The 57,671-nt window shown below is 61.7% G+C and carries 29 protein-coding genes and 3 pseudogenes (1 of these 32 running past the window's edge); 15 read left to right on the top strand and 17 right to left on the bottom strand.

From position 1 onward, the window contains the following. Positions 1 to 764, top strand: partial view of an efflux transporter outer membrane subunit gene (locus QYH43_RS10015; RefSeq protein WP_301157033.1) — the 3' portion only. The gene continues 631 nt to the left of window position 1, outside the view; 764 of the gene's 1,395 nt are visible here — the last part of the coding sequence; its start codon lies beyond the left edge, outside the window; its stop codon occupies positions 762 to 764. Positions 765 to 893: 129 nt separating this feature from the next. Here the strand turns inward: QYH43_RS10015 and QYH43_RS10010 are convergent, their stop codons facing one another. After that, positions 894 to 2,513 (bottom strand): PvdJ/PvdD/PvdP-like protein, encoded by a 1,620-nt coding sequence (locus QYH43_RS10010; RefSeq protein ID WP_301156976.1) that lies wholly within the window; start codon positions 2,511 to 2,513, stop codon positions 894 to 896. 206 nt (positions 2,514 to 2,719) lie between these two features. Here QYH43_RS10010 and pvdM point away from each other — a divergent pair, with 206 nt between their 5' ends. The 6 genes from pvdM (at position 2,720) to QYH43_RS09980 (ending at position 12,898) form a co-directional block, all read left to right on the top strand. Beyond that, positions 2,720 to 4,069: a pyoverdine-tailoring dipeptidase-like protein PvdM gene (gene pvdM / locus QYH43_RS10005; RefSeq protein WP_301156975.1), complete on the top strand. Its 1,350-nt coding sequence runs from the start codon at positions 2,720 to 2,722 to the stop codon at positions 4,067 to 4,069. Between the two features lie 31 nt (positions 4,070 to 4,100). Beyond that, the gene (locus QYH43_RS10000) at positions 4,101 to 5,381 is read left to right on the top strand and encodes an aminotransferase class V-fold PLP-dependent enzyme (protein ID WP_301156974.1); all 1,281 of its coding nucleotides are present in this window, start codon (positions 4,101 to 4,103) and stop codon (positions 5,379 to 5,381) included. Between the two features lie 16 nt (positions 5,382 to 5,397). Further along, positions 5,398 to 6,270, top strand: a complete 873-nt coding sequence (locus QYH43_RS09995) for a formylglycine-generating enzyme family protein (protein ID WP_301156973.1) — start codon at positions 5,398 to 5,400, stop codon at positions 6,268 to 6,270. A gap of 305 nt (positions 6,271 to 6,575) precedes the next feature. Next, entirely contained in the window at positions 6,576 to 8,225 is a 1,650-nt protein-coding gene (locus tag QYH43_RS09990; RefSeq protein WP_301156972.1) for a cyclic peptide export ABC transporter, read from the top strand. Positions 8,226 to 8,352: 127 nt separating this feature from the next. Beyond that, a complete protein-coding gene (locus tag QYH43_RS09985) occupies positions 8,353 to 10,770 on the top strand; it encodes a TonB-dependent siderophore receptor (RefSeq protein ID WP_095059076.1) in 2,418 nt (805 codons plus the stop codon). 208 nt (positions 10,771 to 10,978) lie between these two features. After that, on the top strand, positions 10,979 to 12,898 hold the full coding sequence (locus tag QYH43_RS09980) for a tyrosine-protein phosphatase (RefSeq protein ID WP_301156971.1): 1,920 nt from the start codon (positions 10,979 to 10,981) through the stop codon (positions 12,896 to 12,898). A gap of 51 nt (positions 12,899 to 12,949) precedes the next feature. On the opposite strand, the gene QYH43_RS09975 is transcribed toward QYH43_RS09980, so the two are convergent. Continuing rightward, on the bottom strand, positions 12,950 to 13,939 hold the full coding sequence (locus tag QYH43_RS09975; RefSeq protein ID WP_095059074.1) for an AraC family transcriptional regulator: 990 nt from the start codon (positions 13,937 to 13,939) through the stop codon (positions 12,950 to 12,952). Positions 13,940 to 14,050: 111 nt separating this feature from the next. On the opposite strand from QYH43_RS09975, the gene QYH43_RS09970 reads away from it, so the two are divergent. Next, complete coding sequence (locus tag QYH43_RS09970) at positions 14,051 to 14,446, top strand: GFA family protein (protein WP_301156970.1); 396 nt, start codon at positions 14,051 to 14,053, stop codon at positions 14,444 to 14,446. On the opposite strand, the pseudogene QYH43_RS09965 reads toward QYH43_RS09970, so the two are convergent. Both QYH43_RS09965 and QYH43_RS09960 read right to left on the bottom strand, forming a co-directional pair. Beyond that, positions 14,443 to 14,556: pseudogene (locus QYH43_RS09965) on the bottom strand (VOC family protein); the annotation flags it as partial. The gene QYH43_RS09970 and the pseudogene QYH43_RS09965 sit on opposite strands and share 4 nt — an antisense overlap. Before the next feature lie 122 nt (positions 14,557 to 14,678). Next, the gene (locus tag QYH43_RS09960) at positions 14,679 to 15,131 is read right to left on the bottom strand and encodes a hypothetical protein (protein WP_301156969.1); all 453 of its coding nucleotides are present in this window, start codon (positions 15,129 to 15,131) and stop codon (positions 14,679 to 14,681) included. Positions 15,132 to 15,334: 203 nt separating this feature from the next. On the opposite strand from QYH43_RS09960, the gene QYH43_RS09955 reads away from it, so the two are divergent. Beyond that, positions 15,335 to 17,533 (top strand): OsmC domain/YcaO domain-containing protein, encoded by a 2,199-nt coding sequence (locus QYH43_RS09955; protein WP_301156968.1) that lies wholly within the window; start codon positions 15,335 to 15,337, stop codon positions 17,531 to 17,533. Between the two features lie 117 nt (positions 17,534 to 17,650). On the opposite strand, the gene QYH43_RS09950 is transcribed toward QYH43_RS09955, so the two are convergent. After that, complete coding sequence (locus tag QYH43_RS09950; protein ID WP_301156967.1) at positions 17,651 to 21,502, bottom strand: autotransporter outer membrane beta-barrel domain-containing protein; 3,852 nt, start codon at positions 21,500 to 21,502, stop codon at positions 17,651 to 17,653. Between the two features lie 339 nt (positions 21,503 to 21,841). On the opposite strand from QYH43_RS09950, the gene QYH43_RS09945 reads away from it, so the two are divergent. Further along, on the top strand, positions 21,842 to 22,585 hold the full coding sequence (locus QYH43_RS09945) for a tRNA (adenine(22)-N(1))-methyltransferase TrmK (protein ID WP_301156966.1): 744 nt from the start codon (positions 21,842 to 21,844) through the stop codon (positions 22,583 to 22,585). Between the two features lie 118 nt (positions 22,586 to 22,703). Next, positions 22,704 to 23,003, top strand: a complete 300-nt coding sequence (locus tag QYH43_RS09940) for a hypothetical protein (protein ID WP_095059068.1) — start codon at positions 22,704 to 22,706, stop codon at positions 23,001 to 23,003. Positions 23,004 to 23,070: 67 nt separating this feature from the next. Here the strand turns inward: QYH43_RS09940 and QYH43_RS09935 are convergent, their stop codons facing one another. The 10 genes from QYH43_RS09935 to QYH43_RS09890 all read right to left on the bottom strand — a co-directional run bounded on the left by QYH43_RS09935 (position 23,071) and on the right by QYH43_RS09890 (position 52,816). Then, complete coding sequence (locus tag QYH43_RS09935) at positions 23,071 to 23,289, bottom strand: DUF4287 domain-containing protein (RefSeq protein WP_095059067.1); 219 nt, start codon at positions 23,287 to 23,289, stop codon at positions 23,071 to 23,073. A 177-nt stretch (positions 23,290 to 23,466) separates the two neighbouring features. After that, positions 23,467 to 23,736 (bottom strand): type II toxin-antitoxin system RelE/ParE family toxin, encoded by a 270-nt coding sequence (locus tag QYH43_RS09930; protein ID WP_301156965.1) that lies wholly within the window; start codon positions 23,734 to 23,736, stop codon positions 23,467 to 23,469. Then, the gene (locus QYH43_RS09925) at positions 23,726 to 23,917 is read right to left on the bottom strand and encodes an antitoxin (RefSeq protein WP_301156964.1); all 192 of its coding nucleotides are present in this window, start codon (positions 23,915 to 23,917) and stop codon (positions 23,726 to 23,728) included. Before QYH43_RS09925 ends, QYH43_RS09930 begins: the two co-directional genes overlap by 11 nt. 203 nt (positions 23,918 to 24,120) lie before the next feature. After that, positions 24,121 to 25,083, bottom strand: coding sequence for an alpha/beta hydrolase (locus tag QYH43_RS09920; protein ID WP_301156963.1), 963 nt, complete (start codon positions 25,081 to 25,083; stop codon positions 24,121 to 24,123). A gap of 241 nt (positions 25,084 to 25,324) precedes the next feature. After that, positions 25,325 to 37,129, bottom strand: a complete 11,805-nt coding sequence (locus tag QYH43_RS09915; RefSeq protein ID WP_301156962.1) for an amino acid adenylation domain-containing protein — start codon at positions 37,127 to 37,129, stop codon at positions 25,325 to 25,327. Then, positions 37,126 to 40,224 carry an amino acid adenylation domain-containing protein gene (locus tag QYH43_RS09910; RefSeq protein ID WP_301156961.1) on the bottom strand — a complete coding sequence of 1,033 codons (3,099 nt, stop codon included), beginning with the start codon at positions 40,222 to 40,224 and terminating at the stop codon, positions 37,126 to 37,128. Before QYH43_RS09910 ends, QYH43_RS09915 begins: the two co-directional genes overlap by 4 nt. 11 nt (positions 40,225 to 40,235) lie before the next feature. Continuing rightward, the gene (locus QYH43_RS09905) at positions 40,236 to 41,294 is read right to left on the bottom strand and encodes a TauD/TfdA family dioxygenase (RefSeq protein ID WP_301156960.1); all 1,059 of its coding nucleotides are present in this window, start codon (positions 41,292 to 41,294) and stop codon (positions 40,236 to 40,238) included. Between the two features lie 53 nt (positions 41,295 to 41,347). Beyond that, complete coding sequence (locus QYH43_RS09900) at positions 41,348 to 50,596, bottom strand: non-ribosomal peptide synthetase (protein WP_301157032.1); 9,249 nt, start codon at positions 50,594 to 50,596, stop codon at positions 41,348 to 41,350. Positions 50,597 to 50,824: 228 nt separating this feature from the next. Beyond that, the gene (locus QYH43_RS09895) at positions 50,825 to 51,559 is read right to left on the bottom strand and encodes a thioesterase II family protein (protein WP_095059061.1); all 735 of its coding nucleotides are present in this window, start codon (positions 51,557 to 51,559) and stop codon (positions 50,825 to 50,827) included. A gap of 84 nt (positions 51,560 to 51,643) precedes the next feature. After that, a complete protein-coding gene (locus QYH43_RS09890) occupies positions 51,644 to 52,816 on the bottom strand; it encodes an MFS transporter (RefSeq protein ID WP_301156959.1) in 1,173 nt (390 codons plus the stop codon). A 250-nt stretch (positions 52,817 to 53,066) separates the two neighbouring features. On the opposite strand from QYH43_RS09890, the pseudogene QYH43_RS09885 reads away from it, so the two are divergent. After that, positions 53,067 to 53,752 (top strand): annotated as a pseudogene (locus tag QYH43_RS09885) (trehalase-like domain-containing protein); the annotation flags it as partial. A gap of 358 nt (positions 53,753 to 54,110) precedes the next feature. Continuing rightward, complete coding sequence (locus QYH43_RS09880) at positions 54,111 to 54,500, top strand: hypothetical protein (protein ID WP_095059059.1); 390 nt, start codon at positions 54,111 to 54,113, stop codon at positions 54,498 to 54,500. Here QYH43_RS09880 and QYH43_RS09875 read toward each other — a convergent pair. Next, the gene (locus tag QYH43_RS09875; protein WP_301156958.1) at positions 54,476 to 55,483 is read right to left on the bottom strand and encodes a GlxA family transcriptional regulator; all 1,008 of its coding nucleotides are present in this window, start codon (positions 55,481 to 55,483) and stop codon (positions 54,476 to 54,478) included. The genes QYH43_RS09880 and QYH43_RS09875 overlap by 25 nt on opposite strands. Positions 55,484 to 55,571: 88 nt before the next feature. Here QYH43_RS09875 and inhA point away from each other — a divergent pair, with 88 nt between their 5' ends. After that, on the top strand, positions 55,572 to 56,258 hold the full coding sequence (gene inhA / locus QYH43_RS09870; protein ID WP_301156957.1) for an isonitrile hydratase: 687 nt from the start codon (positions 55,572 to 55,574) through the stop codon (positions 56,256 to 56,258). A gap of 322 nt (positions 56,259 to 56,580) precedes the next feature. Here inhA and QYH43_RS09865 read toward each other — a convergent pair whose 3' ends face one another. Then, positions 56,581 to 57,069: an SRPBCC family protein gene (locus tag QYH43_RS09865; RefSeq protein ID WP_095059056.1), complete on the bottom strand. Its 489-nt coding sequence runs from the start codon at positions 57,067 to 57,069 to the stop codon at positions 56,581 to 56,583. 238 nt (positions 57,070 to 57,307) lie between these two features. Between QYH43_RS09865 and QYH43_RS09860 the strand changes: the two are divergent. Next, positions 57,308 to 57,509 (top strand): annotated as a pseudogene (locus tag QYH43_RS09860) (lysozyme inhibitor LprI family protein). The last annotated feature ends 162 nt before the right edge of the window (positions 57,510 to 57,671 follow it).

Below are 57,671 nucleotides of genomic sequence, written 5' to 3'. Positions count from 1 at the left end.
CCGGCTCCGCCACAGCGCTGGAACTGGCGCAGCAAAAAAGCCTGGTGGCCGCGCAGCAACGGCAATTGCCGCTGGCGCAGCAACAGGCGCAGGACGCGCGAATCAGCCTCGCCCTGCTCCTTGGGCGCCCGGTTCAGGCGTTGTCATTGGGTCAGGAACACTTTGATCAACTGACCTGGCCGGCCATCAATGCGGGCGTGCCCAGCCAGTTGCTCAGCCGTCGTCCCGACATCGCCCGGGCCGAAGCGCAACTGGCTGCCGCACAAGCCGATGTCAGCATCGCCCGCGCCGCGATGCTGCCGACCGTGACCCTGAGCGCCGAAATCGGCTCCGGCTCCGACAGTGCCAGCGACATTCTGCGCAGTCCGTTCTACAACCTGTCTGCCGGATTGCTCGCGCCGATTTTCAACAACGGCCGCCTCGGCGCCCAGCGCGACAAGGCCACGGCCCGGCAGGAGGAACTGCTGGAGGTTTACCGTGGCGCGATCATCAACGGCTTCGCCGACGTCGAGAAAGCCCTCAACAGCATTCGCGGGCTCGACGAGCAGCGTCAGTGGCAGAGTGAAGAACTGAGCCAGGCGCAGACAGCGTTCAACATTGCGCAGAGTCGTTATCAGGCCGGCGCCGAGGATTTGCTGATCGTGCTGGAGACGCAACGCACGTTGTATGCAGCGCAGGATTTGAATGTGCAACTGCGGCTGTCGCGGATGCAGGCGAGCATTGCGTTGTACAAGGCGTTAGGTGGCGGGTGGCAGACTCTATAGCTTTATTGCCTGACAGGACGCCATCGCGGGCAAGCCCGCTCCTACAAAGTTTTGTGGTTGCCGCCTGGTTCGGGCACGACACAAAACCTGTAGGAGCTGGCTTGTCAGCGATTGAACGATTACGCGGTATCAAACCGGAGTTTGCCTGGCCTTCAGATGGCGCGCATACCACGGCCGCTGTGGGACCTTGCGAAACAGATCCGCCAGTTTCTTTTCATCCTCGCCAAACGTAATCCGCAACGCCAGCTTCATGGTTTCCGGGTCCATTTCCACTGACTTTCCAGCCTGCAATCCCGGCGTGGTGCTACAACCATGAGTGACCGGCCCCAGCCACGGGTCATCGATTTCGACCCAGCGCCCCGGCGCGAACCATTGCACACCGTTGACCTGCAACCGACTGACCTGCCCCGGATGGAAGCGCTCGTGGGCGCGAAACCAGTCTTCCAGGCGATCGTCGATCCAGCCATGAAAGTGCCAGAACACCGGGCTGACATGGGAGGAAAACGGGTCGCCGAGAAAATCGTTTTCCGGCGCAAACCAGCGTGCGGAAAAGTCCGAGGGATCACGGGCGAACGGCACCGGTTGGCCGTTCGAGGGATCGCGCGGCACCGAGGCCCAGCGCATGTGCAGCCAGTCGTGCAGGCCCAGTTCGACCTCTGAACCGAACTGACCCAACGTCAGCGTCGACAGGTAACGCGGGTCGCGGTAGCGCGATTCCCAGACCTGGAAGTTGCTGTGATAGGTCTCGCTGGTCTTGATGTCACTGACCCATTGCGAGTATTCGTCATCGTCCTCGGCCAGCCAGGTCGGCGGCAGCGAGGTGCCGTCGTGGTTGTCGAAGTAACGAGCGAAACCGAGCCGGTCCCGGGCCAGTTCCGGCTGCGGCAACGGGAAACGCGACCAGGACGGCAAGTCCTGCATCGTGCGCGCCGTGCCGAGCATGTGCCGGTGCATGAAGAAAAAATCCACCCCCGAACCATTGCGATCCTTGCGCTCGCCCCGGGCATCGCGCTCCTGGTCCCGAGGGCCGGGCTGCCAGCCGAGGCCGCGCAAGGCGCCGCGCTGGTCTTCAGACAACTTGTGCCACTTGTCCCGGGAGGCATGCCAGAGCTGGTGAAACAGCCGATGTTCCGGGGACACCAGCCAGGCCAGCAAGGTCGGGTTGAGCCCGGTGCGTTCGCGTGCTTCGGGGAACACGCGTTTGACCGCGATGAAGCGATTGTCCTGAGCGGTCAGCATCAGCGGACGATCCAGATTCAGCACGCGGCCACTGAGGGTACCGCTGCCAGCGTTACCGAAACCGGCCCAGACCTCATCCAGGGTCATGTTGAACTCGTAGTCGCAGCTGCCGTTGGCACTGACCAGCCGCCAGCTCAACTGCGCCGGATTCGCCCCGGCCAGATCGCCGAGCACGCGGTAACGGGGCGTTTCGCGTGCGCGCAAACGCTCGGCGGTGTCAAGGAAACCGCTGACACCGCGCCCCTTGTGGCCGATGTCGAGAAACACTTCCAGGCCCTCCAGCGGCAAGCCCTCGATACCGGCGTCCCGACCTTCAAAACGAATCTGCCAGACACCGCGCAGCGTATCCGCGAGGCGCTGACCGGCGACATCCGCCACCTCGAACGACGCTTCGCCGGGTGTGATCGTCGGGTCCGCTCTGGTCAACTCGCGATGCCCGTAATACACCGCAGGCAGGGCAGCACCGGTCAGCGCCACACCCGCGAGGAACCATCGTCGAGAAATCGTCATTGCCCTACCTGTGTCAGCCATGGAGCAGGCTTTATCCAAGCTAGAACGTTTGTTGCGCCGACAAATTTAACGGCTTCACTGTAGGAGCTGGCTTGCCAGCGAAGAGGCCGGCACAAACACCTAAATTCTCAGCCCGTCCACTCGTTCCCCCCAGATAGCAAAGGCCCCGCGCCTGCACCCTGACGGCGACCCCGACTGAGACGGCAATGACAAAACCACGTTCGAAAAAGGCTCTTTACATCGGCCTGCCGCTGGCCCTGGCGATCAGCGCGGGTGCCGGCTACGCGGCTTGGGATTATTGGTTCAAGGACAATCCCGGCTATCCGGTCAAGGTGATGAAACAGGCCGATGCCTTGCAGGAGCGCATCCTGTCGTTCGACAGCCACATCACCGTGCCGATTGATTTCGGTACCGCCGGCAACGAGGTGGACAAGGACGGCGAAGGCCAGTTCGACCTGGTCAAGACCGGGCGCGGTCGCCTGTCCGGCGCAGCGCTGACGATCTTCGGCTGGCCGGAAATCTGGAACGGCCCCAACGCACCCCACCGCCCTACTGCCGGTTTCATCGACGAAGCCCGGCACGAGCAAGAGACCCGCTACAAGATCATCAGCACGATGGTCCGCGACTTTCCCAATCAAGTGGCCATCGCCTACACCCCCGACGATTTCCGTCGCCTGCACGGTGAAGGCAAGTTCGCGATTTTCATGAGCATGCTCAACGCCTACCCGCTGGGCAATGACCTCAATGCGCTGGACAAGTGGGCGGCCCGAGGCATGCGCATGTTCGGCTTCAGTTATGTGGGCAACAACGCCTGGGCCGACTCGTCGCGACCGCTGCCATTTTTCAACGATTCACGGGATGCCCTCGGCGGGCTCTCGGACATCGGCAAACAAGCGGTGCAGCGCCTTAACGACCTGGGCGTAATCATCGATGTGTCGCAGATGTCGACCAAGGCCCTGGAGCAAGTCGCGCAACTGAGCCGCACGCCGATGGTCGCGTCCCACTCGGCTCCGCGAGCGTTGGTGGACATCCCGCGCAACCTCAGTGACCAGGAAATGCAGCTGATCAAACACAGCGGCGGCGTGGTGCAGATTGTCGGCTTCCCGACCTACATCCGCCCGCTGAGCCAGGCCACCCAAGACAAGCTCAACGCCCTGCGCGCCCGCTTCGACTTGCAACCGTTGCAAGGCCTGGAGATGGCGCTGATGCCCGGCGACCCGGTGATCACCGTCTGGCCGGAACAGCGTTTCGGCGAGTACGCCAGCCAGCTCTATTCGATCCTCGACGAAGAACCCAAGGCCACCCTCAAGGATTACGGCGACGCCATCGATTATGCCGTGAAGAAAATCGGCATCGACCACGTCGGCATCAGTTCCGACTTCAACGACGGAGGCGGCCTCGACGGCTGGAAAGACGTCAGCGAGGCCCGCAACGTGACCGCCGAACTGATCAGCCGCGGCTACGGTGAAGCCGACATCGCCAAGCTCTGGGGCGGCAATTTCCTGCGGGTTTGGGACCAGGTGCAAAAGTCCTCCCGGCCCGTCGTCCAGAACTGATTTTTTACTTTTGCCAAAGCGAACCGAACCCATGACCAACCGTCGTTCATTCCTCAAGCAGGCCGGCATCCTGGCCGCCGGTATCCCCCTGGCCTCGGCCGTGAATCTGCCGGCACTGGCTGCCAGCCCTGCTCCGCTACCGAAAGACAAATGGGACCAGTTGCGCCAGTTGTTCACCCAGGACCCGAACTACCTGCATTTCGCCAATTTCCTGGTGACCTCGCACCCGCACCCAGTGCGTGAAGCCATCGAAATGCACCGTGTCAACCTTGACCGCAACCCAGGCCTGGCCATGGATTGGCATCGTGGCGAAACCGAGAAACGCGAGGAAGAAGTGCGCGTCTGGGCCGGTCGCTACTTGAAGGCCAAGCCGTCGCAGATCGCCCTGACCGGCAGCACCACCGAAGGCCTGGCGATGATTTACGCGGGCATCCACGTGCGCTCGGATCAGGAAATTCTCACCAGCGAACACGAGCACTACGCCGCCAACAGCGTCTTCAAATACCGCACCCAGAAGGACGGCACCCAGGTCCGCAAAATCAAACTGTTCGAAGACCCGTCCAAGGTCTCGACCGCCGAAGTGCTGGCGGCGATTGAAAGCAACATTCGCCCCGAGACCCGTGTGCTGGGCATGACCTGGGTGCACTCCGGCAGCGGCGTGAAGCTGCCCATCGGTGAGATCGGCAAACTGGTGGAAGAGAAAAACCGCGGCCGCGACGACAAGGACCGCATCCTCTACGTGGTCGATGGCGTGCACGGCTTCGGCGTGGAGAACGTCGATTTCCCGGACATGCACTGCGATTTCTTCATTGCCGGCACCCACAAATGGATGTTCGGCCCACGGGGCACCGGGATCATCTGCGCCCGCTCCGACGAGCTCAAGGACGTCACCCCGACCATCCCGACCTTCTCCGAAGCGACTCAGTTTTCGACGGTGATGACTTATGGCGGTTATCACTCGTTCGAGCACCGCTGGGCGCTGACCGAGGCGTTCAAGCTGCACCTGGAACTGGGCAAGGCCGACGTCGCTGCACGCATCCACGAGATCAACAGCTACCTGAAAAAGCGTCTGCAAGCGCACCCGTCGGTGGAGCTGGTCACGCCGCTGTCGCCTGAGTATTCGGCCGGTTTCACCTTTTTCCGCATCAAGAACCGGGACTGTGAGGAGGTCGCAAACTACCTGATGGACCAGCGCGTAGTGTGCGACGCCGTTGATCGCGATGTCGGGCCGATCATTCGTGTCTCGCCGGGCTTGCTCAACACCGAAGCGCACATCGACCGTCTGATGGAACTGTTGGCCAACCAGATCTGACTGAGCGAAAGCCACTATGAAAAGCACCCTGAAAAAACTCGGCGCGCTGACGCTGTTGGCCGTGCTCGGCAGCGCCTTGCCGGGCCTCGCCCAGGCCCATACCCCGCCACTGGCAGGCAAGGTTTTCAAGGATTGCCGCAATTGCCCGGAAATGGTGGTGCTGCCGGCAGGCACGTTCACCATGGGCACCCCGGAAGGCGAGCTCGGTCGCGAGCCCGACGAAGGTCCGCTGCATGAGGTGACGTTCGACAAACCCTTCGCCATGAGTCGCTACCAGATCACCGCTGGCGAGTGGAGCCAGTACCTCAAGGAAACCGGGACCACCCTGCCCGACGGCGACACCCGCCCCGGTCGCGAGTGCATCAACAGCAAGCCGCGCTACCCCCAGGGCCCTCGCCAGCCAGCGGTGTGCATGAACTTCGCCGAGGTCAGCGCCTATGTCGCGTGGCTGTCGATGAAAACCGGTCAGCACTACCACATCGTCAGCGAGGCCCAGCGTGAATACGCCGCCCGTGCAGGCTCAAGCGGACCGTTCCCCTTCCCGTTCGACCCGGGCACCGAGTACAGCATCGCCACCCACGCCAACACCTACGGCCCGGTCGATGGCTACAGCTACAGCTCGCCGGTCGGCAGCTACCCGCCCAACGCGTTCGGCATGTACGACATGCACGGCAACGTCTACGAGTGGATCGCCGACTGCTACCACCCGGACTACGTTGGCGCGCCCACCGACGGCAGCGCCTGGACCGAACCGAACTGCGACACCCTGCGCATTCGCGGCAACGACTGGGGCGAAGCACCCGTGTTTTCGCGCTCGGGTAACCGCAACGACATCGACCCGCAAACCCGTGGCGACTGGATCGGTTTCCGCGTCGTGCGCACGCTCTGATTCCTCCCCAACCCTTGTGGGAGCAGACTTGCTCGCGAAGAGGCCGTACATCCGACATCGTTGTTGACTAGCAGACCGCCATCGCTGGCAAGCCAGCTCCTACAGTTTTTGCGTCGAACTCAAAGTTCTCGAACGGCACCCAACCTGTAGGAGCAAGCTTGCTCGCGATGAGGCCGGTACATTCAACATCGTCGTTGACTGGCAGGCTCGCTCCCACAGGTTTTGCATCGTCCACCGTTTAAATTATGCCCTCCATCAGACGTTCTACTGGGTATCTGCCTCAACACCCAAGGAACCCTCTGCTCATGACCCAGCCAACGCGTGGTGCAATTCATGAATTGTTCACCCTCCTGAAACCGTTCCGGCTGGTTGTCAGTCTGTCGATCCTTCTGGGTATGGTCGGCGGTCTGTGCGTGACGGTGCTGCTGGCCACGATCAACAACGCGCTGCACTCGGCGGATGGCCTGACCCAAGGCGTGGTCGCCCTGTTCGGTGGTCTGTGCCTGCTGGCGCTCGGCAGCTCGATCTGCTCGGACATCGGCACCAACTACGTCGGCCAGCACATCATTGCCAAACTGCGCAAAGAGCTCGGGGAGAAGGTGCTTTCAGCGCCCATCGAACAGATCGAGCGCTACCGCAGCCATCGCTTGATCCCGGTGCTGACCCATGACGTCGACACCATCAGCGACTTCGCTTTCGCCTTCGCGCCCCTGGCCATTTCCCTGACCGTGACCCTCGGCTGCATGGGTTACCTGGCCATGTTGTCGTGGCCGATGTTCCTGATGATGGTGGTGGCGATTGCCATCGGCACCGGCATTCAGTTCTACGCACAGGGCAAGGGCATCCAGGGTTTCATGGCCGCCCGCGACGCCGAAGACGACTTGCAGAAGCACTACAACGCCATCGCCGGTGGCGCCAAGGAATTGCGAATTCACCGTCCACGTCGCCAGCGCATGTTCGAATCGGGCATCAAGGGCACGGCCGATTTCATCTGCAACACCCAAGTGCGTTCGATCAACACCTTCGTGATCGCCAAGACCCTGGGCTCGATGCTGTTCTTCGTGGTGATCGGCCTGGCGCTGGCCCTGCAATCGTTCTGGCCGAGCGCCGACAAAGCGGTGATGAGCGGCTTCGTCCTGGTGCTGCTGTACATGAAAGGGCCGATTGAACATCTGGTCAGCACCTTGCCGATCGTGAGCCGGGCACGCATTGCGTTCCGTCGCATCGCCGAGCTGTCGAGCCAGTTTTCCTCACCCGAGCCGCACCTGTTGCTCAACGACAAAGGCATCGCGCCGAGCGTGGTCAACCGCCTGCAACTGGACAATGTCAGCTATGCGTTCCCGGCCGCACCGGGCAGCGAAGCGTTTCGCCTGGGGCCGGTGAACCTGACCATCGAACAAGGCGAGATCATATTCATCGTCGGCGAAAACGGTTGCGGCAAGACCACGTTGATCAAACTGCTGCTGGGCCTCTACGCGCCGCAGCAGGGCGCCATCCTGCTCAACGGTCAAGGCATCGATGCGCAGAACCGAGACGACTACCGCCAGTTGTTCACCACAATTTTCGCCGACTACTACCTGTTCGATGACGTGGTGCAAGGCGATCAGCACATTCCGGAAGACGCCAATCAATACCTGCAACGGCTGGAGATTGCGCACAAGGTCAGCGTCAACGACGGTCGTTTCAGCACCACCGACCTGTCCACCGGACAGCGCAAGCGCCTGGCGCTGGTCAATGCCTGGCTCGAAGAACGCCCGGTGCTGGTGTTTGACGAATGGGCCGCCGACCAGGACCCGACCTTCCGCCGGATCTTCTACACCGAGCTGCTCCCGGACCTTAAGCGCCTGGGCAAAACCATCATCGTCATCTCCCACGACGACCGCTATTTCGACATGGCCGATCAACTGGTGCGCATGGCATCGGGGCGGGTCGTGACCGAGCGCACCGCCGCCTGACAGCGGCAGTCGACACGCAGGTCATTGTTTTTTGAAGTTTGTTTTCCGGTTTAGCCGAAGTGGCCCGTCTAATAATAATTATCATTAACAAAAAATCTGCACACCCCCTTCTGGAGCGATTCGAGCAATGCAAAGCCTTACTCTGTCCCGCGCACCGCTGGCACTCGCCATCGAACGGCAAAAGAAATTTCGAACGGTCTTGCCGGGCGCGCTGCTGACCCTGTTGCTGCTGGGCACCTCCCAGGTTGAAGCCGCGCCGGTGAATGTCAACGTGCCGTCTCAGTCGCTGGCCAGTGCATTGCGCCAACTGGGTCAACAGACCAACCTGCAGATTCTCTACAGCCAGGACATGGTCAACGGCCTCAAGTCGACTGCGGTGTCCGGAAACCTGGAGCCGGAGCAGGCACTGAAAACCTTGCTGCTGGGGAGCGGCATCGGTTTTCAACTGAATGGCAACACGGTTTCACTGGTACCGACGGCGGACAACTCCAGCACGCTGCAACTGGGCGCCACTTCGATCACGGGCCTGGCGCTTGGGCCGACCACCGAAGGCACGCACTCCTACACCAGCGATGAAGTCAGCATCGGCAAGGGCAATATCAAGGTCAAAGACATCCCGCAGTCCGTGTCCGTCGTTACGCGCCAGCGCATGGACGACCAGAACCTGAACAGCCTGCAAGACGCCATGCGCCAGGTCACCGGCGTGACGATCAAGACCTACAACGCCGGTTCCAGCCTCAACGACGTCTACATGCGTGGCTTCCTCGTCGACCAGGTGCAGGTCGACGGCGTGTCGCAACCGACCGGTCAGGGCGACCTGTCCACCAGCTTCGACCTGGCGATGTACGACCGCGTCGAAGTGCTGCGCGGTCCGTCGGGCCTGTATCAGGGCGCTGGCGAACCTGGCGGTACGATCAACGTGGTGCGCAAGCGCGCCCTGGACAAATTCGCCCTGAGTGGCGAAGTGGCGGGCGGTTCTTATGACCACTACCGGTCCTCGGTGGACGTCACCGGCCCGTTGAACGACCAGGGGACCTTTCGCGGGCGTTTCGTAACCGCCTACGAGAACAACAAATCCTACGTCGACTACGCCAAGAACGAACGCCCGATGGTTTACGGTCGTCTGGAATTCGACCTCGACCCGGCCACCACCCTGTCGGTCGGCGGCGCCTTCCAGAAGAACAATTCCACCCCGGCATTCGGCCTCCCGGCTTACTCCGACGGCAGCATGCTGGACGTCCCCCGCTCGACCTTCGTCGATGCCAAGTGGAACACCCTCAACGAAAAAGTCTGGGAAACCTTTGCTGAAGTGGACCACGCGCTGGACAACGGCGGTCAGTTCAAGACCACCGTGACCTACCGCGATGCCGAAACCCCGGAGCGTAACTTCACCTGGGCCGACGGTCCGGTCGATCCCGAGACCGGCGACAGCTGGGCGGTGGCGTACGACTACTACACCCACATCAAGACCATCGGCGTCGACAGCTTCGTCACCACACCATTCGAATTTGCCGATCGCCAGCACGAGTTCACCCTGGGCGGCGAGTACCAGCATCTGGACAAGGACTTCACCTACGGCGGTGGCGAGTACTTTCCGATCAACGTGTACGATCCGGGCAGCATCGACATTCCACGCAACGACTACGAGCACGTCAACGGCAACTGGTCCAAGTCCGACCAGTACGGCCTCTACACTCGCGCCAAATTCAACGTCACCGATTGGCTCGATGTCATCGGCGGCAGCCGCGTAACCTGGTACGAAAGCGACGCGAAAAACGAGAACGCCTTCTTCAACAACTACGGCGAAGCGCACACCAGCATCACCCACAAAGTCGTGCCGTACGGCGCTATCATCGGCAAGATCACCCCGGAGCTGTCGACCTACTTCAGCTACACCGGCGTATTCAAGCCACAAAGCGAAATCGGCAGTGATGGCGAGCCGGTCGGCCCCCGCGAAGGCGAACAGTATGAGATCGGCCTCAAGCGCGAGTTCTTCGACGGTCGCCTGAACGCCAGCATCGCTGCATTCCGCATTTACGATGAAAACCGGGCCGAGTACGACGACTCCACCGGTGCCTACATGACCGAGGGCAAGGCACGCAGCCAGGGTTGGGAAACCGAGTTGAGCGGTAACCTGACCGACAACTGGAGCATCGTCACGGGTTACGCCTATACCAGCACCAAGTACCTGGAAGCCGCAGACGCCAACAAAGGCAAGACCTTCAGCACCATCACGCCCAAGCACAACTACAACCTGTGGACCAAGTACGACTTCACCGACGGACCGCTCAAGGACTTCAACATCGGCGGTGGCGTGCGTGCCGTCAGCGAAACGTACTACCAGCGTGACGTGAAATTCAAACAAGCTGGCTATGCCGTCACCACGGCCCAGATCGGCTACAAGTTCAACGATCATCTGTCGACGACACTGACTGCCAACAACCTGTTCGACCGCAAGTACTACGACCGCGTCGATGCGGCCTGGGGCACCAACTTCTACGGTGACCCGCGCACCTTTACCCTGAGCGTACGCGCCCAGTACTGATTGACGAAGGCTTCATCGCTGCACACCACCGGGCCCCTTGCGGCCCGGTTTTGTTTTTTGGACACCCCCAAAAAACAGCTGACCAGACAGAAGACGAACCTTCTGGACAGATCGCGCAGGCATTTTCTGCCACCGAGAGTTTGTAACATTAAGCGTCATTTCGAATCAGATAGTAGCCAGCCCACCGCTTGATCAATGAGGCTGCATCGTGTTTCAACGTCTTGTGTGTTCGCTGTCCGTTCTGAGCCTGTCCATCGCCGCCGCCCAGGCTGCCGAGACCGCCCCGCTCAACACCCCGCGCCTGAAGGGCATGGACAATTTCCGGGATGTCGCCGGCACCACCACCGCCTATTCCACAGCCAACGACGGCACGATGCGCGCCGGGGTGTTCTATCGCTCCAATGCACTGACCCCGTCTGCGGCAGACCTGACCACCCTGAACAGCCTGGGCATCAAGTCGATCTACGACCTGCGCACGCCGAGCGAAATCGCCGCCACGCCCGACACCCTGATCAGCGGGGCGACCTACAGCAACATCGACATCATCGGCGCCACCGCATCGGGCTCGAACATCACCAACATCTCGTTCCACAGCGCCGCCGAAGCCCTCGCCATGATGCAAGACACCAACCGCGCCTTCGTCAGGGACGCCGGGATGCGCGGCCAGTTCACCCGGCTGTTCAATGAACTCGCCGCGGTTGACGGCGCCGCACTGTTCCATTGCACCGCTGGCAAGGACCGCACCGGCTGGACCGCCGCCGTGCTGCAAAGCATCGCCGGGGTCGACAGCGCAACCATCATGAGCGACTACCTGGCGACCAACGACTACACCGCTGCTCGCATGGCAGCGACCCTCAAAGCGTTGCCGCCGAGCATGGCGGCGATTTATGCGCCGTTGCTCGGCGTAGAGGCCAGCTACCTGCAAGCCGGCCTGGACGAAGTCACCGCGCAGTACGGCACGATGGACAACTACCTCAAGCAAGGCCTGGGTCTGTCGCAAGAGACGATCTACGTGCTGCGCGGCAAGATGGTCGAGTACAACAGCCTGCCGGGCCAGGCAGGTTTTGTCGGCAATGCCGCGGCCGGTGCGCAGCTGCTGCAACAATTGCAGAACACCCGCCTGTCCGGCACTTACAGCGACTACAACTACTACCTGCAATCGGCCATCGACGCCGGTGACCTTGGCGGTGTGCAGTCCACCGTCGGCGGCCAGGTGCATGCCGATGCCGCCAGCTATTTGCTGCGTCAAAACACGATGATCGATCAGGCCGCGGCGCCGTTCACCAGCGGCATTGACCTCAAGGCCGGGCAATACCGGTTGTGGAGCACCGCGCTGGCGGGCTATCTGGGCACTGACGGCTCGGCCCACGCCGAGAGCAGCAACGAGCACAGCCAGGGCCTGATGATCGGCCTGACACAGCGTTTCTCCGAGCAGTTCAGCGCCTACGGTGGCTTTGGCTACAGCAAGGGCAGCGTCGGCGGCGCAGGGGGCGAAGCGGACACCGACCTGACTTTCCTCAGCGCTGGTGCGCGGTTTGCACCGAACGGTCTGGAGCGCGGTCTGTTTATCGACGCCGACGCCAGCGCCGGCTACATCGACTACGACAGCAGCCGCGACCTCGGCGGCGGTCTGGGCACGGCCAAAGGCGACAGCCACGGCAACCTCACCGGTGCCACGTTGGCGTTGGGTTACCGCGTACCGGTCAGCGGCGTGACCCTGGAACCGAGCCTCGGCGTGCGCATCAGTCACCTGAACCTGGCGGGTTTCCAGGAAAAAGGCAGCGAGCTGGCCCTCGACGTCGACGACATCAACCAGACCCGCAAAAGCGCGGTGGCCAACCTCAACGCCTCGTTCAACGCCGTCAGCGTTGGCGCCTGGCAACTGGTGCCGGGTGTACAGGTCGGTTACGAACACGTATTGGGCGACAACGAAATCGACAGCGAAGGCCATCTGCTGGGTCTGGACATCGAACAGCGCGCCGCTTTCGACAACCGCGACCAGTTCCTGGGTGGGGTGAATGTGATGGCCAATCTGGGCGCATTGAGCGTGGGTGCCGAGCTCGGTGCCATGGGCGGCGGTGACAGCCACGGCAGTTTTGGCAGCCTCAAGGCCAGTTATCTGTTCTAACGGAACTCCACCGGTTCAAACCGCCATCGCGGCGGTTTGAACCACGAACGATCAGGCCGGTTGCCGTACCCGCACCCCCTTCCTCACCTCTACCGGACTGACACCGTAGGCACTCTGAAAATACTGACTGAACCTGCCGACATTGCTGAAACCGAATTGCAACGCCACCTCCGTCACCGAAGGCGCGACGCCTTGCGTGAGCACGCCATAGGCACGTTCCAGACGCACTTGCCGCTGGTAAGCCACGATCGACATCCCGACGAAACGCTGAAAACCGTCCTGCAACGCACGCAGGCTGACGTTCGTCAGGCTCGCCAGTTCCGTACCGCTGACCAGGTTATCGGGATGCGCCTGAATGAATTCGAGCGCCAGCTTCACATGCCGCGGCGCGATGATCGGCGCCGGGCGACGCAGGGCTTCAGTGAAGTTGTGCGGCCAGGTCTCCAGCACGGCATCGACCAGCATTTCGCGCAGGCGCGACGGCATCAGCGAACCGGTATTCATCAGCAGATCAAACTCGGCGCCTGTGGCCAGGTCCACCAGCGCACGGATCCCCTGAAAGGCCGACACCTTCAGATCCACCACCGGCTCGAACACGACTTTTTCCAGGATCGGCTTGCCCAGCAAGGTCGACAGTCGCTCAGTGATCAGTGCGCGCCGTATCGAAATGCCATGCTGCGCGTGATTCTCAATAAAGCGCACCGAACGCACATCGGCCTTGTCGATGGCCAAGCCGATCTGACCAAAGCCGACCGACTCGGTGGCGTGATTGAAGATGATCTTGCCGGCCGTGGGAATGACGAAAGTGATCTCGTCCAGAGGCTCGGGAAAGTCGACCGAGAAATCCCCCCGGTAGTGCATGCGTCTGAAACTCACGCCTTCGTGCCGGCCGTATACCCCACCGATGATGATGTTACGCGGCGGCGGTGGAGAGTCGGCATACAGGTTGCCGAACATCCTTGAAAACACTGCACCAAAGTCGTCGCAGCGCATGTCGTCGGAGCGCAGGATAATTGGCTGGCGGGTTGTGCTTGAGTACACCTGAGAGTCGCCTTGAGTGGGCCGAAGCGGCGCGCAGAATCTATCAGGTGTAAATGACAGGCACGTGACGGCCTATTCTTCATGAACGCTCGATTCAAGAAGAGGTGCAACATGGACCGATTCACCGGAAGTTGCCTGTGCGCAAACGTGCAGATCGTGGCGACGGGCCGCCCTTACCGGGTCGGCCTCTGCCATTGTCTGGACTGTCGCAAACACCATGGGGCGTTGTTTCACGCCTCCGCGATCTTCCCTCAGGAGGCGGTGACCATTAAGGGCGAAACCCGCGACTACGCCGGACGGTTTTTCTGCCCCCGTTGCGGCTCGTCGGTGTTTGCGCGCAGCGGCGACGAAATCGAAGTGAATCTGGGGTCACTCGATGCACCCGACCAACTCAAACCCACTTACGAAAGCTGGACCGTGCGCCGCGAAGCCTGGTTGCCGCCCTTCCCGCTCACCCGACACTACGCGGGTGATCGCGAAGGCATCGGGCGTTTCGAAGACGACTAACCTTTCAACGCCGCCTCGATGCCTGCAATGTCGATCTTGCCCATTTGTATCATCGCTTCGAAGGCGCGTTTGGCTGCGGCAGGATCCGGATCGGTGATCGCCGTCGTCAGGGCATCACCGTCGTACCAGAGGCAAATCGTGTTTTTGCTGACCATGTGGTTTCTCCAGAATCGGACATTGGCCGGTTCATTCTAGCTCGACATCGTCAGCCAATATTCGCACCCGGTCTTGGCTACTTCGCCACGCTTTGTTCCTTGATGTCGCCGCAAAAAATATCGACGCTGCCATCGGTCGCCGCCGTGCGCACCACCACGGAGTAGTTACCGGCCAGCAAGGCTGACAGCTCGACCGGCGCGCTCCTCGAGAACGTCCAACCGCGTATCGGCTGACGCTCGGTGGTGACGGTATCGTTCATCGCGTAGGCCACCGGCCCCGGTTGCTGGCAGCTGCCTTTGTTGATGAAGCTGTAGAGACGCAGAGGCAAAACAGCACCACTGGGCGCACCGCTGATGAAGAAACTGAGCCCGGTTTGCTTGTCCCACTGGGACAGCGTGACGTTGCCGATCTGACCGACGTTCTGCCGCGTAGCAACCAACGGAACATACACACTGTGGCCGGATGACGTGGTGCAGCCGTAGAGACTGCCGACGATCAATAGCGCTGCCAGCGAATGCCTGAGTTTCATGGCCAAACTCCTGCGAGAAGAACTGCAAAGGGAGATTAGCGGGTATAGCTCATTTATGGCGCTTCAGCCGCTGGCTGGCGGCCGGCTCATCAACAGGGCCACGCAGGCGGACCGGCCAGCGGGCATTGCGCAAAAGCGCAAGACTTCCCGGTGAAAAGCCGGATAATAGCGGCCAATTTGAAGCTCGCAATCTGGTAACCCTCATGGAAATCAAGGTCAACTTTCTCGACAACCTTCGACTTGAAGCCAAGTTCGACGACTTCACGGTGATCGCCGATCAACCGATTCGCTACAAAGGCGATGGTTCGGCACCGGGTCCGTTCGACTACTTCCTGGCTTCGTCGGCGTTGTGCGCGGCCTATTTCGTGAAGCTGTATTGCGAAACCCGCAATATCCCCACCGAAAACATCCGCCTGTCGCAGAACAACATTGTTGACCCGGAAAACCGCTACAACCAGATCTTCAAGATTCAGGTCGAGTTGCCGGCCGATATCTCCGAAAAGGACCGCCAGGGCATTCTGCGTTCCATCGACCGCTGCACGGTGAAAAAGGTCGTGCAAGCCAGGCCTGAGTTCGTGATCGAGGAAGTGGAAAACCTCGATGCCGATGCCCAGGCGCTGCTGATGCCGGCATCCAACTCAGAAGCAGGCACCTACATTGCGGGCAAGGACCTGCCGCTGGAGCAAACCATCGCCAACATGTCGGGCATTCTCGCCGGGCTGGGCATGAAGATTGAAATCGCTTCGTGGCGCAACATCGTTCCCAATGTCTGGTCGCTGCACATCCGCGATGCGAGCTCGCCGATGTGCTTTACCAACGGCAAGGGCGCGACCAAGGAAGGCGCGTTGGCGTCGGCGTTGGGCGAATTCATCGAGCGTCTCAACTGCAACTTCTTCTACAACGATCAGTTCTGGGGAGAAGAACTCGCCAATGCGCCATTTGTGCATTACCCGGACGAGCGCTGGTTCCAGCCTGGCCCTAAAGACGCACTGCCGGCCGAGATTCTCGACCAATACTGCCTGAAGATTTACAACCGCGATGGCGAGCTGCGCGGCTCGCATTTGTACGACACCAACTCCGGCAATGAAGAGCGCGGTATCGTTTCGCTGCCGTTCGTGCGTCAGTCTGACGGCGAGGTGGTGTATTTCCCGTCCAACCTGATCGAAAACCTGTACCTGAGCAACGGCATGAGCGCCGGTAACACGCTGGCCGAAGCGCAGGTGCAGTGCCTGTCGGAAATCTTCGAGCGTGCAGTCAAACGCGAAATCATCGAAGGCGAAATGGCCCTGCCGGATGTGCCGCAGGAAGTGCTGGCGAAATACCCCGGTATTCTGGCCGGCATCCAGGGCCTGGAAGAGCAAGGCTTCCCGGTGCTGGTCAAGGATGCATCGCTGGGCGGCGAGTTCCCGGTGATGTGCGTCACCCTGATGAACCCGCGTACCGGCGGCGTGTTTGCTTCCTTCGGCGCGCACCCGAGCCTCGAAGTGGCGCTGGAGCGCAGCCTGACCGAGTTGTTGCAGGGCCGCAGTTTCGAAGGCCTCAACGATCTGCCGCAGCCGACCTTTGAAGGCCATGCGGTGACGGAACCGAACAACTTCGTCGAGCACTTCATCGATTCGAGCGGCGTGGTCTCGTGGCGCTTCTTCAGTGCCCAGTCGGATTACGAATTTGTCGAGTGGGACTTCTCCGGCCAGGGTGAAAACTCCAACACCGAAGAAGCCGCAACGTTGTTCGGCATTCTCGAAAACATGGGCAAAGAAAGCTACATGGCGGTGTACGAGCACATCGGCGCAACTGCCTGCCGCATCCTGGTGCCGGACTACTCGGAAATCTATCCGGTGGACGATCTGATCTGGGACAACACCAACAAAGCGCTGTTCTTCCGTGAAGACATCCTGAACCTGCACAGCCTGGACAAGGCCGGTTTGCGGGCACTGGTCAAGCGTCTGGAAGAAAGCGAGCTGGATGACTACACCGACATCACCACGTTGATCGGCATCGAATTTGACGACAACACCGCTTGGGGTCAGTTGACGATTCTTGAGCTGAAACTGCTGATCTATCTCGCCTTGCAGAAGTTCGACGAAGCGAAAGAAATGGTCGAGATGTTCCTGCAGTACAACGACAACACCGTCGAGCGCGGCTTGTTCTACCAAGCCGTGAATGCGGTGCTGGAGATGAAGCTGGACGAAGACCTGGAACTGGCCGATTACGAGGTCAACTTCCGTCGCATGTTCGGCAACGAGCGGATGGACGCCGTGATTGGCTCCGTGGACGGCAGCGTCCGCTTCTACGGCCTGACGCCGACGAGCATGAAGCTCGAAGGGCTCGACAAACACCTGCGCCTGATCGACAGCTACAAGAAGCTGCACACAGCGCGGGCCAACGTCACCACCAAATAGCCTTTCTGTTTTATGTAGGAGCGAGCCTGCTCGCGATGGACTCAAATGCGCTGCGTTTAACCAGTAAGCACGCGTTTCCGTTAACGACCATCGCGAGCAGGCTCGCTCCTACAACAGTTAAAAGTTGATCTTGAACCCCAGCATGGCGTCATAGCCATGACTGTCACCGTCGAACCCCTGCCGATAACCGGCCGAGGCCGTGAACGTGGTGCGCTGGTTGGCCTGGTAATCCACCCCCAGGTTGACCTCGCCCCATGTCCCCTGAATATCCGACTCAAACGGCACGTAACCCGACTGGGAACTGAACTCGGTTTTCGGCTGCCCTTTGAATTCATGCCAGACGCTCGGGCGAATCCAGCCGTTGGTGCGGCGTGCGGTCTTGTCCGTTCCTTCGGTTTCCCAGTCCCTGGCAATGCGCACGCCCAAACGCCCGACCAATGACTCCACGTCTTTGAACCGCACATTGGCCCCGGCGTCATCGCTGTCATCCAGGTCAACGGTACTGTAGATGGCCTGGAGTTGAGGTTCGACGTACCAGTTTTTGTCGACTGCGTAGGGGTAGCCGCTCTCCAGTGAAGCGGTGTAACCCCAGCCTCGGGTTTCCAGTTCAGGCAACTCGCTGGGCTTGGCCTCGATATCGAAGCGGTTGACTTGCAGCACACCGTCCAGATACCAGCCCGAAGGTCCGAAATGGGTCCAATAGGCGCCCACCCCATACGCACGCAAGGTGTCCTGACCGGCCGCCAGGCCGTTGTAATGGCTGACGCCCGCATCGAGGGTGCCCGCCGACAGGGAAACACCCGCCTGATCATGGCTGCCATCTGTGTCGACCTTACGGTAGAGGTCGGTACCGACCTGGAACGCGGTCAGGTCATAGTTGTATTCCGGCGTGTTGCCCAAGGCATTTTTTCGATCCCCGTCCTGCTTGCCGCTGCGATAAATCACCCGTCCCCAACCCATCGACGGCGAATAGGTGGCCTGGTCCTCGGCGGGTAACGGGTCGCCAGGGTTGAGGCGCTCTTCGCCGACCCGTTCATGCAGGGTATCGACCATCGTCCGGCCGTAGACAAGGGCCAGCGCAGGCAGCGCACCATACAGCGAGACCTCGGGCCGGTAGTTTGGCACCGGGTCTGGTGTTGGATCCGGCGTTGGGTCCGGCGTTGGATCTGGATCAGGCCCTGGAGGATCATCCGGAATCAAGGCATCCGAGCGTAGATACCAAGTGTCCTTAGCGCTGCCATCCTCGGCGCCTTGTTGCAGACGATACTCATACGGCCCGGCGACGACCCGACGCGCGAGGCGGAAGGCATTCGGGTCGCTCGCCGTGGCAGACTTGTTGGTCAGCTCAACCACTGCAATCCCGTTGCCTTGGGTCACCTCCCCCAGGCCGCCAATGTTGCTGACGGAAACATTGGTAGCACCGCCGCTGCCTGTCGAGGTCGAGTCGACGACCAAAACGTCAGAACGGCTGTTTGCTCCCCCTTCGTTCAGTGTGCTGTTGAGCAGCAGACTGCCCCCGTTGGAAACGAACACCCCGCCCCCATCGGCACCGGCAGTGGTCGCGCCGCTGATAAGCAGCACGTTGCCCACGGTGCTGCTGCCCCCGGGCAGGTCAAGGGTCCCACTGTGGGTGAAACGACTCACGCCCAGCAATTGACCTTGCACCACACCGCCCGTTGAAGGCGTATTGGCCGATTGGCCCAGGGGTAAATAAGCCCCGCGGCTGTCGAAGTTGACGATGCCGGAGGTGGGCTGGGACGCCAGGCGAATCAGGCCGGTATTGTCGATGCTATTGCCGGTCGCCGAACCCAGATTGCTGACCGCAACACCCCACGTATCTCGGGTCCCGCTGCCGGTGCTGTCGGCAAAATTGCGCAAGGTCCAGGTGCCTGAGTTGGCGACTTGGCTGACAGCGCTTGCCGCCGTGACCGAACCAGTCATTTGCCCCGCATTATTGAGTGTGAACGTGCTACCGGTACCGCTCGCATCCGCATGGACGGCCGAATCGCTGAGCGCCGCAATGTTGCCCGTGTTGTTCAACACTTGCGTGGCACCGGCCAGGGTGACGCCGCTGCTGTCTGCCCATCCACCCGAAATCGCCGCGCTGTTGCTGACGCTGACCGATCCGCCTTGCGCCTGCGCGTCGATCCCCGATGATCCGGTGCCCTTGGTGGTGATCGCCCCAGAATTGTTGACCGTCACATTGGCGGCGCCTGAAGCCTCGGCACGAATGCCCTGGCTGTTGCTGGCACCGAGCGTCTGGATCGCACCGGTGTTGGTGATCGTCTGCTGCCCGGTGGTTGAAAACGTGCGAATGCCCTGTTGTTGATTGCCCCGCGCAATGAGTTCGCCCTTGTTGCTGACATTGAGGCTGCCCAATCCGGTTCCCGAATCGAACGCATTGCCGGCCACGATGGCGGCGCCGGAGCCGTTGACGTCGATGCGCGGCCCGGTAAATGCAACATTCACATCGCCGCCCTGGGACAAGGCCTGCAGGCCGAACGAGCCGATGCCGGTGCCGTCGCCACCGCCGGTATTGGAGTGGGTGATGATCGTCCCGCCAGCATTGATGTCCACGGTTCCCGTGGCCGACTGGGTCGAGGCGTAGATGCCGTTCGCATTGCCGTTGAACGTCTCGATGCGATTGCCGGTGTAATCGACACGCACACTGCCCGCCCTCGCTTCGGCCCGAATGCCGCCTGCACCGGCGCCGCTGGCCGAGATGTCACCCGCGTAATCCACGGCGATGTTGCCACCTTCTGCACTGAGTATGATGCCGTAGGCGCGGGTGGTCGTCAGGCCACCGACGACATTGATATTGCCATTGCCCGTTACGTTCACGTCCCCGGTTCCGCGCTTGATCACGTAGATGGCGCGCGAACCGGTGATATCGGTGGTGCTGCCAACATTGAGCTGAGCATTGTTCTGGATGCTGATATTGCCCAGAGCCCCAACGTTATCGTTAACGTAGATACCGTGGCCGCCGCCACCGGTCGTGGTGATCGTGCCATCGTTGACCACGGCAATGCTGCCAGTAGTCGAGAGCGCGCGGATACCGAAGCCGTTCAACCCGTTGGTGGTGATCGAGCCGCTGTTGTGCAACGTGGTGTCGCCGGTGCCGCCTTCCGTAAAAATGCCGAAAGCGTTCATGCCGCGCCCTTCGACAGTGGCGGCATTATCGACCGTGGTGTTGCCGTTGATCGCACGGGTATGGACCCCGGCGTGATTGCCAACACCCGCGGTGGGAGACGAATCGTCGCCAATAGGCGGACCGCTGGACAGTTCGCTGGCGTTGTCGACGAGGAAACTGACGCCACTTGCGACGCTCACATTGACGTTACCGCTGCCCGTGCCTTTGGCCCAGATGCCGTTGCCGCCTGACGTGGTGATCGAGCCGTTGCCGTTATGCGCCACATTGATCGCGCCACCGCCACTGGCGTTCACATCGATGCCGTCGTGTTCGTTGCCTTCGACGGTATTGAGGATGTTCAGGGTGGTGCCGGACGTGACCGAGACAGTGGACAGTCCGGTATTGACGTTGGTGATCGCCAGCGCATCGAGGCCCGAGCCACCGAGGTTGACCGTGGTTACGCCGCCATCAACTGTGAGTGTGGCATTCCCTGAACCACCCGCTCCTATCACGTTGGCGAAGACCGCGTTGGCGGCGGTGGGCGGCGTGCTGGTGATCGTGGTGCCGCTGAGGGTGATCGCCGAGTTGCCGTTATTGGCGCGACTGAGCACCGACGAGCCAATAGACGTGGTGATCGTCGTACCCGCTTGCGTGGCAATGGATGCATCAAGTCCAGCCGCGGGCGTACAGGTTTGGGACAGGATATAGGCCCCGGGCGCCGCCGACCCGCACGCGGCTTGCGCATCCGGCAGCCAGAACGTGTTGATGATGACAAACAGCAAAGCACAGCGGCCGCCCAAGCTGTAATCGATGGATTCTGTCGCGGACGTGGATCGCATATTGACCTCCCAGTCTTGCTATACCGTTGGTTTGGTAACGTCGGTACTTCGTCTTCCCTGAAGTTCTGCTGCGCACCGTCATGAACGTTAGTTGATTTTCAATGCGGGCGACGAAAAAGCTGAAAAATCAGCACATCAGAACCGGGTGAGTCGCCGTTCGGCGTTATGACCCAGACCAAGCGTAGGTGCAGGCCCTTTTTCCATGTACCCTTCCGGCCGATTGCTTTCTGTCGCGAGGCTCTCACGCCAGATGGCACTCATCCCTATTTGAAGAATTGCCCCGGACTGTTTGTTCACGCATGAACGGCAACGTTTACCCGGGCGAGTAAGAGGCTGCAGTTGAACGAACAGACATTGTCCATGCGCCTGGAGCGCGTGGCGGCGCATGTGCCGGCGGGTGCACGCCTGGCCGATATCGGCTCGGACCATGGCTACTTGCCGGTGGCGTTGATGCGCCGTGGCGCCATTGCGATGGCGGTGGCCGGCGAGGTGGCATTGACACCGTTTGGTGCAGCACAACGCACGGTGCGCGAGAGCGGCCAGGAACTGAGTATCACCGTGCGCCTGGCCAACGGCCTGGCGGCGATCGAGCCGGCAGACGGGATTAGCGCGATCAGCATTTGCGGCATGGGCGGCGAAACCATCCGCGACATTCTCGACAGCGGCAAGGCGTGCCTGAGCGGCCAAGAGCGCCTGATCCTGCAACCCAACGGCGGCGAACAGCCTCTGCGCCAATGGCTGATGGACAATGGCTACCGCATCCTCAGCGAAGAAGTGCTGCGGGAGAACCGTTTCTACTATGAAGTCATCGTCGCCGAGCACGCCGGACCGGTGATGTACTCCGCCAGAGAGCTGTACTTCGGCCCGCTTCAGATGCAGGCACGCAGCCCGGTGTTCCTGGCCAAGTGGCAGCGCTTGCTGCGTGAGAAGCAGCGGACCCTGAGCCACTTCGAGCGAGCGCGGCAGGTGCCCGAGGAAAAGGTACAAGACATCGCCCGGCAGGCTCGCTGGATCAGCGAAATGCTGGCGTTGAGCCCGGCCCAGGGGTCGTTCGACAGATCGTCGAGCGGCGAACAGGCTTGAGTCGAGTTACGCAAGGTATAAAGCCGTACGCATTCGTTTATACCGAGGCCTGCTATAGTCAGCCGGGAGTGTCTCAAGGCAATAGTTGCGCAAAAGCATTCTAATCAGGAGTTTTGTTATGCGAATCGTAGCGGCCGCTGTGTGTACCGCCCTGCTCTCCCTGGCCTTGCCATCGCTGTCCTATGCCGGTTCGGATTGTGATGATGCGGGCAGTGCCAGTGACGTCAGAAACTGTCTGAAAAACAACAGCGACAACAATCAAAAGGGTAAAGGCAATTGCAATGACAATGGCAATTGTGGAAAGGCCAAAGACAAGGCAAAAAACAAAGACTATGACGATGACGATTACTCGGTCAATTGCAAGGACATCAACAGCACGGTGCTACGCCGCCAATGTCTTGATAAACGCAGAGACTGATTGAATCGTCATTTTGAGTGAGCCAACACGCGACGCTGTTCGGTGTTGGCTCAATACAAAACCCAAGTCAGTCGCTCTTGGCGGTGGCCAGGTAATACGCAACCAAAGCGTTAGCGTGGCCATGCCCCATACCGTGTTCCGCCTTGAGCCAGGCCACCCTTTCCATATGCTTTTTGTCGTCTACTGTTTTAAGCAGGTTCAGCCAGTGGCTTATTGGCTGCCCGTACTTCTTTTCAATCGACGGAAAGTACGAGGCAGGGCCTTTGGTTTTTATCTCTTCAGTCACGATGCAAACTCCCTTTCGGCTCAACAGTCAGGCGACAAGTTATGTCGCGTTGCAAGTTGCGTGTGGAACGCTGTATTGAAGTGTTCAAATTAAAGCACAGGCTGACGTTTGCGCGACCGGGGTCAGTAGCGAATGATCGCACTGCCTCGCACTCATCTCATACAAAGCTTGCAACCGTCAGGGATACTCTTGACGGGCATGCAACACACTCAATATTTCGATTCGATCCGTCACTCGGTAAACCACCAGGTAATTGGGATGCACAACAATTTCCCGAGTGCCGGGCACTCGACCAAATCGATAAAGGCAGGGGTGTTCAGGAAGGGCCGATGTAGCAATCTCTATCGCCTGAAACAACTCGCTGGCCGCTGCGAAGTTACGGTCGCCAATGTAATTCAGAATCTGCCAGAGTGCGGCCCGCGCTTCGGGCCGCCACTCAACCAGCATTGTGCTGGTTGCGCTTTGACTCGATGAGGGTTCGTAAATCTGCCATCACTTGATCATGCGGCAGGTTCGGGCGCGGGTCATCGAGCGATGCTTGCACCTTGGCACGGAACCAAAGTTCATGGCTGGCGGCCTGTTCTTCGGTTTCAAACTCTGAAACGATCGGGGAAAGTTCGGCGCTCATAGCGGCCTCCGGGTCAGTATCTGGAAGTCTAATCGGTCTAGCGTTCGCTGTCGTTGCTGGCAGGATGAAGTGTCAATGATCAGCTAGCGCAATCATGTCGCGTCGGATCGTAAGCGTTTCACTTCCGATGGCCAACCGCAAAACCGCGTAGGATTTTTCCCCCACTATCGCGAACAAGCTCGCTCTCACAGGGATTGCCCGTATCAACCCAGGCTTTCGCTGATCTGCGCCGCCAGTTGCGCCAGCATTCCCGGCACTTCCTGGACCATTTCGCCCATACGTGCAAAGTCGTGGGTCATGCCGGCTTTCACGTCCAGCACTAACGGCTGGCCCGCTGCGCGCAGTTTTTCGGCCCAGGCCAGACCTTCATCCAGCAATGGGTCGTACTCGGCCAGCCACAGTATCGTGGGCGTCAATCGTTCCAGGCGTTCGGCGAACAGGGGTGAAAACCGCCAGTCGCTGCGGTCGGCCTCGCTGCGCTGATACTGCTGGTAGAACCACTCCAGCGTGGTGGCTTCCAGCAGATAGCCTTCGGCGAATCGCTCCAGGGACGGGCGTTTTTTCACGGCGTCGATCACCGGGTACAACAACACTTGCAGGCGTGGCGAAAGCGGCCAGGCCTGCGGGTCCTGAGCGATGGCAATCGACAGCGACGCCACCAGGCTGCCACCAACACTGTCCCCGGCCAGCGCCACCCGCTGCGCATCGAGCCGCAGCGCCGGCGCGCCGCTCGCCAGCCAGCGTGTCACGTCTTCGGCATCGTGGTAAGCGGTGGGAAAACGGTGCTCGGGCGCCAGGCGATAATCTGCCGACAACACGGCAAACTCCCCCGCTAGTGCCAAGCGTCGGCACAAGGTGTCGTGGGAATCGAGACTGCCCACCACGTAACCGCCACCATGGAAGTACAGCAACACCGGGAGCGGTTCGTTGTCCGACTGCGGTTTGGCGTAAAGACGTGCACTGAGCAAATGCCCATCGCGTGCAGGGATGCTCACAGCCGTCACCGTCAGTTCACCCACCGGCGCGGTATCGAGCAACTGTGAGGTCTGTTCGAATTGCTGGCGGGCCTCGTCCGGGGTCAACTCATGCATGGGCTGGCTCTTGCCGCTGAGGCGGCCGAACTCGGCCAGCTCAAGAAACCCTTCGATGTCCGGGTGCAGTGCCATGGGCGGTCGTCTCCAAAAATAAACAGGCTCACCGTGGTAAACGAAGCGTGAGGGTTGTTCGTTAGGGCGAACTCGATAACCTCAGGCTGAATGAAAACCTGTGGCGAGGGAGCTTGCTCCCGCTCGGCTGCGCAGCAGCCGCAAATCCGCACAACGCGGTGTGTCCAAATAACCGCGATGGCTGTTTTTGGGGCCGCTTCGCGACCCAGCGGGAGCAAGCTCCCTCGCCACAATTCGCGGCTTAGAATTCTTTCACCACCTCCGGATCAAGCATCGCCGCCACAGCCTCCAGACATTCATCCATTTGCAAAATATCGAAATGCCCGGCCGTCACCGTTTGCACCTTGCGCAACCGCGGTTGCTGGCGTTCGAGGGTTGCGCGTTCCTCCGTCGGGTTGCCATCGGCCCACCAACAGCAAAGCTCGGTTTGCGGTATCGGCAGCGCATCGACCTGCCGCGACAGCGCCTTCAATCGCATGCTGACCATGAACGTCTGGGCCAACTCATCGGCACCAAGCAAGGCATACCCGCTGGCCTGCTCGCTTTGCGTGTCGATGAGTGCACGAATGATCCGCGCCACAGCCTCGTGATCCCCCTCCGCTTCTGCATGCAACGCCCGTTCAACCACATCGGTATCCATGCCCAGCGTCGCGCCAAGAAACTCGGCCAGGTCCACGCGCCACTCATCCGGGCTCGCTACGGCATTGGCTGGCGTCGGCACAAAGCTGTCCACCAGCCCGACGAACGCGGCGCGCTGCCCCTGCTGTTCAAGCAAATCAGCGACCATTAACGCCAACGCCCCGCCCAGCGACCAACCCAGCAAATGGTACGGCCCTTGCGGTTGCTTGCCTCGAATGGCGTCGACGTAATCCCCGGCCATTTGCGCCAGCGACGTGTCCTGCCACTGCCGATCGAGCAGCATCCGGCATTGCACGCCGTAAACTGTGCGCTCGCCCTCCAGGCGCCGGGCCAGCGGCTCGTAGTCGAACACCGTGCCGAAACCGGCGTGCAGGCAGAACAGCGCAGGCTGATCGCCCACTACCTGATTGAGCAGCAACAGCGGTTGCGGGCACTGCCGCACAGGTTGTTCATCGACACCGGACAACCCGGCAATCGTCGGCTTGGCCATCATGTCGCGCAGTTTCAGCTGGAAGTCCGGCAGATTCAGAGCGCGGACTTTCGAGATCACTTTAAGGGTGCGCAACGAATCACCGCCCAGTTCGAAGAAGTTGTCGGTGATGCCGACCTTCTCGATGCCCAACACCTGTTGCCAGATGTCCGCCAACGCCCATTCCAGCGGCGTGCGCGGGGCCACGTAGTCGCGGCCCGTGAAGGCTGGATCGGGCAATGCCTTGCGGTCGAGTTTGCCGTTGGGCGTCAGCGGGAAGCGCGGCAGCACCACGACCTGCGTCGGCACCATGTAGTCGGGCAGGCTCTCGCGCAATGCCGCCTGGCAACGCGGGCCGAGGCCATCGTCTTCAGCCGCCACCACATAGCCGATCAATTGCGGACCTTGCCCGTTTTCCCGCACTACCACCAATGCATCGTTGACTCCGGCCTGCTCGCGCAACCGCGCTTCGATTTCGCCGAGTTCGATGCGAAAACCGCGCACCTTGACCTGATGGTCGACGCGCCCGACGTAATCAAACACGCCATCCTCGCGACGGCGCACCAGATCACCCGTACGGTACAGGCGCCCGCCTTCACGGCTGAACGGATCGGCAGCAAAGCGCTCGGCGCTCTGCCACGGATGACGGTGATAGCCGCGTGCGACACCGCGCCCACCGATGTACAACTCACCGACCATGCCCACCGGCAACGGGTTGAGGTCCATGTCCAGCACATGCAGGCTGCGGGCGCCGACGCGTTGGCCAATCGGCGCATACATCGCCTGGCACTGGCCATCGGCAGCGATTTTCCACAGCAGCGGCGTGACCACGGTTTCCGTCGGGCCGTAGCCGTTGACCAGGTATTGCGGCCTGAGCGTGTGCTTGACCCGTTCGAACGTGGCGTCCGGCACCGCGTCGCCGCCGAAGCAATAGATGCGCACCGGCGGCGGATTGCCACCCTGCAGTTCGGCGTGCTCGGCCAGTTGCAGCAGGTACGCCGGCGGGAAGCAGGCGACGCTGATGCGCTGGCGGTGCAGCACCGCCAGGGTCTGCTCGGCGGTCCACAAGGTGTTGTCGCGGATCACCAGGGTCGAGCCGCTGATCAGCGCGGTGATCCAGCGTTCATGGGCACCGTCGAAGGCGAACGACATGAAATGCAATTCGCGATTGCCCGGGTCCATTTCGTACAGGTCGGCGATGGCTTGCACATGCATGCTCAACGGTCCGTGAGCCACGGCGACGCTTTTCGGTTTGCCCGTGGAACCCGAGGTGTAGATCAGGTAGGCCAGTTGTTCGGCGTGCACGGAACAGTTTGGCGGCGCCACCTTGACGTCGAGGTTCAAGCGATCCACCGCGACCATCGGCGTGCCCGGATTGAGCTGCGCAACATCGCGCAAACGCTCTTGAGTCAGCAGCAGACGCATGCCGCTGTCGGCCATCATGTAGCGCAGGCGCTCCTGCGGGTATTGCGGATCGAGCGGCACGTACGCAGCGCCGCACTTCATCACCGCCAACAACGACACCACCAGTTCCAGCGAGCGCTCCATGAACACACCGATCACGTCCTCGGCCTGCACGCCTTGTTCCAGCAGATGCACCGCAAGGGCATCGGAACGACGGTCGAGTTCGGCGTAGCTCAAGTGCTCGGCATCGCGATCGGCATGGCTCAAGACCAGCGCCGTATGATCCGGTTGCCGGCGTGCACGCTGACGAATCAGCTCGTGCACCGGTGTTTCATCACCGGCAGCCACCACCGGCAGCTCGCCGTCCAGCGCCCGGCCTTCGTCCAGGGTCAGCAACCCCAGCTCGCCGACGGCACGCCCGGCGTCCTCGCACAGGCGCTGCATCAGGCTTTCCATGTGGCTGCGCAGGACTTCGACGGTGGCCAGCTCGAACTGATCGCGCTGGTGCATGTACTCGATGCGCAGCCCTTCATCGAGGCTGACCATCAGGTCCATGGCGAAGCTGGTCAGGCCGAAATCGGAGACGTCCTCGAAACGCAGGGAGTCGCCGTTCCACTCGCGCAGCGTGCGGTCCACCGGCTGGTTTTCGAACACGATGATGCTGTCGAACAACGACTGTCCGCCCTGCCCAGCCCAGCGCTGGATATCGCCGAGCGGGGTTTGCTGAAAGTCGCGGATGTCGAGGTTGTAGGCCTGAATTTCCCGTAACCAGTCGCCGACGCGGGCCTCGGTCGGCACCGTGTTGACCACCGGCAAGGTGTTGATGAACAGCCCGAGCATGTTCTCCGAGCCGGTGAGGGTTTCCGGGCGACCGGACACCGTGGCGCCGAACGTCACCGTGCGCTGACCGGTGTAGCGCTGCAACAGCAGCAACCACGCGGCTTGCACAAGGGTATTGAGGGTCACCTGCTGTTGCTGGGCAAACGCTTGCAAACGTGCGGACTGCTCGGCACTCAGGTGCGTGTAGATCGCGTGATAACCCGCTTGCGGCGCCTTGACCGGCAAGGCGCGGGCCAGGTGTGTGGCGCCTTCGAGATTGTTGAGTTTGTCTTTCCAGAACGCTTCGCTGGCCTCGGCGACTTGCTGGCCGAGCCAGTCGATGTAGTCGCGATAGGCCGCAACCGGTTCGTGCTCCTCACCGCTGTAATGACGCAACACCTCACCGATCAGGCGCGACACGCTCCAGCCGTCCATGAGGATGTGGTGGTAAGTCCAGATCAGGCGAAAGCGGTCGTCCTCCAGACGCACCAGCAACAGGCGCAGCAACGGCGCACGGTTCAGCGAGAAGCCACGCTCACGCTCCTCGAAAGCCAATTGGCGCACGCGCTCAGGCTGCTCATCCAGCCCGCGCCAGTCCAGTTCGGTCAGCAGCGAAGGTGCGTCGCGCAACACCACTTGCAGCGGCTCCTTGTCGCCCTCCCACAGGAATGCGGTGCGCAGGATCGCGTGACGTCGGGCTGCGTCGGCCCACGCCTCGCGCAAACGTGCACCGTCGACGCCGCGCACGCCCACTTCGATCTGGTTGACGTACAGCCCCGAATCGCCATCCTGCACCGAGTGAAACAGCATGCCCTGTTGCATCGGCGACAGCGGATAGACGTCCTCGACTTCGTCCGCCGTCAGCTCCAGCGCCTGATATTGCGCGGTACTCAGTTCGATTTTCACGACGGGTACAACCCGTGTCGGCTCCGTTTGATCCGCCGCGAGCGGTTGGGCGACCGTCGCCAGTTCGGCGATGGTCGGATGGCTGAACACGTCCTTGGGGGAAATGCTCAACCCGGCCTTGCGTGCACGGCTGACCGCCTGGATCGAGACGATGGAATCGCCGCCCAGTTCGAAGAAGTTGTCCTGCATGCCAATCTGCGGCACTTCAAACAATGCCTGCCAAACCGCTTGCAGCGTTGTTTCCACGGCATTGCGCGGCGCGACGTATTCGCGCACTTGCTGGTCCGGCTGTGGCAATGCGCGGCGGTCGAGTTTGCCGTTGGGCGTCACCGGCAACTGGTCAAGCCGCAGCATGTGGCTCGGCTGCATGTGCTCGGGCAGCGCGTTGCGCAGGTGTTGCTTGAGTGGATCGATGGCGGCATCACCGACGACGTAAGCCACCAGCTGTTTGGATTTGCCGACATCGAGGGCGATCACCACGGCCTCGCGCACCTGTGGATGCTCCAATAGGCAGGCTTCGATTTCTCCCAGTTCGATGCGTAAACCACGGATTTTCACCTGATGGTCGATGCGACCGACGTATTCGATCACGCCGTCTTCGCGGTAACGCGCCAGGTCGCCGGTGCGGTACAGGCGCTCGCCCTGCGCACCGAAGGGGCTGGCGACAAAGCGCTCGGCGGTCAGGTCCGGGCGGTTGTGATAACCACGGGCCAGGCCGATGCCGCCCAGGTACAACTCGCCGACGCAGCCCGCCACTTGCGGTTGCAGGCTGTCGTCGAGGATGTAGGTCACCAGGTTGGCAATCGGATTACCGATCGGCACGCTGAAGCCGCCGTCATCGACACAGGTCCAGTGGGTCACGTCGATGGCCGCTTCGGTCGGACCGTACAGGTTGTACAAACCGACATTCGGCAACACGCCGAACAGGCTGTGCTGCAAATCCACCGACAGCGCTTCGCCACTGCACATGATCTGCCGCAGGCTGGCGCATCGCTCGAAGCCTTCGCCCTGGACGAAGGCCTGCAACATCGACGGCACGAAATGCAGAGTGCTGACCTGATACTGCTCAATCAGGCTGACCAATTGCGCCGGATCGCGATGGGCGCCCGGCTCGGCCACGGCCAGGCGTGCGCCGACCATCAGCGGCCAGAAGAACTCCCAGACCGACACGTCGAAACTGAACGGGGTTTTCTGCAACACGGTGTCGCGCCCGTCCAGCGGGTACGCGCCCTGCATCCACGCCAGACGGTTGTACAAGGCATCGTGACGGTTGGCCGCGCCCTTGGGTTTGCCCGTGGAACCGGAGGTGTAAATCATGTAGGCCAGCGATTGCAACTCGACCACGCAGGGCAGGTTTTCTTCGCTCAGGCCTTCGAGCAACGGCGCCATATCGTCCAGGCAGATCGCCGTGGTGGCGGCTGGAATCGGCAACCGCTCCAGCAGATGACGCTGGGTCAGCAGTAAGTGCACGCCGCTGTCTTCGAACATGTGTTGCAGGCGTTCACGCGGGTAATCCGGGTCCAGCGGCACATAGGCGCCACCGGCCTTCATGATCGCCAGCAGGCCGATCACCAGCTCCAGCGAACGCTCGGCGGCAATGCCCACCAGCACTTCGGCGCCGACGCCCTGGCTGCGCAGGTAGTTTGCCAGTCGGTTGGCCTGTTGGTTGAGTTCGCGATAGCTGAGGGATTGGCCGGCAAACACCAGGGCCGGTGCGTCCGGGGTCTTCAGCACTTGATCTTCGAAACACTGGTTGACCGGACGCATATCCGACCAAGTCTGCGCGGTGCGGTTGAAGCCTTCCACCTGCTGCGTCGTTTGTGCGGCATCGAGCAGGCTCAAACGCCCCAATGGCTGCTGCGGCGCACTCACCATGGTATCGAGCAACGCGCGCAGACGTGTGCTCAAGCCTTCGATGGCCTCGGCGCTGAACAGCGCCGTGTCGTAGTTGAAACGCAGGTCCAGGCATTCGCCCAGCTCGGCGGCAATCGCCAGCGGAAAACTGGTTTGATCGTGATTGCTGATGCCGGAGAACTTCAATGCACTGGAGTTTCCTTCCTCCAGCGCTTGCGCCACCGGATAGTTTTCGAACACCAGCAACGTGTCGAACAACGCCTCGCCGGAATGACCGGCCCAGCGCTGCACATCCGCCAGCGGTGTGTACTCGACGTCGCGCAACTTGAGATTGAGGGCCTGGACTTCATCGATCCATTGGCTGACCGTGCGCTCGGGGTGCGGCGTGGCGATCACTGGCATGGTGTTGATGAAAAGGCCAATCTGCTGCTCGATCCCCTGCAACTCGCTCGGACGCCCCGACACCGTGGCGCCGAACGCGACGGTTTGTTGACCGGTGTAGCGCTGCAACAGCAACAGCCACGCCGCTTGCAGCACGGTGTTGGGCGTGACGCGCGCATGACGGGCGAACCCGCTTAGGCGTTCGGTGGCTGTACGATCCAGGCTCAGGTGCAGAGTGCGATGACCACCGCCCTGCCCCGCAACCGGCCCCGGCAGGGCACCGGCCAAACGGGTCGGCTCGGCGAACGTCTGCAACTGCTCCAGCCAGAATGCTTCGCAAGCGGCGCGATCACGGGTGTCCAGCCAAGTCATGTAATCGCGATACCGGCCAACACCCGGCGCGGGCATGGTTCCGGAATACCGTTGCAGCACTTCGCCGAACAACTGCGAAGTGCTCCAGCCATCCAGCAGGATGTGGTGGTTGGTGAAAATCAGGTGGTGCGTATCGCGGGCAGTTTGCACCAGCGTCAGGCGCAGCAATGGCGCCGCCATCAGGTCAAAACCGCGCAATCGGTCGTCCTCGGCCAGACGATCCAGCGCTTCAGTAACGTCGGCCTGATCGCGCCAATCGAGCACGGTCAGCGGCAGCGTGGCGTCGGCGAGAATCACTTGCAGCGGCCGCGAGCCATTGCTTTCGCTGAAGAACGCGGCGCGCAAAACCTCGTGGCGATTGAGCGTCTGTTGCCAGGCATCACGGAAGGCTTCGACGTCGAGGCCTTGCACATCCACGCGCATCTGCGGCACGTAGGCGCCAGCATCCGGAGCGAACAGGCTGTGGAACAGCATGCCTTGCTGCATCGGCGACAGGGGCAGGATGTCTTCGATCCGGTTTGCGGCCAAAGGCAAAGCATCAAGCTGCACCTGATCGACGCGCACCAGCGGCACATCACTCGGCGTCAGGCCACCGGCACCGCCGAGGCAATGCTCGATCAACCGCTGCAATTCCATGGCGTAGGCATCGGCCAGGCGCTGCACGGTTTGCGGGTTGAACACGTCACCGCTGAAGGTCCAGCTCAGGCGCAATTGCCCGGCATAGACCTGACCGTTGATGCTCAGGCCACGGTCCAGCGCTGCCGATGCGCCCTGCTCGGCGCCACCGCTTTCCTTGGCCGGGCGCCACGGCGCGTGCTCGTCGAAGCTGGCGTCGAACTGGCCCATGTAGTTGAAGGTGACCTGAGGCGACGGCAGATCCTCAAGCCCGGCGTCGGCCAGATAGCGCAGGATACCGAAACCAATGCCCTTGTCCGGCACGGCGCGCAGTTGTTCCTTGACCGCTTTGATGCTGCCGGCCAGATCGCTGGCCGGGGTCAGTTTCACCGGGAAGATCGAGGTAAACCAGCCCAGCGTCCGGGTCAGGTCGATGTCGTCGAACAGATCTTCGCGGCCATGGCCTTCGAGCTTCACCAGCGTCGACGGCTGGCCTGTCCATTGGCCCAGCACCCGCGCCAGCGCGGTCAGCAGCAGGTCGTTGACCTGAGTCCGATAAGCCGCCGGAGCGTCCTGCAACAACTGACGGGTGAAGGTGCTGTCGAGCAGCGTTTCCACGCTCACGGCATGGTGGCTGGCGAGGCGGCCTTGCGGGTTGTCGGCGGGCAACTCGACCTGCACGTCGCGGAACTGGTTCTGCCAATAAGCGGCCTGGCGGGTCAGCTCAGCACTTTGCGCATGGGATTGCAGGCGAGCGGCCCAGGTTTGATAAGCGCTGGTTTTCGCGGGCAGACGCAGCGGTTGAGCCTGCTGCGCTTGTTGATACGCGGTTTGCAAATCTTCCAGCAGCAAACGCCAGGACACGCCGTCCACCGCCAGGTGATGCACCACCAACAGCAATCGCTGGCCCGCCGCGCCCATGTCCACCAGCAACGCACGCAACAGCGGGCCGTCCTGCAAATTCAGACTGGCTTGCGCGGCGTTGCACAGTTCCAGCAGTTCATCGGCGTTGGCAGCCTGTCGCTGCCACAGTACCTCGGCGCTGCTCCACTGTTCGGCCTGGGCCTGTTGCCAGACGCCATCGACCTGACGCAACCGCAGACGCAATGCATCGTGATGTTCCACCAATGCGACCAGCACCTGTTGCAGGCTGGCGCTGTCCAGCGGCTCGCGCAGTTCCAGCAGCAGCGACTGGTTCCAGTGATGCCTGGCCTCGATGTCCTGCGCGAAAAACCAATGCTGGATCGGCGTCAGCAACACCTCACCACGCACCGGTCCCTGATCGATCACCAGCCCTGCACTGCGCTCGGCAACCTTCGCCAGACTCTGCACGGTCTGGTGCTGGAACAAGTCCCGTGGGGTAATGCGAATCCCGGCCTGCCGCGCTCGACTGACCACTTGGATCGATATGATCGAATCGCCGCCCAGCTCGAAGAAGTTGTCGTCGATGCCCACGCGTTCGAGCTTGAGCACGTCTTGCCAGATCGTTGCCAATGCGGCCTGCATCTCATCCAACGGTGCTGTGTAGGCCTGTTGCGTCAGCGCGGCGTCAGGTTTGGGCAGCGCATTGCGATCAAGCTTGCCGTTGCTGGTCAGCGGCCATTGGTCGAGTTTGATCAGGTGCGCCGGCACCATGTAATCCGGCAAACCGGCCTGCAAATGCTCGCGCAGGGACTGGCGCAAATCGCTGTCGTCGCCGGTCGCGGTGAACCACGCGACCAGTTGCGGGCTGCCATTGACCTCGGGCGCCAGCACCAGCGCCTGCTCGATGTCCGGAAGACTTTGCAGGCGATCCTGGATTTCCCCCAGTTCGATGCGAAAGCCGCGAATCTTTACCTGATGGTCGATGCGCCCGGCGTACTCGATGCTGCCATCGGCGCAATACCGCGCCAGATCGCCGGTGCGATACAGGCGCGCTCCGGCCTCATCGGCAAACAGATCCGGGACAAACCGCGTAGCCGTCAGGTCAGCGCGCTGGTGATAGCCGCGAGCGAGGCCGGCACCGCCGACGTACAGTTCACCCACGCAGCCTTTGGCCACCGGGTTCAGGCGCGGGTCGAGCACGTACCAGCGCAGGTCGGCAATCGGCTCGCCCAGCGGTGAACTGTTAGCGCCATCGAGGTCGGCGCGGGACAGCGGGCGGTACGTCACGTGCACCGTGGTTTCGGTGATGCCGTACATGTTGATCAGCAAAGGCTGCCGGTCATCGAACGCGTCGTACCACGGACGCAGGCTGGCCACGTCCAGCGCCTCGCCGCCGAACACCACGTAACGCAGGGCCATGTTTTTCGCGTCGGCACATGCGAACGGCATCAACTGGCGGAACGCCGACGGCGTCTGGTTGAGCACCGTGACACCCTCGTCGCGGAGCAAGCGAGCGAAGTCCTCCGGGGAACGACTGACCGCGTGGGGCACCACCACCAGTTTGCCGCCGTAGAACAGCGCGCCAAAGATTTCCCACACGGAAAAGTCGAAGGCATAGGAATGGAACAGGCTCCAGACATCGTCGGCGCTGAAACCGAACCAATGTTCGGTGGCACTGAACAGACGCGTCAGGTTGCTGTGGGGCAACAGCGTGCCTTTGGGTTTGCCGGTGGAACCCGAGGTGTAGATGACGTAGGCCAGGTTCTGCGGCGCGGTCAGGTTCGGCAGGTTGTCGGCACTCGCCTCAAGCAGCCAGTCGCTGGCGTGATCGAGGCAGATCACTTCAATGCTGTCGTTCAACGGCAGGCTCGGCAGCAATGCGGAATCGGTCAGCAACAGGCGCGTGCCGCTGTCGGCGAGCATGTAGGCGAGGCGATCCTGCGGGTATTGCGGATCCAGCGGCACATAGGCGCCACCGGCCTTGAGGATCGCGACCAGGCTGACGATCATTTCCAGCGAACGCTCAAGGGCGATCCCGACCATTACGTCCGGGCCCACGCCGCGTTCGCGCAGGCGATGGGCGATGCGGTTGGCGCGGCTGTTCAGCTCGGCGTAAGTGAGGGTGGCGCCCTCGCCGGTCACGGCGATGTTGTGCGGATGCGCGGCAGCTTGCGCCTCGATCAATTGATGGGCGCACAGAGCGTTCGCCGGATCGCTGTTCAATACCGCGCTGCGATTCCAGTCGAGCAAGGTCGCGTGCTGCTCGGACTCGTCGAGCATCGGCAAATCGGCCAGGGCCACGCGGCTATCCGCGCAGATTGCCTGCAACAGGTTCAACCAATGCCGGCCCAGACGCTCGATGGTCGAAGCATCGAACAATTCGGTGGCGTAGACGAACGACGCGTGGATAGCCTCATCGCCCTCGACGGTGTCGAGCATCAGGTCGAACTTGGTGGTTTTTTCATCCCAGATCAGCGGCTCGACGCTCAAGCCCGGCAAGTCCCAACGCTGTGGATCAGCGCTGTCGCGCTGGTGATTGAACATCACTTGGAACAACGGCGTGTGGCTCAGGCTGCGTTCCACACCGAGGCCATCGACCAGTTGTTCGAAAGGCAAATCCTGATGGGCTTGCGCGCCAAGTGCTGCGGCTTTGATTTCAGCCAGCAACTGCACAAACGGCTTGTCCGCCTGGGGCTGGCTGCGCAGCACCTGGGTGTTGACGAAAAAGCCCAGCAGGTTTTCCACGTCCTGGCGGGTGCGGTTGGCAATCGGCACGCCGACGCGGATGTCCTGCTCGCCGCTGTAGCGATGCAACAACGTCTGCAACGCCGCCATCAACAGCATGAACAGGGTGCAACCTTCGCGGCGGGCGAGTTCGCGCAACTGCGCAGTCAATGCGGCTGAAACCTTCAGTTCGACGCTGGCGCCCTGCTGGTTCGGGATCGCCGGGCGCCGACGGTCAGTCGGCAGGCTCAGCGGCGGGTGTTCATTGCCCAATTGTTCGCGCCAGTAATCGAGTTGGCGTTCAGCCTCGCCGGCCTCCAGCCACAGACGCTGCCAACGGGCAAAGTCGGCGTACTGGATGCCCAGCTCCGGCAGCTGCGCAGGCTGCCCGGCACTCAGTTGCGCATAAAGTCGGGTGAACTCCTGCAACAGGATCGGCAGCGAACCGCCGTCGGTGACGATGTGATGAAAAGTCATGACCAACACGTGTTGCTCGGCGTCGAGGCGGATCAACCGGCAACGCATCAGCGGGCCATTCTGCAAGTCGAACGGCTGCTCGGCATTCAGGGCGATTTGCCGTTGCAACTCGACCTCGTCGCCCGCGCTGACGTCGACCAGCGGCGCGTCCATGTGCGGGTGGATTTTTTGCAGCACCTGCTGGTCGTCGAAGACAAACGTGGTGCGCAGCACTTCATGACGCTGCACCAGCGCGCTCAAGGTTTGCGCCAGTGCCTCATGATTCAGCGCGCCATTCAGGCGAAAGGCACCGGTCAGGTTGTAGGCGGTGGCCTGGGGCTGCATCTGCCAGAGGAACCACAAGCGCTGCTGCGCGTAGGACGCCGGCAGGGTGTCGACGCTGGGATCCCTTGGCGGAATCGGCAGCCGTTCCAGGGTCAGTCCCTGGGCGTGCATCTTTTGTTGCAACGCACGCCGGGCGTCGGCGCTCAAGCCGCAGAAACGCTGGGCCAGGGTCATCATTCTGTCCGGTGTTGCACTCATCGCGCGTGTTCCTCATCCACTTCGTCGAACAACGCTTCGAGAGCGTCTACATCGTTTTCTTTATGTTCACTGTGCTGACGGAACTGCTCGATCTGCGCCGCCAGACGCTCCAGGGTGTCGCCTTCGAAGAACAGCTTGAGCGGGATCGCCAGGTTCAGTTGTTCCTGAATCCGCGCACGAATGCGCGTGGCCAACAGCGAGTGCCCGCCGAGTTCGAAAAAGCTGTCGTGCACGCCAACGCGCTCGACGTGCAGCGCTTCGGCCCAGATCGCCGCCAGCGCTTTTTCCAGATCGTTGCGCGGGGCGACGAAGGCGCTGCGGCGCACATCCAGATCGAGCAACGCCTGACGATCGAGTTTGCCGTTGGGCATCAGCGGGAACCGTTCCAGCACCTGCAAGCGCGTCGGTTGCAGGTGCTCGGGCAGCGCCTCGGCCAGGTGGCTGCGCAATTCATTGAGGCGGATGTCGGCGGTGTCGGCCGGGGACACCACGAAGCCCAGCAGTTGCGGACCGGTCGGGGTTTCGCGGGTAACCACCGCAGCGTCTTCGATGCCCGGGGCGTTGCGCATGGCCGACTCGATCTCGCCCAGCTCGATGCGGAAACCACGGATTTTCACTTGATGGTCGACCCGCCCCAGGTACTCCAGCACGCCATCGGCGCGATAACGCGCCAGGTCACCGGTGCGGTACAAGCGTTGGCCCGCCGTTTTCGCGAACAGGTCGGGCACAAAGCGCTCAGCACTCAGCGTGACCCGTTGCAGATAACCCCGGGCAATGCCGGCACCACCGACATACAACTCGCCCTCAACGCCCACGGCCACCGGTTGCAGGTCCGGCCCCAGCACGTGGATGCGCATGCCGGCAATCGGTTGACCAATCGGAATACTGTCGTCGTCTTCGCCGAGCGGTAGCTCCCACGCCGAACACCACACGGTGCCTTCGGTCGGGCCGTACTCGTTGACCAGCGCCACCCCCGGCAATGCCTCGCGATGTCGCTGCACCAGCGCGTTACTGCACGCTTCGCCAGCGACAATCACGCAGGCCAGCGCCTGACGGTCGAGGTGTTCGAGAATCTGCGCGTGGTAGGACGGCAAGGTCAGGTAGTGGGAAACCTCTTCCCGCTGGATCAACGCCGCCAGTTGCACCGGATCCTTGTAGCTGTCTTCGTCCGGCAGGCACAGGGTCGCGCCCTGCCCCAACGCCCAGAAAACCCCGGCCACCGAGCTGTCGAAGGAGAACGACGAGAGCATCAGGAACGAACGCAACGGCTGACGATAGAAGGCACTGCGCGCCAGGGTCGAAGCCACGGCGTTGGCATGGCTGATCATCACGCCCTTGGGCTTGCCGGTGGAGCCGGAGGTGTAGATGACGTAGGCCAGGTTCGCGCTGTCGCCCTGGGGTTCAGGTTGAGTCGGCGACGCGGACCAGACTTCGGCACCCGGCATCAGGGAAACAACGTGTTCACTGAGCAACGCTTCTGGCAACGGCTGACAGGCCAATACCTGACGCGCACCCGTGTCGGCGAGCATGAACGCCAGACGTTCGATCGGGTAGTTCGGGTCCAGCGGCAAATACGCCGCGCCCGCCTTCAGCGTGCCCAACAGCGCGATGACGATTTCCAGCGAACGCTGGCCGTAAACCGCCACGATCTGATCCGGTTTGACGCCTTGACCGCGCAAGGTATTGGCCACCTGGTTGGAGCGTGCATCGAGTTCGGCGTAGCTCAGGCGCTCACCGTTGACGCTCACCGCGATGCGCTGCGGGTGCAGCCGCGCCTGTTCGCTGAACAGTTCTTGCAGGAAGCGGCACGGCAACGCCTGCTCGGTGGCGTTCGGATTGAAGCCCTCGATCAAACGGCCAAGATGCGCCTCATTGACCAGACTCGCCTGAGCCAGCGTCAGCTCGGGCACTGCGAGCAACTGGTGGCTGAACTCGGCAAACTGGGCCAGCCATTCGCTCAGCATCGATTCCGGGACTGTGCCCTCCGGAGACGACAGCCGCAACCGCTCACCCTGAACCCGCAGGCGCAGCACTTCGGGGTTGGCATCGTCGACCTCGATAGCGGGTTCGACACCGGTTTCATAGACGAAACCATATCGCAGCGGCGCGGTGCCTTCGGCGCTCAACTCGAATTCGTTGAGGCAGTCGAGCCACGACAGCGATTGCTCAAGGTTGGCGGTAAACGATGCCAGCGCTTGTGCCAATGTTTGATGGCTGCGGTAATCGAAGGCCACCGGCAAGCGACGGGCGAAGCGTCCGAGGGTCGCGGTTGTTTGCTCGTTGCGCCCCTCTACTTGCCAGCCGATCAACAACTTTTCCTGATTGCCGATGCGCGCAACAAAGGCACTCCACAGCAGCAACACCACCTGTTCGGCCTCGACACCGAAGTCAGCGGCTGTCCGCTGCACGTCGCCAAACCATTGGCTGTCAGCGAGCATGGCCTGACGACGCACCCGCGCAACGTCGACCGCTTTTTCGAAGGGCAAGCGGTGCGCCACGACGAACTTTTGTTGCAGGTTGCGCCAGAACGCCGCGCCTTGATGGCCGAGGTCTTCCTCGCGCAGTTCTTGCTGCCACGCGGTGTAGTCCAGGTATTGCAGTGCTTCTTCGTCGACGGGCAGCGTTTCGCCGCGCAACAGACTGGCGAGTTCGCTGGAAAGCACGCGCAACGAGGCTTCATCGAAGCTGCTCGCCAGCGTCAGCACCGTGACCCAATGCTGTCCGTCAGCGGTCTCGACCGGTGCCACCGCCAGCACCCGGATCGTATCGTTGAGCATGGCTTCACGACTGCGCTCGAAGGCGTCAGACACGCAAGGCTGGCGGCCCAGCAACGTGAGCGGCAGTTGATCGCACAGGCTTTGCACCGGCCATTTCATCCCCGGCAACCGGCGATAAACCGTGCGCAGGGTTTCGTGGCGCTGGCCCAGCGTGTCCAGCGCTTCGCGCAAAACTTGAGCGGTCACCGGTTGGGCCAGCGGCAGCGTCAGGGCGGCAAACAGGGTTTGTCCAGCCAGTTCCTGGGCGCGCAGATAGAACGCCTGTTGGGCCGAAGTCTGGAATACGTCTACCGAAGGTTCGAGGGCGGTGGTGTTCATGTCGGGTGTCCTTATTCCTGATCCAGGTCGGCGCTTTTCTGCGCGATGGCCATGGCCGTGAGGATTTTTCTGTAGCCGGTGAATTCGTTGCGCGCATGCACGCTGAGGATGTTGTCGAGCAGGACCACGTCGCCCTTCTCCCAGGCGAACTCGACCATCACGTCGCGGTAGATGCCTTGCAGGTGACGGATCACGTCCTCGGGAATCGGCGTGCCGTCACCGAAAAAGGTGTTCTGTGGCAAGTCCTGCGGGCCGAACTCGCGCAGCAGGTTGTCGCGGATGCTGTCGGGCAGGGTCAGCGCGTTAAAGAAGGTGCCGTGGTTGAACCAGATGCGTTCGCCGGTCAGCGGGTGGCGCACGATGGCCGGGCCGTTTTGCCGGGTGCGCAGGCGATTGCCGGACTTCCATTCGGCCTGGATGCCGATCTTCGCGCAGTAGGCTTCGACGTCTGCGCGGTCCTCGCTCTGGAACACGGTCTGCCACGGCAGGCCCATGCCGTCGCCATAGTTGCGCACGTACTGGATGCGTTTGCGCTGGAATTCCTCGCGCACTGCCGGGTCGATCCGCGCCAAAATCTGACGGGTATCACCGAACGGCGTTTCACCGCCGGTGGTCGACGGGGTGTCGCAGTAGAAGTACAGATGACGCGGGAACACCGGCGAATACGAGTGCTCGTTGTGCGGGAAGATTTTCTCCGGCGCCGGGTAATCGGTGGAGCTGTAGATCTTGAACTGACCGGTGATCTGGGTTCGTGGCGAGGCGCGGAACAGGTACTCCAGCGCGCCACCGGAAATCGCATCGACGCAACGGTTGAACTCGGCGATGTCGGCGACCTGGAAGCCGCGGAACAGAATCACCGCGTGTTCCAGCAAGCGGGTTTCGATCAGGGCGCGATTCTGGATCGCCCATTCCACGAGATTCACGCCAGGCACGGCCGGACGGCACACCAGCGGCATGCTGACGCCCTCGAACATCGGCGCGAAACTCACCAGTTGCGTCGGATCGGTGGACAGGCTCTTGCGGGCACCACGACCCAATTTGGCAATGGACCTGGTCGTTGAAACGCTCATAAACCCCTCCAGAAAATGTTGACGACGGTGCAGGTTGAGCACCGTCGACTGAATCAGTCCGCCGCCGATTGCGCGGTCGGCGCGCCGCGGTTCGCCGAGCGTCGCTTGATCGCCATGGCGCCGCCGAGCAAGGCCTTGCGTTGTTCACTCAGGCGCGTTTCGGCGCGGCGCTGCACGTCCGTGGCCACCTCCAGCAATTGGCCCACGCTCAACTCGTCGACGCGCAACAGCGCTTGCAGCACGGCCTGAATCTGCTCGAACAGACATTCCAGCGTGCTCGGCAAGTACTGGCCGGCCGGTGTCTCGAAACTCAGGTGAACGTGCTCGGCGTCGTTGTAGAACGCGGCGACCATGCCGATCTCGGCGGCTTGACGCCCCGACGCAAAGTCCTCGACCTGCAAGCCTTGCATCGACGGCAGGCGACCGACGCCTTCCTGGTAAATCAGCTTGATGTCGAACAGCGGCGAGCGTCCGGCCCGACGCGGCAAGCGCAAGGCTTCCACCAGTCGCTCGAACGGCAGGTCTTGATGGTCCGAAGCCTCCAGCACCGCGCGACGGCACGCGTCCAGCAACTGCCTGGCCGACTGCTCGACCTCCACGTCAATTTGCAGAACTAATTGGTTAACGAAGAAGCCGACCATTTCTTCAAGCTCGGCTTGATTTCGGTTGGCGATATCGGTGCCGATGCGCACGCGATTGACCTCGGTGCGCTGGCGCAACACCAGGGTGAAACCGGCCAACAGCAGCATGAACAGCGACAGATCGTGCTGTTGGGCGAAGTCGCGCAGTTGCTGGCTCAGTTCTGCGCTGAAGGTGAAATGCGCATTGGCGCCTTCCGCGGCCGTGCGTTGATCGCCGTCAACCGGGAGCTCCAGCACGGGCAGTGGCTCACCGAGCCGCTGCTGCCAGTAATCGAGCTGGCGTTGCAGTTCCCCGCCCTGCTCCAGCCACTGGCGTTGCCATTTGGCGAAGTCGGCGTATTGCACGCGGTGGGTTGGGAGTTGAGGGAGTTCGCCACGGTTGAGGCTCGGGTACAGCGTCACGAACTCGTTGATCAGGATGCGGAACGACCAGTCATCGGCAACGATGTGGTGCACGGTCAACAGCAGCACATGTTCCTGATCCGCGACTCGCAGCACACGGACTCGCAGCAGCGGACCGTGGCGCAGATCGAATGGCCGGGCGACTTCTTCGCGGGCCAACTGCTGGGCCTCATTATCCGGCGATGGCAAATGCCGCAGGTCGATGGCATCAAAACTCAACGGCAATTGCCCATGCACGCGCTGCCAGGCCTGGCCGTCCTCCTCGTAGAAAGTGGTGCGCAGCACGGCATGACGCTGCACCAGAATGTCGAAGGTCTGGCGCAAGGCTTCAAGTTTCAGTTCACCGCGCAGGCGCAACGCACCGGGCATGTTGTACATCGAACTGTCCGGTTCCAGGTTCCACAGGAACCACAAGCGCTGCTGAGCGAAGGACAACGGCTGCCGCTCGCCGCCAGTGTCCGCCACCAGCGCCGGGCGCTCGCAGATGCGTTGCAGGGTTTGCACCTGCGCGGCGAAATCCTCAAGGCGCGGGTGTTCGAACAGGCTGCGCAGGCTCACCGACAGGCCGAGGCGCTGACGTATCTGCGAGACGATCTGCGTGGCCAGCAACGAATGCCCGCCCAGTTCGAAGAAGCTGTTTTCGCGATCGACCCGTGGGACCTGCAACACTTGCTGCCAGATCTGCGCCAGCTGGTTTTCCAGTTCGCCTTGCGGCGCGGTGCCTGTGGCCGCTTCCCAGACGTCCGGCGCCGGTAGCGCCGCACGGTCGAGCTTGCCGTTGCGATTGAGCGGCAGCGCGGCCATCAGGACCAATTGCGCGGGCAGCATGTAATCCGGCAGACGCTCACCCAAGGCGCGGCGTACGGTGTCGGTGAGTTGACGCGCATCTGTGCTCAGCAGTTCGGCATTGGCCGGCACCACGTAGCCGATCAACTGCTTGCCACCCACGGCTTCGTGCACCAGCACCGCCGCTTCGCTGATCATCGGCAAGCCTTGCAGATGCGCTTCGAGTTCACCCAACTCGACCCGCAAGCCACGAATTTTCACCTGATGGTCGATGCGCCCCAGATACTCCAGCGCGCCGTCTTCGCGATAGCGTGCGAGGTCGCCGCTGCGGTACAGCCGCGCCCCCGGTGTGGTGGAAAACGGATCGGCGATGAAGCGCTCGGCACTCAAGTCCGGGCGCTGGTGATAGCGCTGGGCGAGCCCCGCATCACCGCCAATGCACAACTCGCCGACGCAACCGCTCGGCAGCAGATGACCTTGCGTGTCGATCACATACAACGCACGGCCCGGCAGCGCTTTACCGATGGGCACGCCGATGGGGTTGCGGGTATCGGCCAGGGTGCATTCGTGGATGCTGGAAACCACGGTCGCTTCGGTCGGCCCGTAGGTGTTGAGCAAACGCACATCGCTCAATCCTGCGGCGTGCCACAATTTCAAGCCGTCTAGGGACATGGCTTCGCCGCCGACATGGACCTGACGCAAACGCCCCTTGTCGCGCCGAGGCTGAGCGGCCCACTCCCGGGACAGCAAGAACCAATACGCCGCCGGCAAGTCCGCCACCGTCACGTCATGCTCAATGATCTGGTGATAAAGCATGTCGGTGTCCCACAGTTCATCGCCGCGCATCACCAACGCCGCGCCCACACACAGCGGTGGATAGCACTGCTCGACGAAGCCGTCGAAGCTGAACGTGGCGAATTGCAGCACGCGGTCTTCAGGGGTCAGGCCTGAATAATCCGCCGCAATCACACAGAACTCGCGCAGTGCGGCATGGGCCAGGCACACACCTTTCGGGCGTCCGGTGGAGCCGGAGGTGTAGATCAGGTACGCGAGGTCTTCGGCGCTGGCAAGGTTGTCCGGGTTATCGGTGGAGTACCCGGCGTCTTCGCTCAAGTCCAGCATCAGGCGCGGCAAACCTTGCGGCAGCAGTACATCGGCGAGCAGGCCCGATTGCGCCAGCAGCAGGTCGATGCCGCTGTCTTCGATCATGTAGGCCAGGCGCTCGCCCGGGTAATCCGGGTCCAGCGGCACATACCCGGCGCCGGACTTGAGGATCGCCATCAGGCTGACGATCATCCGCGCATTGCGCCGTACCGACAGGCCGACCCGCTGCCCCGGCCCGACGCCGTGGGCGCGCAGGCGATGGGCGAGTTGGTTGGCTTGCGCATTGATTTGGGCGTACGTCAGGCGTTCGTCACCCGCTACCACCGCCAGCGAATCAGGTGTGCATGCCGCTTGCTGCTCGAAACGCTGATGGACCAGCAACGGGCTGTCCAGTCGCGCTGCCGGTGGACGCGAGTTACGCAGTACTCGGTCTTGGGCCTGAGCATCCAGCAGGCTGACAGCACCGAGTGCCTGCTGTGGTTGGGCAACGAACTGCGCCAGCACCTGCAACAGACTCGCGCCCAACTGGCTGATCTGCGCGGCGCTGAACCGGCTGCGGTCGAAACTGAAATCCAGACGCAACGCGGTGCCGACTTCAATACCGAGGGTCAGCGGATAACTGGTGATTTCGTGATGGTGCAGCGCGCCGAAGGTCAGGCCCGCTGGCGCGCCTTGCTTGAGGGCTTCGGCCACCGGGAAGTTTTCGAACACCAGCAGACTGTCGAACAGCGCCCCCTGCTGCCCGGCCCAGCCCTGAATATCGTAGAGCGGCACGTGTTCGAACTCACGCAGGCTCAGGTTCAGGGTTTGCAGTTGATTGAGCCAATCGCCCACCGATTGCGACGCTGACGGACGGGCAATGATCGGCAAGGTGTTGATGAACAATCCCAACTGCTGCTCGATGCCCGGCAACGGCGCGGAACGCCCGGCAATCGTCGCGCCGAAGGCCACGCAAGACTGGCCGGTGTAGCGCTGCAACAGAAGCGCCCATGCACCTTGCAGCAAGGTGTTGAGGGTGATTTTCTGCTGCCGGGCGAAATCACTCAGGCGTTGCAGCGCGGCACTTTCAACAGTCAGTTGATGCTCGCCCATACCTCGCCCTTCGACCGGCGCCGGCGCCGGCGCCGGCAAGGCTTGCGCCAACAGCGTCGGGTTTTCCAGCGGCGCCAGTGCCTGTTTCCAGAACTGCTCGGCCGCCGGGAGCGGTTGTTGCGCAATCCAGCCGAGGTAGTCGCGGTATTGTCCCACCGGCTTGGCCAACGTCTGGCCGGCATAGTGCTGGATGACTTCGCCGAGCAACTGCGCGTTGCTCCAGCCGTCCATGAGGATGTGATGACTGGTGTAGATCAGGTGCCAGTCTTCGCGGCCCCGACGCACCAGCATCAAACGAAACAACGGCGCGCTGCTCAGTTCGAAACCACGGCTGCGCTCTTCAGTTGCCAAAGCATCGAGGTCGATATCGTCGGCTTCGATCACTTGCAGTTGCAGGTCGATCTGGCGATGAATCACCTGATGCGCGCACTCAAGCCCCAGCCAGTGGAAGCTGCTGCGCAGGATGTCGTGGCGATTGATCGCCGCCTGCCACGCCCGGCCGAACGCCGCGATTTCAAGGCCCTGAATATCCAGGCGCAATTGATTGATGTAGGCCTCGGCCTGAGGTTCGTACAGGGTGTGGAACAGCATGCCCTGCTGCATCGGCGTCAGTGGGTAAACGTCCTCGATGGCGGGCGCGGCGACGGGCAAAGCGTCCAGTTGCGCCTGAGTGATTTGCGCCAGCGGGAAGTCCGAAGGCGTGACCTGGCCCGCCGTTGTCGCGCAGCAATGCTCGATCAACGACTTGAGTTCTTCGGCATAGGCATCGGCCAGTTGCTGCACCGTGCTGTCGGCGAACATGTCGCGGCTGAAACCCCATTGCAGCGTGAGTTGTCCGCCATAGACCTGGCCTTCCAGTGTCAGCCAGTTGGCCAGCGGCGCGTCGTCGCCCTGGGCCTGGCCACCGCTCTCCGAGGCCGGGACGAACAGCGCCTCGTCATCGAACTGACGGTCGAACTGCCCGAGGTAATTGAAGGTGATCCTTGGCGCCGATAAGCCTTTCAAGACTTCGATCTGGGCCGGTTCACCGAGATAGCGCAGCAGCCCATAACCCAAACCCTTGGCCGGTACGGCGCGCAGTTGCTCCTTGATCGCCTTGATTGCATCACAAGTCTCAGCCTCGGGTTGCAGGCGCACGGGGAACAAACTGGTGAACCAGCCGACGGTACGCGTCAGGTCGAGGCCGTCGAACAGGTCTTCGCGGCCATGGCCTTCGAGCTGGATCAACGTCGAGTCGTGCCCGCTCCAGCGACAGATGACCCGCGCCAACGCGGTGAGCAACAGGTCGTTGACCTGGGTGCGATAAGCCGCCGGAGCTTGTTGCAGCAAACGCTGGGTCAAGCCTGCGTCGAGTTTCGATTCGATCTTGTGCCCGTGGCGATGCTGCAAACTGCCCTGCGGGTTGTCGCACGGCAAGTCGCGGGCATCGGCCAGTTGCGCCTGCCAGTACGGCAACTGCTCACTGAGTGTTTGGGCGTGCTGTTGCAGGTGCGCGGCCCAGGTTTGATAGGCGCTGGTTTTCGCGGGCAACGCCACTTGCCGATAGGCCTGCTGCAAGTCTTCGAGCAACACCCGCCACGACACGCCATCCACCGCCAGGTGATGGATCGCCAGCAACAGGCGTTGGCTGCCATCGTCGAGGTCGACCAGCAGAGTGCGCAACAGCGGTCCGTTTGCCAGATCGAGGCTGCGTTGTGCTTCATTGCACATCGCGGTCAGGTCATCGGTCGAAGACGCACGGCGCTGCCACAATCCTGAGGTTTCAACCGTTGAGGCATGACGCTGCTGCCAGCCTTCGGCACCTTCGATGAAGCGCAGACGCAAGGCGTCATGGTGATTGATGACCTTGACCAGTGCCGCTTCCAGCGTTTGAGCGTTCAACGCCTCTCGCGGCGTCAACAACAGCGACTGATTCCAGTGCTGACGCTGGGCGATGGCCTGATCGAAAAAGTAATGCTGCGCCGGGGTCAGGATCACCTCACCGCTGACCGGGCCTTGATCGACAGCGCTATGGCTGTCGAATACCGCGATCAATGCCAGGCTGCGCACCGTCTGGTACTGGAACAGATCACGCGGACTCAGGCGAATTCCGGCCTGACGGGCACGGCTGACCACCTGGATAGAGATGATCGAATCACCGCCCAACTCAAAGAAGTTGTCCTCGAGTCCGACACGCTCCAGCCCGAGCACGTCCTGCCAGATCTGCGCCAGCGCGGTTTGCATCGGATCCTGCGGTGCGACGAAGGCTTGCTGCGGCGCGGCTTCCGGTAGCGGCAAGGCCTTGCGGTCGAGCTTGCCGTTGGCGGTCACCGGCAAAGCGTCCAGCGGCATCAGGTAAGTCGGCACCATGTATTCCGGCAAGGAGCTCAATAGCCAGGCCTTGAGGGTTGGCGGCCATTGCGCATCGACGTCGGCGTTTTCCAGCACCAGGTACGCCACCAGATGCTTGCCGCCCTGCACCAGCACCACCGCTTCGCGCACCAGCGGATGCTGCATCAGGCGGGTTTCGATTTCTCCCAGCTCGATGCGCAGGCCACGAAGCTTGACCTGATGGTCGAGGCGACCGAGGTATTCGATTACGCCGTCGGCACGCTGGCGCACGCGGTCGCCGGTGCGGTACAACCGTGCGCCGTCATGGAACGGGCACGGCACGAAACGCTCGGCAGTGAGCGCCGGGCGACGGTGATAACTGCGCGCCAGCCCGGCACCGCCGAGGTACAACTCCCCCGCCACGCCCGCCGGGACCGGTAGCAACTGCGCGTCCAGCACATGGGTGCGCAGGTTGGCGATGGGACGACCGATGGGCACGCTGTCGGCGCCTTCGTCGACGCAGGTCCAATGGGTCACGTCGATGGCGGCCTCGGTCGGGCCATACAGGTTGTACAGCCCGGCGCCCGGCAGTTTGGCGAACACCTGCAACTGTGCGTCGAGCGGTAATGCTTCGCCACTGCAGGCAATGCGCTTGAGACTGGTGCACGTCTCGACACCCGGTTCGTGGACAAACGCCTGCAACATCGACGGCACAAAATGCAAGGTGCTGATGCCGTAATCCTTGATGATCCGGATCAACCGCGCCGGCTCACGATGCGCACCCGGCGGTGCCACCACCAGACGTGCGCCCGTCATCAATGGCCAGAAAAACTCCCACACCGAGACGTCAAAACTGAACGGAGTTTTCTGCAACACCGAGTCGCTGTCATCGATCCCGTACGCCTGCTGCATCCAGCACAAACGGTTGACCAGCGCTGCGTGACTGTTACCGGCGCCCTTGGGTTTGCCCGTGGAGCCGGAGGTGTAAATCACATAGGCCAGGTTCAGCGGGTGCACCTCAACCTGCGGGCAGGTTTCGCTGTAGCCGTCGAGCCAGTCCCCTTGCTGGTCGAGGGCAATGACCTTGACGCCCTCGGTCGGCAACGCGGCGAGCAATGCGCTTTGGCTGAGCAGCAAGCCAATCGCGCTGTCTTCGATCATGTAGGTCAGGCGTTCGGCCGGGTACTCCGGGTCGAGCGGTACATAGGCGCCACCGGCCTTGAGAATCGCCAGCAGGCCGATGACCATTTCCAGCGAGCGCTCAACGCAAATCCCCACCAACACATCCGGACCGACACCGTGCTCGCGCAGGCAATGGGCGAGTTGATTGCTGCGTGCATCGAGTTGCGCGTAACTGAGCTGACGCTCACCGAACACCAAGGCTGGCGCCTCGGGTGTGCGCCGGGCCTGGGCCTGGATCAACTGATGCATGCACTGCTCGACAGGATAAACCTCGGCGGTGCGGTTCCAGTCATGCACCAGCACTTGCTGTTCATCCGCCGTCAGCATCGGCAACTCGCCGATTTTTTGCGTCGAGTCGTCGCCCATCGCCTGCAACAGACGCGTCCAGTGCCCGGCCATGCGTGCGATGGTGTCGGCCTCGAACAGGTCACTGGCGTAGGTCAGTGCCGCATGCAGCTTGCCGCCCTTCTCCCAGGTGTCGAGGGTCAGGTCGAACTGGGTGGTGCGGCTTTGCCAGTCGACGCTACTCAGTTCAAGACCGGAAGCGGTGCTCACCGAGGCCACGTCCGCGACGTGCGGCTGATGGTTGTACATCACTTGGAACAGCGGCGTGTGGCTGAGGCTGCGCTCCAGTTTCAATGCCTCGACCAGACGTTCGAACGGCAAGTCCTGATGGGCCTGGGCACCGAGGGCGGTTTCCTTGATGGCGCGCAGCAAGTCGTCGACCCGCGTCTGGCCGTCCAGTTGCGTACGCAGCACTTGGGTGTTGACGAAAAAACCGATCAGCCCTTCGATTTCCGCCCGGTTGCGGTTGGCGATGGGGACGCCGACGCGCAGGTCTGTTTGCCCGGTGTAGCGATGCAGCAGCGCGTTGAACGCGCCGAGCAAGAGCATGAACAGGGTGACGTTGTGTTTCTGCGCGGTAGAGCGCAGGTGTTCGGCCAGTTGTGCGTCGACCGCGAATTCGCAGCGGGTGCCGCGATAACTCGGCATCGCCGGACGCGAATGATCCAGTGGCAATTCCAGCACCGGATGCTCATCGCCCAACTGCGCCTGCCAGTAGGCCAGTTGCCGCGCCTGCTCGCCCGCCTCCAGCCAGCGACGCTGCCACAGGGCGTAGTCGCTGTACTGGATCGGCAGCGGCGCGAGTTGCGGTTGCGTGCCTGCATCGAACGCGTCATAGCAGCCGATGAATTCGTCGATCAGCACGTTCATCGACCAGCCATCGGAGACGATGTGGTGCAGGGTCAGCAGCAGGACATGTTCCTGCTCGGCGAGCTTGAGCAAGGTCACCCGCAGCAGGGGGCCGACTGCGAGATCGAACGGCAATACCGATTGTTGCTCTGCGCTTTCAGCCACGGCTCGTTCACGGTCAGCGGCGGGCAGTGCACTGAAGTCCACGTGCTCGATTCGCAGCGGCTCAGCGCTCGGGGCTTGCCGCAAGCTGTCATCGGCATCGCAGGCAAACACCGTGCGCAGGGTTTCGTGACGAGCCACCAGGCTGGCGAATGCCTGCTCCAGCGCCGACAGGTTCAGACGCCCGGTCAACCGCACCGCCCCCGGCAGGTTGTAGGCGCCGCTGTGGGGGTCCAGTTGCCAGAGAAACCACATGCGTTGCTGGGCGTAAGACAGTGCCTGACGATCCTCGGCAGCGACGCCGGATGGAATCGGAAAGCGGGCGAACTCCACGCCTTCCCTGGCCAATGCCGCGAGGAACATCTGGCGCTTTTCCAGGGGCAACCCGATAAACCGGCGAGCAAGTTTCAAGGAGTCTTCAGCATTCATTTTCAAGGCATCCGGATCAGTGGCGGGAAGCACAAAGGCACGTCGTCCTTATCAAACGAATGCAGACCGGAAAAATTAGCGAATGAAATAGGTGTCAGAAGGGGAGTAAATCGCACCGCTCCTGTAGGCGCTGGCTTGCCAGCGACAGGGCCATGACAGGAGAAATGGTGCCACCTGCAAGACCGCCTTCGCTGGCAAGCCAGCTCCTACAACGGGATTAATCGATCATCAGGCGCTCGCAGCCATGGAGTACCGCCGATGATGCACTTCGAGCTGATCCTTGATCACCCGCAGCACCTTGGCCTCATGTTCATGAATGAAGAAGTGCCCACCGGCCAGCATGTCCACGGAAAAGCTGCCGCGGGTTTCCTGGCTCCAGCCGATCAACTGCTCGGTGGTGGCGCGATCGTTTTTGCCGCCGAGCACATGCACAGGACACTTGAGCAAGGGCCGCTGCACCGGCTCGAATCGCCCGCACAACAGGAAGTCCGCACGCAGCACCGGCAAGGTCAGGCTCATCAGTTCTTCGTTGGCCAGGATCTCTTCGCTGGTGCCGTTGAGGGTGCGCAGTTGCTCGATCAGTTCAGCATCGGTTTTCGGCTCGGCATATTGCCGGTCGTAGTCGGCGCGCAGGGACGGCGCGGCGGTGCCGGACGCGAACAGCGCGACCGGCTCCGGGCAGCCCAGCGAGCGAAACGCATGGGCCATTTCGCAGGCGAGCAACGCGCCCATGCTGTGACCGAACAGTGCGTATGGCGCCTTGAGCGTGGCTTTGATTTCATGGGCCAGTTGCAGCGCCAGGCGCCGCATGTCGGTGTGCAAGGGCTCGCCATACCGCGCGCCCCGCCCCGGCAGTTCCACCGGTTGCAGCTTGATCCACTCCGGCAGCTTGCGCCGCCAACGGCTGTAGACCATGGCACTCGCGCCTGAATAGGGCAGGCACAGCAATGTCAGCTGGGTCACCGGGCTCTTCCTCGAAAGTTGTCTGATTGGTGAACGGATGAGGTATGCCGGGAATTAGTCGTACAGACATTTTCCATGGAAACATCATTTCAGATGGCGATAGCTCGAAATGGCGGAACCCAGCACCACCGCCCCCGCCGCAATCGCCAGCCAGAACCCGCTTCGCGCGCCGAACGCATCCACCAGCCACCCCGAACCGGCGGCGCCAATCGCCACGCCGATGCTCAGCCCGGTGACCAGCCAGGTCAGGCCCTCGGTGAGTTTGGCCGGCGGCACGATTTGTTCGATCAACGCCATCGCGACAATCAGCGTCGGCGCAAAAAACAGGCCGGCGACAAACACCGCCAGGGACAAGCCGAGGATGTTCACCGCCAACAGCAACGGCAACGTCGTCACCGCCGTCGCCACCCCACCGTACAGAAACAGGCGCGGCAGCGGTATTTTCGAACGCAATGCGCCGAACGCCAGCCCGGCCAGGCACGAGCCGATTGCATACACCGAAAGCACGATGCTCGCCGCCGCAGGTTGGCCCTGCTGCTGCGCGAAAGCCACGCTGACCACGTCCACCACGCCGACGATGATGCCCATGGCCACCATCAACAGCATCAGCAGTTGAATGTCGCGGGAACGAATGATCGAGCCTTGATGATGTTCTTCGTGGGGGTGCACCGGCGGTTCCGTGCTGCGTTGCAAGACGAACGCCGTCACCCCGATGGCCAGCGCCAGTAATGCGGCCAATGGCCCCGCTTCGGGGAACGCCACCACGCACAGACCCACGGACAACGGCGGCCCGACGATGAAGCAGACTTCATCCAGCACCGACTCCAGGGCGTAGGCCGTTTGCAGCTCCGGGCGGCCGCGATACACCTCGGTCCAGCGCGCCCGCACCATCGCCGACATGCTCGGCATACACCCGGCCAACGCGGCGAAGACAAACAGCGTCCAGTTGGGTGCCTGCAACCGCGTGCACAGCAACAGCAGCAACAGCGCCCCGCCACCGAGCAGTGCCGACACCGGCAGAATACGCCCCTGGCCATATCGATCCACCAGCCGCGACACCTGCGGCGCACAAAATGCCGTGGCCAACGCAAAAGTCGCCGCCACCGCACCCGCCAGTCCGTAGCCCCCGTGCAACTGCGAGAGCATGGTGATCAGGCCGATGCCGGTCATCGAGATCGGCATGCGCGCGATCATGCCCGCCAGTACGAATGCGCCACTGCCAGGGGCTTTGAAGAGTTCGCGGTAGGGGTTGGCCATGGGGTACATATCTAATCAGGGGCCTGCAAATTGCCATAACGGCTGACCGGCGGGAAAGCAGCAATTTGTTGGTTGAATGTGAAGGCCCTATCGCGGGCAAGCCCGCTCCCACAGGGAGTGCATTCCACTGTAGGAGCGAGCTTGCTCGCGATGGGGCCAGAACAGACAACTCACCTCCCTCGCCAAATGAACTCTCATAGCCCCGGACCAGTCAGCTACATAGGCCCCTGGTTGCCGGAGTTTCGCGACAATGGCTAATCACCCCGAACGCCAAAGCCCCATCGACGCCTACGGTATCATCGGGGACATGCGCAGTGCGGCGCTGATCAATGACAAGGGTAGCGTGGACTTTTTCTGCTGGCCGGAATTCGACAGCCCGTCGATCTTCTGCTCGCTGCTGGACAGCCCCGACGCGGGCATTTTCCAATTGTCGCCGGACTTGCCCGACGCCTGTCGCGAACAAATCTACCTGCCCGACACCAACGTGCTGCAAACCCGCTGGCACAGTGACCGCGCAGTGGTCGAGGTTACCGATCTGCTGCCGATTGGCGATACCGAGGACGACACGCCACTGCTGATGCGACGGATTTGCCTGGTCAGCGGTCGGGCCTGGCCATGAAGCTGCGGACCTCACGCAAACACGGGGCCATTCTCGCCGCCGCGACCTTCGGCCTGCCGGAAACGCCAGGGGGTGAACGCAACTGGGATTATCGCTTCACCTGGATCCGCGACGCCTCGTTCACCGTCTACGCCTTCATGCGCCTGGGCAAGCCGAAGAAGCTCAATATCCTGTATGCCATCGACGGCCGCCAGGAACTGCCGGAGATAGAACTCCCGCATCTCTCCGGCCACGGCGGCGCCCGCTGGGACCAGACGCGCCAGGCCATCTACGCCGACATCTGGGACAATTTCTGGGATGAACAATGCGGCGTGTTTTCTGGATCGGAAATTGAGTGGGGAAAAGAGTTTTTGGCAGCCGTGAGATCACCCTCATAAACAAGTGAACTCTTGTGGCGAGGGAGCTTGCTCCCGCTCGGCTGCGCAGCAGTCGTAAACCCTGCAATGGCTATATATCTGACAGATCGCACTGTCAGGCTTTTGGGTCGCTTCGCAACCCAGCGGGAGCAAGCTCCCTCGCCACAAATTTTGCTCAATCGGCGTCCTACGTCCCTTAAACAAAACCACCGCAAACTCGTCGCAATACCCTGTTGCCAGCCATTAAATCCCCACCTAACATCCAGATCCAACGGGTACAGCGGAGCTGTCCAACACCCCCGGAATTCAAGGAACCAGAATGACCCAACGCATTCATCGCAGCATCGACACTCCCCTTCGAACCGGTCTGAACCGCGAAGCACTCTGGGAAGCCCACGACAAGGGCCTGATCAAATGCTGGGAAGTTGGCCGCCAGCGCGCCGCCCGCTTCCCTGACCTTGCAAAGCAATGCCTCGACGGCGAACTGCCGGTGCTGGGCTGGAAAGGCGGGGTTAGCCGTAGCCTGAAGAAACTCGAAAAGTACGGCTCCCTCAAATACCTCGCCCAATGGCAGGGTTTGCGTGGGGAGGATCTGGACGTTGATCTCAGCGAAGAACGCGCGCTGACCTGCTCACGGACCGCAATGGTGGTGACGTTTACACCGGATCGGACGAAGTACTTCAATCAGCTGGCGGAAACAGAAGCCTGACGAGGACCGGGCTCCGGACCTGGGGCGCTGACAGAAAATCGCTCGCGATAGGCCTGTGGCGTCACGCCCAAGGCCCGCAGGAAACTGCGGCGCAGGGTTTCTTCGCTGCCGAAGCCGCATTGCACCGCGACCCGTTTGATCGGCACGCCGGTGTCGCTGAGCAAACGTCGAGCGGTCTCGACCCGAATCAGTTCGATGGCCCTTGCCGGGGTCTGGCCGGTGTCGGCGCGGTAATGCCGGACGAAGCTGCGTTCGCTCATGCCGGCCTGAAGGGCCAGTGTCGGGATGCCGAGGTCCTTGGTGAGGTTCTCGCTGATCCAGGCATGAAGCTCATCGAACCGGTTGCCTTCTTTTTGCAAGGACAGGGTCACGCTGAATTGCGACTGACCACCCGGACGCTTGAGAAACACCACCAGTTGCCGGGCGACTTCCAGGGCCATGCTCCGCCCGAGGTCCTCTTCCACCATGGCCAACGCCAGATCTATGCCCGCCGTGACGCCGGCCGAGGTCCAGACCGGACCGTCGTTGATGAAAATCGGGTTGGGTTCGACTTGCAATTGCGGGTGCTGCTGCGCCAGTTGCTCACAACGGGTCCAGTGCGTCACGACGCGCCGGCCATCGAGCCAACCACTGGCCGCCAGCAGGAACGCCCCCGTGCACACCGAAGAAACCCGTCGGCAATCCCGCGCATGCTCGCGTACCCACGCTACCAGCGAAGCATCCTCCGCCGCCGCATAAACGCCCCATCCTCCGGCAATGACCAAGGTGTCGCTGCCTTGCTCCGGTAACGGTTCAGCCAACAGTGCCAGCCCTGCCGATGACATGACTGCCCCGCCGCCACTGGCGATCACCGACGGCGCATAGGGCGACGGCAATCCTTGCTGGCGGGCAATGTCATTGGCCGAAGCAAATACCTGCAACGGCCCGGAGACGTCGAGCAATTGCACGTTGGCGAAGGCAAGTACATGAATGGTTTTCGGCATTTGGCGTAATTCGTGGGGATATTGGCGTATGCGCCAAAGACTACGAGCCTACAGTCAAACCGTCTACCCACTTCACGAGAAAAGCGCCATGACGTTGCAGATCGGTTTTCTGTTGTTTCCACAGGTTCAACAACTGGACCTGACCGGCCCCTACGATGTACTGGCCTCACTACCGGATGTGAAGGTGCATCTGATCTGGAAGGACCTGATGCCCATCAGCGCCAGCACCGGCCTGCTGCTGAAACCGACCACTACGTTCGACGAATGCCCGGCCCTCGATGTGATTTGCGTCCCCGGTGGTAGTGGCGTCGGCCCTTTGATGGAGGACGACGAAACCCTGGCCTTTATCAAGACCCAAGCTGCTAACGCGCGTTACGTCACCTCGGTGTGCACCGGCTCGCTAGTGCTCGGTGCGGCAGGCTTGCTCAAGGGCAAACGCGCCACCACTCACTGGGCGTACCACGAACTGCTGGCGCCGTTGGGGGCCATCCCCGTGCAAGATCGGGTCGTTCGCGACGGCAACCTGCTGACCGGTGGAGGCATCACGGCCGGTATCGACTTTGCCCTGACCCTGGCCGCAGAGCTGTTCGACCAGGCCACCGCCGAGCTGGTGCAGTTGCAACTGGAATACGCCCCGGCACCGCCATTTGCGGCGGGCAGCCCCGAAACAGCGTCGACCAGCGTCCTTGAAGAAGCGCGCCAACGTGCTGCGGACTCGTTGAAATTGCGCGCCGAGATTACTCAGCGCGCAGCGGCAAAGCTCGACCGTCAGTGAAAAAATGGCTGCGGGATGCAAATGGCCGCAGTCATGACTTTTCACCCGCCCACAAAAAAACCCGCCGAAGCGGGTTTTTCCAAGACCATGACGACTCCTTGTCGCGGCATTCCTTGCCTATGGTCGATCATCCATGATCCTGAGCACTTCCTGTGCTTCAGTGGGTGAGGCCAGATTACGCATCGGATCCAATGGGCAACAGGCGACATCACTACCACCGCGTGTAAGACATTCGCTATAAAGCACTTTCCGAAAACCCTTAGATACCTCAGGCATCAAGCCTGGACGCCTTGATTTTCCCGACCTGTAGCGGATAACTGGATCAACCGTCCTCCTGCTGGCGGGCCTTGGCACTGTCGGTCAGAAATTGTTCTATGTTGTTCATCTGCTCCTCCCAACCGCGACTGTCCATGCGGAAGGCCTTTTCCCGTCGAGCCTGGGGAATGTGATCGAAACCGGACTCGGACACTTTGAGCAAGGTGCCGTCATCCATGTCTTCAAGCTCGAACTTCACCAGCGTAGTGGGCTCCTGGGTGTAATCCACTTCCGGATTAACGGCATACGGGTGCCAGCGAAACGAAAACAACCGCTCAGGCTCAACCCGCTCTACCAGAACGTTCCAGCGCAAATGCTCATAACCGGGGTAAGTAATCTGCCCCTGCGTCCACTCACCGGCTACAAAACGCTTGCCCTCCAGCGCCACGCCGAACCACTGCCCGAACACTTCGGCATTGGCCACCACGCGCCAGACCTGCGAACGCTTGGCCTTGAGCAGGATTTTCCTTTCGATGCGATCAGATGCTGGGTTCATAAGTCACCTCCTGTACTTGAACAGTAGGTCAGTAAGACCATAAGACCAACCCTGAAGTTGTACTAATCAGGATACGCGATCAATTCTGTTCGAAATATTCGGCTGCATTTTCGGGCATAAGTTCTGGAAGAGTCGGAGTCTGCTGGCAGAGCAAGCGAATGCCCCTTCGCTACACTGCACCGCAATTTCCCCTGATAACCGCGAGCATCCCCCATGTTCCTCACGCTTTCTACTGGCAATGGTACCGCTGTTGCTGACCTCCCCCGTTTTCGCCGTGGATTGCGGAAACGCCAGTGACCCGTCGACGATGAGTCAGTGCGCGGCGCAACAGCATGCGGCGGCCGACAAGGAGCTGAACGCGCTGTATCAGCAGATCACTTCACGGCTCAAAAGCAACCCGGACAGTCAGAAGGACCCAGTCGCGGGTTCAGACGTTCTAGCAGTACTTGAAGTGTCAGGAGGGTGATATGAGTTGCCCGGTACCGGGGATTTAGTCATTTGAGGCTGAGCTTGCTCGCGATTGGCGCGAGCGGCACTACGTAGGTAGACGCTGACAGCGGGGACCTGTCCGTCATTGCTGTACGAACTTTCCTGCGCACAAA

Origin of the sequence: Pseudomonas sp. C32 (genome assembly GCF_030417915.1) — a bacterium.
Classification (GTDB): domain Bacteria; phylum Pseudomonadota; class Gammaproteobacteria; order Pseudomonadales; family Pseudomonadaceae; genus Aquipseudomonas.
This window is presented reverse-complemented; position numbering and strand designations above follow the sequence as displayed.

Coding starts and splice junctions, on each gene's coding strand:
- QYH43_RS09925 (WP_301156964.1), bottom strand. CDS start 23,917: ATGAGCGCCGAACTTTCCCCGATCGTTTCAGAGTTTGAAACCGAAGAA.
- QYH43_RS09920 (WP_301156963.1), bottom strand. CDS start 25,083: ATGGCACTGCACCCGGACATCGAAGGGTTTCTTGAGCTGGCCGAGTTC.
- QYH43_RS09875 (WP_301156958.1), bottom strand. CDS start 55,483: ATGCCGAAAACCATTCATGTACTTGCCTTCGCCAACGTGCAATTGCTC.
- QYH43_RS09955 (WP_301156968.1), top strand. CDS start 15,335: ATGGAAATCAAGGTCAACTTTCTCGACAACCTTCGACTTGAAGCCAAG.
- QYH43_RS09950 (WP_301156967.1), bottom strand. CDS start 21,502: ATGCGATCCACGTCCGCGACAGAATCCATCGATTACAGCTTGGGCGGC.
- QYH43_RS09890 (WP_301156959.1), bottom strand. CDS start 52,816: ATGGCCAACCCCTACCGCGAACTCTTCAAAGCCCCTGGCAGTGGCGCA.
- QYH43_RS09915 (WP_301156962.1), bottom strand. CDS start 37,129: ATGAGTGCAACACCGGACAGAATGATGACCCTGGCCCAGCGTTTCTGC.
- QYH43_RS09995 (WP_301156973.1), top strand. CDS start 5,398: ATGAAAAGCACCCTGAAAAAACTCGGCGCGCTGACGCTGTTGGCCGTG.
- QYH43_RS09930 (WP_301156965.1), bottom strand. CDS start 23,736: ATGCTGGTTGAGTGGCGGCCCGAAGCGCGGGCCGCACTCTGGCAGATT.
- QYH43_RS09880 (WP_095059059.1), top strand. CDS start 54,111: ATGACCCAACGCATTCATCGCAGCATCGACACTCCCCTTCGAACCGGT.
- QYH43_RS09985 (WP_095059076.1), top strand. CDS start 8,353: ATGCAAAGCCTTACTCTGTCCCGCGCACCGCTGGCACTCGCCATCGAA.
- QYH43_RS09910 (WP_301156961.1), bottom strand. CDS start 40,224: ATGAACACCACCGCCCTCGAACCTTCGGTAGACGTATTCCAGACTTCG.
- QYH43_RS09865 (WP_095059056.1), bottom strand. CDS start 57,069: ATGAACCCAGCATCTGATCGCATCGAAAGGAAAATCCTGCTCAAGGCC.
- QYH43_RS09990 (WP_301156972.1), top strand. CDS start 6,576: ATGACCCAGCCAACGCGTGGTGCAATTCATGAATTGTTCACCCTCCTG.
- QYH43_RS09905 (WP_301156960.1), bottom strand. CDS start 41,294: ATGAGCGTTTCAACGACCAGGTCCATTGCCAAATTGGGTCGTGGTGCC.
- QYH43_RS10000 (WP_301156974.1), top strand. CDS start 4,101: ATGACCAACCGTCGTTCATTCCTCAAGCAGGCCGGCATCCTGGCCGCC.
- QYH43_RS09900 (WP_301157032.1), bottom strand. CDS start 50,596: ATGAATGCTGAAGACTCCTTGAAACTTGCTCGCCGGTTTATCGGGTTG.
- QYH43_RS09970 (WP_301156970.1), top strand. CDS start 14,051: ATGGACCGATTCACCGGAAGTTGCCTGTGCGCAAACGTGCAGATCGTG.
- pvdM (WP_301156975.1), top strand. CDS start 2,720: ATGACAAAACCACGTTCGAAAAAGGCTCTTTACATCGGCCTGCCGCTG.
- QYH43_RS10010 (WP_301156976.1), bottom strand. CDS start 2,513: ATGACGATTTCTCGACGATGGTTCCTCGCGGGTGTGGCGCTGACCGGT.
- QYH43_RS09940 (WP_095059068.1), top strand. CDS start 22,704: ATGCGAATCGTAGCGGCCGCTGTGTGTACCGCCCTGCTCTCCCTGGCC.
- inhA (WP_301156957.1), top strand. CDS start 55,572: ATGACGTTGCAGATCGGTTTTCTGTTGTTTCCACAGGTTCAACAACTG.
- QYH43_RS09960 (WP_301156969.1), bottom strand. CDS start 15,131: ATGAAACTCAGGCATTCGCTGGCAGCGCTATTGATCGTCGGCAGTCTC.